The organism is Streptomyces endophytica (assembly GCF_026153355.1).
Taxonomy (GTDB): domain Bacteria; phylum Actinomycetota; class Actinomycetes; order Streptomycetales; family Streptomycetaceae; genus Streptomyces; species Streptomyces endophytica.
Genome location: NZ_CP110636.1, coordinates 2,301,478 through 2,359,148, shown reverse-complemented (window position 1 = coordinate 2,359,148; position 57,671 = coordinate 2,301,478). Strand labels below are relative to the sequence as shown.

Here is a 57,671-nt window from a genome sequence, read left to right as displayed (position 1 = left end):
AGCGCCGCGCGCTTCGGGGCCTCCTCGGGGACCGGGCAGACCGCCGTGAGCACCGGCCTGATCTGTTCGGCGAACACCCCGCGCATCCGCTCCGCGCCCGCCTCGTTCGTCGCGCCGACGCGCAACATGCCGGTCAGCACCTCGTCGCCCTCCCACCGTTCGAGGAAGTGACGTACGAGCCGGGCGCCGGCTTCTTCCCGCGGTACGTGGCTCAGGTCGGGCGCGTGCACCTCGATCTCGGAGGCGGCCGCGAAGAGGCCGGCCTTGTTGCCGTAGTAGCGCATGACCATCGACGGGTCGATGCCCGCTTCGCGCGCGATGGCGCGGATCGTGGCGCGCTCGTAGCCGTCCGCGGCGAAGCGGTCACGGGCGGCGGCCAGGATCGCGGCCCGGGTCGCGGCGGACCGGCGGGGCGGGTCCGCGGGGCCGGCGGTCCGGGCACCGGCGGGTGAGGCGCCGGAGGCACCCGCGGACGAGGCGCCGGCAGCGGCTTCGATGTCGCTGTCGGTGGCCGTGCCGATGTCGGTGCCGGTGCCGGTGCCGCGGGCCGCGGATTCGGCGGGGGCGTCGGGCTCAGCAGCAGTAAGAGGGCGATCGTGCGGCATGTCAACAACTGTAGGCCAACGACTGTTGACATGCCAAGCCGACGCGACCTACGCTTGCCAACAAGCGTTGACCAACATGCGTTGGCATAGGCCCAGGCGCACGCAAGAGGAGGCGGAAGCCATGGACGCCACGAACCGCACGGACCGGCCCGGCACCCAGGACCAGGGGCTCAGCACGGCCAGAAACGCCGAGGTCAGGGACGTGCCGGGAGCCCGCGCACACCTCGCGCCCAGCGCTGAGAGCGCGGACGCCGCAGAGCTGACGGACACCGCGGACGTCTTCGTCGTCGGTGCCGGGCCCACCGGGCTGCTGCTCGCCGGGGACCTCGCCGAGGCCGGCCTGTCCGTCACGCTTCTCGAACGCCGCGCCGACACGACCAGCAACCTCACCCGCGCCCTCGCCGTCCATGCGCGCACGCTCGAACAGCTCGACGCCCGCGGCCTGGCCGATGAGCTGGTCGCCGGCGGTCATCCGATCCCCCGCCTCCAGATGTTCGGCGAGGCCACTCTCGACCCCACCCAGCTCACCACCCGCTTCCCCTTCGTCCTGATCACTCCGCAGTTCGAGGTCGAGCAGCTGCTGGAGCGCCGCGCGCGGAAGGCCGGTGTGGTGTTCCGGTACGACTCGGAGGTGCTCGGCCTCGACCAGGACGAGGAGGGGGTGACGGTGAAGCTGCGCACCGCCGACGGCATCGGCAGCGCCCGCGCCGCCTACCTCGTCGGCACCGACGGCGTGCGCAGCACGATCCGGGAGGCCGTGGGCCTGCCCTTCCCCGGGAAGTCGGTGATCCGCTCGGTGATCCTCGCCGACGTCCGACTGGCCGAGGAGCCTCCCTCCCCCTTCATCGTCAACGCCATGGGTGAGGCCTTCGCGCTGATCGGCTCGTTCGGGGACGGCTGGTACCGCGTCATCGGCTGGAACCGCCAGCGCCAGGCCGACGACACCGCGCCCGCCGATCTCGACGAGGTCCGCGAGGTCACCCGGCTCGCGCTCGGTACGGACTACGGCATGCGGGACGCCCGCTGGATCTCCCGTTTCCACAGCGACGAACGCCAGGCCCCGCAGTACCGCGTCGGGCGGGTCTTCCTCGCCGGGGACGCCGCGCATGTCCACTCCCCCGCGGGCGGTCAGGGCATGAACACCGGTCTCCAGGACGCCGCCAACCTCGGCTGGAAGCTGGCCGCCGTGCTACGCGGCCACTCCCCCGAGTCCCTGCTGGACAGCTATCAGGCCGAGCGGCATCCGGTTGGCAAGTCGGTGCTGCGCAGCAGCGGCGCCATCCTGCGGTTGACCCTGCTGCACTCCACTCCCGGGCGTGCGGTCCGGGGAATCGCCGCGCGGGTCATCAACCATCTGAGGCCGGTGTCCCGCCGCGCGATACGCACGCTCTCCGGTATCGGCATCAGCTATCCGGCCGGGCCGGGTGCCCATCGGCTCGCCGGCCACCGCGCCCCGGACCTCCGCCTGGCCGGCGGCGGCCGGCTCTACGAACTCCTCCGCGAGGGGAAGTTCGTCCTCGTCACCCCCGCCGACGAGCCCACCGCCCCGCGTCCGGACGACGACCGCGTCCTCCCGGCCACCTGGGACAGCGGCCGCCGTACCGCCCTGCTGATACGCCCCGACGGCTACATCGCCTGGGCCACCGACTCCACGGCCCCCGCCGAGCGTGCCGCGGCCCTGCGCAGCGCGCTCATACGGTGGACCGGCGCCGCGCCGGCGAACGGCTGAGCGGGGCGGGCGGCTCCGCGGAGGCGAACGGTTGCGCGGAGGCCGAGGGTTGCGAGGAGGCCGACGGTTGCGAGGGTCGGATGGCCGCGAGGCGCGGGGCGGCGTGACGTCACAGGCAGGCGCGGGGCGGCGTGACGTCACAGGCAGGCGCGGGGCGGCGTGACGTCACAGGGAGGCGCGGGGCGGATCGGCTAAGTGGAGGCGGATGGTTGCGCGGGGGCGGACGGCGGCGCGGGGGGCGTCGGAGTTCGTCGTGGCTCAGCCCGATGCCAGCACATGGCGCAGATAGGCCCGCGGGTCGCTGAGGTATCGCCGCCAGTGGTCGACGAGGCCCAGCTCCGCCCATTCCACCGACCGCATGCCGTGCTCGCCGACCTCCACGATCTCCGCACCGGGGAGTGCCGTCAGCAGCGGTGAGTGGGTGGCACACACGACCTGGGCGCCTATCCGCGCCAACTCGTCCATCAGCCCGACCAGTTCCAGACAGGAGGAGAAGGACAGCGCCGCCTCCGGCTCGTCCATCACGTACAGCCCGCGCTCGGCGAACCGTTCACGGAAGGCCAGCAGGAAGCTCTCGCCGTGGCTCATCTCGTCCGGGGCCTGGGAGAGCCGCTGGGTGTTCCGCTCGCCGTTCAGTGCTTCCAGCGCTGTCTCGGCCCGGAGGAAGAAGCCGCGACGACGCGTCCGCGGCCCCCGCACCATCCGCCGCCCCTCCCGCGTCGGATCGAACCGAAGCCGACCGCCCAACAGAGAGGCCTCACGAGAGGAGGCGTATTTGTAGCCCGCCGACCCGCCGTACGAATCCAGACCGAAGCCTTCCGCCAGCGCCTCGGCCACCGTGGACTTCCCCGAACCGTTCTCGCCCACCAGGAAGGTGACGGGCGCGCGGAAGGTCAGCCCTTCGGCGGCCAGTTGCCGGACACAGGGCACCGTCCACGGCCAGCCGTCCTCGGCCGCCCCCGTCCCCGTCGGAAGGTCCAGATAGGCCCGTTCAATCAACATGATTCGAAGCTCTCATGCGCTACTGACAATCCCCTGGGGGCGCTCGGGGCGAAGTAGGCGAGGGGCGGGGCGGGGCGGGGCGGGGCGGGGTGGGAGCGGGTGGGGTGGGGCAGGGGGCCGGAGAGGCTCTCGCGCGTTGCTGAGGGTGTCCGGGCTTAGGCTCGCCGCATGCTCATTGCGCGTTCCGCTGCTCTGTTCGTCGTTGCCGCGCTGTTCGAGATCGGTGGGGCGTGGCTGGTGTGGCAGGGGGTCCGCGAACACCGTGGCTGGGCGTGGATCGGGGCCGGGGTGATCGCACTCGGGGTGTACGGCTTCGTGGCCACGCTCCAGCCCGACGCCCACTTCGGGCGCATCCTCGCCGCGTATGGCGGGGTCTTCGTCGCCGGATCGCTGGCCTGGGGAATGGTGGCCGACGGCTATCGCCCCGACCGGTGGGACGTCATCGGGGCGCTGATCTGCCTGGCCGGGATGGCAGTGATCATGTACGCCCCCAGGAGCCGCTGACCTTTCCGGCGACCGGCCGCCCGCACAGCCGGCTTTCCCCGGCTTCCACCGGCTCCCCCAGCTTTCCCCGACTTTCCCCGGCTCCCCGGCTCCCCGGCTCCCCGGCTCACCCAGCTTCCATCGGCTTTCCCCAGGTCCCCCAGCTTTCCCCCGGCTCCCCCAGCTTCCACCGACTTTTTCCGGCTCCCCGGCTCCCCCGGCGTCCGCCGTCTCCCCAACCGTCGGCCCCGCCGTCGGCCCCCCTCGGCCCCCCTCGGCCCCGCCGTCGGCCCCCACCGCCCTCCAACCACCGCCCTCCAATCACGGCCCTCCAACCACCCCGCCCAACCATTGATCAGGTGCTCATCAGTAATTGATCAGCGGTTGATCAGGGGCTGCATATCCTGGGCACACCGCGACCGCGGCCGGACCGCACAACGGTCATGCCGACGCGCACCGATCCGCCGTCCCGCGTCCCGCCGTCCCACCGGCTCCGAGGAGAGCGTCATGACCGCCGATGCCCGTAGCGCCGATGCCCGTAGCGCCCAGGCCCCCAGCGCCGAGGCCCGTACCGCCGTTGTCACCGGAGCGAGCAGCGGCATCGGGGCCGCGACCGCGCGGGCGCTGGCCGCCGCCGGTTACCGCGTCGTGCTCACCGCCCGCCGCAAGGACCGCATCGAAGCGCTCGCCGCCGAGCTGCCGAACGCCCAGGCCCATGCGCTGGACGTCACCGACCGGGCCGCCGTCGACGCCTTCGTGGCCTCGCTCGACGAGCTGCCGTCCGTCGACGTCCTGGTCAACAACGCCGGTGGTGCGTTCGGCGCGGAACCGGTGGCCACCGGGGATCCTGCCGACTGGCGCGCGATGTACGAGGTCAATGTGCTCGGCGTGCTCCACATGACCCAGGCGCTGCTGCCCAGGCTCACCGCCTCCGGGGACGGCACCGTGGTCGTGCTGTCCTCCACCGCGGGTCATGCCACATATGAGGGCGGCGGCGGTTATGTCGCGGCCAAGCACGGTGCGCATGTGATCGCCGAGACGCTGCGGCTGGAGCTGTGCGGTGAGCCGGTGCGGGTCATCGAGGTGGCCCCGGGGATGGTGAAGACCGACGAGTTCGCCACCACCCGTTTCCGCGGGGACGCCGAAAAGGCCGCCAAGGTCTACGAGGGTGTGGAGCAGCCGCTCAGCGCGGAGGACGTGGCCGACACCATCGCCTGGGCGATCACCCGCCCCTCCCACGTCAACATCGACCTGCTGGTGGTCCGGCCCCGCGCCCAGGCTTCCAACACCAAGGTGCACCGCACCCGCACCAACTGAGCGCCCAGCCAGCGCCGGCGCCCACCCCGCACCCCGCACCCCCAACCGCGACCGCGACCGCAACCGCAACCGCAACCGCGACCGCGACCGCGACCGCAGAACGAAGAGCCAAGAACGAAGAGCCAAGAACGAAGAACGAAGAACGAAGAGCGGCGTGGCGCACTCGCGCCACGCCGCCCCGCAAAAAGAGCCCCGAACCACCGACCCCGGGGAACCGACCCGGGGAACCGATCCGGGAAGCCCACCCCCGAGGAGCCGGCCCCGGCTTGCGGCCCTCAACCCTTCACGCACACCACCTGCTTGAGGTGCGCGACGACCTCCACCAGGTCGCGCTGCTGGTCGATGACCTTCTCGATCGGCTTGTAGGCGCCCGGGATCTCGTCGATCACCCCGGAGTCCTTGCGGCACTCCACGCCCCGCGTCTGCTCCGCCAGGTCGCGCGTCGTGAAGCGCTTCTTGGCAGCGTTCCGGCTCATCTTGCGGCCGGCGCCGTGCGAGGCGGAGTTGAAGGACGCCGGGTTGCCCAGGCCGCGGACGATGTACGAGCCGGTGCCCATCGAGCCGGGGATGATGCCGTACTCGCCACCGCCCGCCCGGATCGCGCCCTTGCGGGTCACCAGCAGGTCCATGCCGTCGTACTGCTCCTCCGCCACGTAGTTGTGGTGGCAGGAGATGACCTCGCCGAAGGTCACCTTGGCCTTCTTGAACTCCCGGCGGACGACGTCCTGGGTGAGCGCCATCATGATCTCGCGGTTGTGCTTGGCGTACTCCTGCGCCCAGAAGAGGTCGTTGCGGTACGCCGCCATCTGCGGGGTGTCCGCGATGAAGACGGCGAGGTCGCGGTCGACCAGGCCCTGGTTCTGCGGCAGCTTCTGGGCCACGCCCATGTGGTACTCGGCGAGTTCCTTGCCGATGTTGCGCGACCCGGAGTGCAGCATGATCCACACGGACTGGTCCTCGTCGATGCAGATCTCGTGGAAGTGGTTGCCGCCGCCGAGCGTTCCCATCTGCTTGACGGCCCGCTCGCGGCGGAACTTGACCGCGTCCGCCACCCCCTCGAACCGCGCCCAGAAGTCCTCCCAGCCGGCCGTCGGGAAACCGTGCAGCCGGCCGGGGGCGACCGGGTCGTCGTGCATGCCCCGGCCCACCGGAATGGCCTGCTCGATCTTCGAGCGCAGCCGGGACAGGTCGCCGGGCAGGTCGTTGGCGGTGAGCGAGGTCTTCACCGCGCTCATTCCGCAGCCGATGTCGACGCCGACCGCCGCCGGGCAGACCGCCCCGCGCATCGCGATCACCGAGCCGACCGTGGCGCCCTTGCCGTAGTGCACGTCGGGCATCACGGCCAGGCCCTTGATCCACGGGAGGGTGGCGACGTTGCGCAGTTGCTGCATCGCCACGTCCTCGACCGTGGCCGGGTCGGTCCACATCCGGATGGGCACCTGGGCGCCGGGTACCTCGACGTACGACATAACTTCCTCATTCCCCCGGAAAACTGAAAAACGCAAAAGCCGGACAAATTACCTGATCTTGGACGGTGAACCGGCGTGCGCGGCAAGACGTGCGATAGACATTGTGTCCATCGGCCGCCGCCGGGCGGCAACCACATTTTTCGAGGGAATTCGAGGGAAGGAGCCGCGAGCGATGCCCCGCAAACCGTTCGCACCCGGTGCCGCGCTGGTGGCCGTCGCGGCGCTGGCCGCCGGCCTCGCCGGCTGCACCGGCGGTCCCGGCACCGACGGTGACGCCGCCGACGCCAAGGGCGGCGACCCCGCCGCGACGAGCCAGTCCGCCGAACCGGGCCGCTACCAGACCCTCCCGGAGGCGTGCGGGCTGCCCTCGCGCAGCACCGTCCGCGCCATGCTGCCCGGCGACGGCCAGCACCTCTCCGGCACCGAGGCCGACAAGCTCTACGGCGGCCAGGCCGACATCACGTACGACACCGACCGCCGGGTCGGCTGCCACTGGACCCGCGAGACCGACGCGGGCACCCGCCATCTGAGCCTCGACATCCAGCGCGTGGTCTCGTACGACGCCGCCGTCAGCGATGACGACAAGGCGCAGGAGATCTACGACAGCAAGGAACTGGCCGCGCAGATCCCGTCCGGCGGCGGCGCCGGTTCCTCCCCCACCGCTCCCCCGTCGAAGGGCGCGAAGGGGACGAAGAGCACAGAAGACGCGAAGGACACGAAGAGCGCGAAGGGCGGAGCGACTGCCGCGGGGAAGAACCCCGAAAAGACCCCCTCGGGCGAGTCGGGAAAGGACGGCGCCACGGGCAAGCCCGGCGCCGGCGCGAGCGCGAACCCGAGCGGAGACCCGAGCGCGGCCTCGACCGCACCCTCGACCACCGACCCGAGTGCGAGCGGGGACGCCTCCACCGCGCCGCGCGTGCTCGACGGCCTGGCGGACGCGGCGTTCCTCAACGACAAGTTGATCACCGCGGACTCCGGTGTGCACCGCGATGTCACTGTGGTCTTTCGCACGTCGAACGTCATCGTGACGATCACCTACGACCAGTGGTCCACGGACAAGTCGATGTTGCCGGAGAGCCAGGAACTGCAGGACAAGGCCCGTTCGCTGGCCGATGAGCTGTCCGACCGCCTAGCCGAATAGCCCGAGTTGAGCGACTCGGGTCGATGGTCCCGGACATGGCCGTATGACCGTTTCGCTCCTTGTACTCATCGGTACGAAACGGTCACCCACCTCGCCGCGCCGCGTACCGTGCCCTCTAGCGAACCGACGACGCACGACGACTCACCACGCCGAACGCCGCACGGCGCCGACCCCACGGCGCCGACGCACGACGACGAACAGCGAAGGAACCATGCACCGTTCAGCCAAGCGCCTCGCCAGCCTCCTCACCTGCGCAGCAGTACCGGTGCTGCTCGTCGCCGGCTGCTCCGGCTCGGACAGCGGCAGCTCGGACTCCGGTTCCGGTGACGCCTCCTCCGCCGCGTCCAGCCACTCCGCCCAGCCGTCGCCGACCGTGGCGCCCGCGAAGTACAAGAAGCTGCCCAACCCCTGCTCGGCGTTCTCCAAGGACACCGTCAAGAAGCTGCTGCCCAAGGTGAAGGACGCCGCCGGGGACCAGGGCCAGTCCACGGACAACGCCTCGCACGGCACCTGCTCCTGGAGCAGCTCCGACGAGCACGGCGTCGACGGCACCCAGTTCCGCTGGCTGGACATCGGCTACCAGCGCTACGACTCGGACCCGGGCATCGGCTCCGGCGAGAAGCGCGCCACGGACTTCTACACCAAGCAGGTCAGCGACGCGAAGGCCGCCAAGGGCGCCAAGAAGCTCAAGGCCGCCCAGACCGGCGGCACCGGCGACGAGGCCACCGCGATCACCTACGACGTGAAGAAGGAGGGCAACGACTTCAAGAACACCACCATCGTCGCCCGCGCCTCCAACGTCGTCGTGACGATCAACTACAACGGCGCGGGCCTGGCCGGCGCCGACACCCCCAAGGGCGCCGACCTGCTGAAGAACGCCCAGGCCGCCGCCAAGGAAGCGGTCGCCGCCGCCCTCAAGGCGAACCACTGAGGTCGATCTGACGTCGATCTGACGTCGATCCGAGCTCGATCTGACATCGATCCGAGGTCGATCCAAGGTCGATTCGAGGTCGATCGGACATCGATCAGCCCCGCCGGGCACCTCCCGGCGGGGCCCCGCGGGCGGTGTGCCACGCTAGGCGCGCCATTTCGCCGAGCCGGGGAGGGACCGCGGGTGTCCGCGACGAAGACGGCGCAGTTGACTCGTACCCACCGCATCCTCATCGGTGTGGTCATCGCCGGTGCGGCGGTGATCGCAGGCATCGGCTTCGCCGGCTCCTACGCGGCGGTCCGCGAGTTGGCCATCAAGAAGGGCTTCGGGAACTTCTCCTACGTGTTCCCGATCGGCATCGACGCCGGTATCTGTGTCCTGCTCGCCCTGGACCTCCTCCTCACCTGGATCCGCATCCCGTTCCCGCTGCTGCGGCAGACGGCCTGGCTGCTGACGGCGGCGACGATCGCCTTCAACGGCGCGGCGGCCTGGCCCGACCCGCTGGGCGTGGGCATGCACGCGGTGATCCCGATCCTGTTCGTGGTCGCCGTCGAAGCCGCCCGGCACGCGATCGGCCGGATCGCCGACATCACCGCCGACAAGCACATGGAGGGTGTGCGCCTGACCCGCTGGCTGCTCGCGCCCGTCCCGACGTTCCTGTTGTGGCGGCGAATGAAGCTGTGGGAACTGCGGTCGTACGACGCGGTGATCAAGCTGGAGCAGGAACGGCTGGTGTACCAGGCACGCCTGCGTTCGCGCTTCGGGCGCGCCTGGCGCCGCAAGGCGCCCGTGGAGTCCCTGATGCCGCTGCGGCTCGCCCGGTACGGCGTACCGCTGGCCCAGACCGCCCCCGCGGGCCTCGCCGCGGCGGGCATCGAGCCGCAGTTGCTGCCGGCGCCGCGGCAGTCCGTGCAGCCGGCGCTGGAGCCGCAGGCCCAGGAGCCGGCCGGGGAGATGCCCGGCGAGCAGCTGCCCAACCAGTGGTTCGCGGCGTCGCCGCAGGTGGCGTACCAGGGGGACTACGACCCGGCGTACGTCCCGGAGCCGGAGCAGCAGCCCCCGTACGACGAGCAGCCCCCGTACGAGCAGCAGCAGATGCCGGCGGGCGAGCAGGTCCCGCAGGCCCCGGTGCCGGCGCCGCGCGCGCCGGAGCCCGAGCCGGCGCCGCAGGTCCCGGTGCCGAACGGGGCGGGCGGGACCCGTCCGCTCGGCAAGGGCATCGCGGAGGCGGACCCGCAGCCCGTCCAGGCTCCGGCGGCGGCCCTCCCCGACGAGGACGCCTACCAGGTGTTCCGGCGCTCGGTCGAAGGCGAGGGCATGCCGACGCCGGGGGCGTTCGCGGCGAACCTGGAGGCGCAGTACGGGATCCGGCTGCGGTCGCGGGAACTGAACCGCTACATGGACCAGTTCACCGACCGCCTCAACGCCGAGCTGATGGACGAGCACATCGCGTGACGCCTGAAGGCGAGCACCTCGCCTGACGCGCCCGCGGGCGAGCGCCTCGCCTGACGCGCCTACGCCCGCTCCGCCTTCCGCTTCTTGTCCATGTCGCCCCACACGGCAAGCGCCGCGCCGGCCAGGAACAGGCCGAGGTAGGCGACCGACGGCAGGTCGAACAGGTGGGCCAGCAGCCCCCAGGCACCGTCGAAGAACGTCTTGCCGATGAAGCCGAGCGCTCCCTGCAGCATGGCGATGAAGCCGATGATTCCCCTCATGGCACCAGCGTGACGGGTTCGGCCCCGGGGATCCTCCTCCCCGGGGCCGAACCCGTTCTCACCCTTGAGTCGCACCCGCCGACGCGGCGTCTACGACCAGGCGGCGCGGCGTCTACGACACCAGGCCGCGCCGTCAGCCGCCGAGCAGCTTGCGCACCCGGTCGGCGCCGACCGCCAGCAGCAGCGTGGGCAGCCGCGGGCCGGTGTCCCGGCCGACCAGCAGGTGGTAGAGCAGCGCGAAGAAGGCGCGCTGGGCGACCTTCAGCTCGGGCGTCGGCTTGGCGTCCGGGGCCAGGCCCGCCTGGACCTTCGGCACGCCGTAGACGAGCGTGGTCAGACCGTCCAGCGACCAGTGCTCGTCGAGGCCGTCGAGCAGCAGCCGCAGCGATTCGCGGCCCTGGTCGTCCAGCGAGGCCAGCAGCTCGGCGTCCGGCTCGTCGCGCACGATGGTGCGCTGGTCGGCCGGGACCTGGGTGTTGATCCAGTGCTCGGCCTTGTCGAGCCGGGGCCGGGTCTCGTCCAGGGACGTGACGGGGTTGGCCGGGTCCAGCTCGCCGAGGATCCGCAGGGTCTGCTCGTCGTGGCCGGCGGTGATGTCCGCGACGGAGGCGAGGGTGCGGTACGGCAGCGGGCGGGGCGTGCGGGGCAGCTCGCCGGCGGCGGTGCGGACCGCGCGGGAGTGGGCGGCCGCGTCGGCGGGCAGCGCGCTGCCGTCGGCGACCTTGGCCTCCAGCTTGTCCCACTCGTCGTAGAGCCGCTGGATCTCCTGGTCGAAGGCGATCTTGAAGGACTGGTTGGGCTTGCGGCGGGCGTACAGCCAGCGCAGCAGCGGCGCCTCCATGATCTGCAGCGCGTCACCCGGGGTCGGCACGCCGCCGCGCGACGAGGACATCTTGGCCATGCCGCTGATGCCGACGAAGGCGTACATCGGGCCGATCGGCTGGGCGCCGTCGAAGATCTCGCGGACGATCTGCCCGCCGACGACGAAGGACGAGCCGGGCGAGGAGTGGTCGACGCCGGACGGCTCGAAGACCACGCCCTCGTACGCCCAGCGCATCGGCCAGTCGACCTTCCAGACCAGCTTGCCGCGGTGGAACTCGCTCAGCCGGACCGTTTCCCCGAAGCCGCAGGCGGTGCAGGTGTAGGTCAGCTCGGTGGTCTCGTCGTCGTACGAGGTGACGGTGGTGAGGTCCTTCTCGCACTGCCCGCAGTACGGCTTGTACGGGAAGTAGCCCGCCGAGCCGCCGCTGCCGTCGTCCTCGCTGGCCGCGCCGGACCCCTCGGCCGCCTCCAGCTCCGCCTCGTCGACGGGCTTCTGCGACTTCTTCGCGGGGGCCTTCTTGGTGCGGTACTGGGCGAGGATCGCGTCGATGTCCGCGCGGTGCTTCATCGCGTGCAGGACCTGGTCGCGGTAGACACCCGAGGTGTACTGCGCGGTCTGGCTGATGCCGTCGTACTCGACGCCCAGCTCGGCCAGCGCCTCGGTCATGGCGGCCTTGAAGTGCTCCGCCCAGTTCGGGTACGCCGAGCCGGCCGGCGCCGGGACCGAGGTCAGCGGCTTGCCGATGTGCTCGGCCCAGGACTCGTCGACGCCCTCGACGCCGGCCGGGACCTTGCGGTAGCGGTCGTAGTCGTCCCAGGAGATGAGGTGCCGGACCTCGTGGCCACGGCGGCGGATCTCGTCGGCGACCAGGTGCGGGGTCATGACCTCGCGGAGGTTGCCGAGGTGGATCGGGCCGGAGGGGCTCAGGCCCGAGGCGCAGACGATGACCGGTGCGGAAGCACCGGACGCCGCTTTGCCGGGGGCGCGGCGCTCCGCCTCGGCAATGACCTCGTCCGCGAACCTGGAGACCCAGTCGGTCTCGGTGCTCTGCTGAGCCACGATCGGCCCTTCCTCTTCCTGGTGCTTCCTCGATTGCGCCGTCTTGCGCGTGCGACGCACAAAAGCCTGACGGTGCCATTGTCCCAGACGCCCGCCGTCCGGAAATTCAGTGGTAACGGCGTGGGATACTCAGTGGCAAACCCTTTCCCTTTCAAAGGAACGGCAGCTTCATGGCCTCGGTCCCTTCCCTCGCAGCTTCGGTCCACCAGCGCCTCGCGGACGCCCTCTCGGCAGCCCTGCCGGAGGCCGGCACCGCGGACCCGCTGCTGCGACGTAGCGACCGGGCCGACTTCCAGGCCAACGGCCTGCTGGCGCTGGCGAAGAAGCTGAAGGGCAACCCCCGGGAGCTGGCCACCAAGGTCGTCGACGCGATCGGCGAGAACGACCTCCTCAAGGAGGTCGAGGTCTCCGGCCCCGGCTTCCTGAACATCACGATCACCGACAAGGCGATCACCGAGACGCTCGCCGCCCGCGCCGCCGACGGTGACCGGCTCGGCGTGCCCCTGAAGGAGAAGCCGGGCGTCACGGTCATCGACTACGCCCAGCCGAACGTGGCGAAGGAGATGCACGTCGGGCACCTGCGCTCGGCGGTCATCGGCGACGCGCTGCGCCACATGCTGGACTTCACCGGCGAGCGGACGATCGGCCGGCACCACATCGGCGACTGGGGCACCCAGTTCGGCATGCTCATCCAGTACCTGATCGAGAACCCCGGCGAGCTGGCCCCGGCGGCCGACGTCGACGGCGAGCAGGCGATGAGCAACCTCAACCGGGTCTACAAGGCGTCGCGCGCGGTCTTCGACTCCGACGAGGAGTTCAAGGAGCGGGCCCGCAAGCGGGTCGTCGCCCTGCAGTCCGGCGACAAGGAGACCCTCGACCTGTGGCAGCGGTTCGTGGACGAGTCGAAGGTCTACTTCTACTCGGTCTTCGAGAAGCTGGACATGGAGATCCGCGACGACGAGATCGTCGGCGAGTCCGCGTACAACGACCTGATGCCGGAGACGGCGCGGCTCCTGGAGGAGTCGGGTGTCGCCGTGCGCTCGGACGGCGCGCTCGTCGTGTTCTTCGACGAGATCCGCGGCAAGGACGGCGAGCCGGTGCCGCTGATCGTGCAGAAGGCGGACGGCGGCTTCGGGTACGCGGCCTCCGACCTCTCGGCGATCCGTAACCGCGTCGTCGACCTGAACGCGACGACCCTCCTGTACGTCGTGGACGTGCGGCAGTCGCTGCACTTCAAGATGGTCTTCGAGGCGGCCCGCCGGATGGGCTGGCTCAGCGACGAGGTCACCGCGCACAACATGGGCTACGGCACGGTGCTCGGCGCGGACGGCAAGCCGTTCAAGACCCGCGCGGGCGAGACGGTCCGCCTGGAGGACCTCCTCGACGAGGCGGCCGAGCGGGCCACGGCGGTGGTGCGGGAGAAGGGCGAGCCGATCGGCCTGACCGAGCAGGAGATCACTGAGAACGGTGCGCAGGTGGGCATCGGCGCGGTGAAGTACGCGGACCTGTCGACGTCGCCGAGCCGGGACTACAAGTTCGACCTGGACCAGATGGTGTCGCTCAACGGCGACACGTCCGTCTACCTCCAGTACGCCTACGCCCGGATCCGCTCGATCTTCCGCAAGGCCGGCGACGCCCGCCCGGAGGCCCACCCGGAGCTGGCGCTGGCCCCCGCGGAGCGGGCGCTGGGCCTGCACCTCGACCAGTTCGGCGAGACCGTCATCGAGGCCGCCGCGTCGTACGAGCCGCACAAGGTCGCCGCGTACCTGTACGGCCTCGCCTCGCTGTTCACGACCTTCTACGACCAGTGCCCGGTCCTGAAGGCCGAGTCCGGCCCCGACCAGATGGCCAACCGCCTCTTCCTCTGCGACCTGACGGCCCGCACCCTCCACCAGGGCATGGCCCTCCTGGGGATCCGCACCCCCGAGCGCCTGTAGGTCCTTCCCACGTACCGGCTGTCCCGCCGCGGGGCGCTGCGCTTTGCGGCGCCTCCCACGTACCCGTCTTTCCCGCCGCGGGGCTTTCTCGCCGTTGCGCCTGGCGGCGGGCGTGGTGTTGTCGGGTGCGGTGCCGGCCCTCCAGACTTCGTCCTCCGGTCCAGCCCCTCCCGTGGTGGGGAGTTTCTCAGCTGGTCGGGGGTGGACCTGGCCTGTTGCCTGCGCGCATGTGGACGGTTACGTGCACCCCCACCGTCCTTCACTTTCCCCCTCCGGGAGGGGACGGGCCGGAGGGGCCGGTTGTGTGGACGTAAAGCGTCAGCAGTCCACACGACCGGCCCCGGAGGCCCGTCACCGCACCCAACACAACCCAGCCCGCCGCAGGCGCCACGGCGAGACGCCCCGCGGCGGGACGGCGAGGTACGTGGGAGGCGCCGCAAAGCGCGCAACGGCGAGACGCCCCGCGGCGCCGCAGACAGGTACGTGCGGGGCGCCGCAAAGCACGGGCTCAATGCCTGCGCAGCCGATGCGCGGCCTTCTCCTTCGCGTCCAGCCCGTGCCCGGCCGTCTTCTCGGCCTTGCCTTCGGCCTGCAGCTTGCGGTTGTGGGTCGCCTTGCCGACGACCTCCTTCATGGTGCCGATGACCTGGGCGCCCTTGGCCCGCATCGTGTCCTTGGCAGTCACGGTGACCCGCTCCTCGATCAGTCGCGGTCTTCGTCAACATCGAGTGCGTGCCCCGCAGGGGGCAGTCAAAACCTGACAAGCAAGACAAAGCTCCCGCCCCGGAACCCGGGGCGGGAGCTCGTTGAGGAGGGGGGCGGCGCCGGGCGCCTCACAGCCCCTGCGCGACCTCCGTCGCCCAGTACGTGAGGATCATGTTCGCGCCGGCCCGCTTGATGCCCGTCAGGGCCTCCATGATCGCCTTGTCGCGGTCGATCCAGCCCTTCTCGGCGGCCGCCTCGATCATCGCGTACTCGCCGGAGATCTGGTACGCGGCCACCGGCACGTCCACCGCGTCGGCGATCTTCGCCAGTACGTCCAGGTAGGGCAGCGCCGGCTTGACCATGACCATGTCGGCGCCCTCGTCCAGGTCGAGCGCCAGCTCGCGCAGCGACTCGCGGAGGTTGGCGGGGTCCTGCTGGTACGTCTTGCGGTCGCCCTTCAGCGACGAGCCCACCGCCTCGCGGAACGGGCCGTAGAACGCCGAGGAGTACTTCGCCGTGTAGGCGAGGATCGACACGTCCTCGTGGCCGGTCTGGTCCAGGGCGTCCCGGACCACGCCGACCTGGCCGTCCATCATGCCGCTGGGGCCCACGACGTGGACGCCCGCGTCGGCCTGGACCTGCGCCATCTCCGCGTAGCGCTCCAGCGTCGCGTCGTTGTCGACCCGCCCGGCGGCGTCCAGGACACCGCAGTGGCCGTGGTCGGTGTACTCGTCCAGGCACAGGTCCGACATGATCACCAGGTCGTCGCCGACCTCGGCCCGGACATCCCTGATGGCGACCTGCAGGATGCCGTCCGGGTCGGTGCCGGCGGTGCCCACGGCGTCCTTCTTCTCGTCCAGCGGCACGCCGAACAGCATGATCCCGGCGACGCCCGCCTCCACCGCCTCGACGGCGGCCTTGCGGAGGGTGTCCCGGGTGTGCTGGACGACCCCGGGCATCGCGGAGATCGGCGCCGGCTCGGCGATGCCCTCCCGGACGAACGCCGGGAGGATCAAGTCGGCCGGGTGCAGCCGGTACTCGGCGACCATCCGGCGCATCGCCGGGGTGGTGCGCAGCCGCCGCGGCCGCGCACCGGGGAAGCTTCCGTACTTCGTCATACCCACCACGCTACGCCCGCCCCGCACCCGCCTTTGCCGACGCGTCGTCGGCGGCCGGGGCGCCCCTCCCGGGCCCCAACGCGCCGCGCCCCGCGCCCGGATGACCGGGCACGGGGCGCGAAACGCTGCTGTCCGTACCGCCGTCAGCTGCGCGCCCGGCGGCGCGAGCCGGGCCGGCGCTCGCTGGGGCGGGTGACCGGGTCGCCGGCCTCGATCGCGGCGTCCCGGCGCGCCGCGCCGAAGTCCGCGAGCGCCTCGGCCAGCTTGTGCACCGACGGCTCCGGCGACATCACGTCGACGCGCAGCCCGTGCTCCTCGGCCGTCTTGGCGGTGGCCGGACCGATGCAGGCGATCACGGTCACGTTGTGCGGCTTGCCGGCGATGCCGACGAGGTTCCGCACGGTCGACGAGGAGGTGAAGAGCACGGCGTCGAAACCGCCGCCCTTGATCGCCTCGCGGGTCTCGGCCGGCGGCGGCGAGGCCCGCACGGTCCGGTAGGCGGTGACGTCGTCGACCTCCCAGCCCAGCTCGATCAGGCCGGCCACCAGCGTCTCGGTGGCGATGTCGGCCCGCGGGAGGAAGACCCGGTCGATCGGGTCGAAGACCGGGTCGTACGGCGGCCAGTCCTCCAGCAGACCGGCGGCCGACTGCTCACCCGACGGCACCAGGTCCGGCTTCACGCCGAAGGCGACCAGCGCCTTGGCGGTCTGCTCGCCCACCGCGGCGACCTTGATGCCCGCGAAGGCCCGGGCGTCGAGCCCGTACTCCTCGAACTTCTCACGGACGGCCTTGACGGCGTTGACCGACGTGAAGGCGATCCACTCGTAGCGGCCGGTGACCAGGCCCTTGACGGCGCGCTCCATCTGCTGCGGGGTGCGCGGCGGTTCGACGGCGATGGTCGGGACCTCGTGCGGCACCGCGCCGTACGAGACGAGCTGGTCGGAGAGCGACGCGGCCTGCTCCTTCGTCCGCGGTACGAGCACCCGCCAGCCGAACAGCGGCTTGGACTCGAACCACGAGAGCTGGTCGCGCTGCGCGGCGGCACTGCGCTCACCGACCACGGCTATGACCGGCTGGCCGCCGTCCGGCGACGGCAGCACCTTGGCGGCCTTCAGCACCTGGGCGACCGACCCGAGGGTGGCGGTCCAGGTGCGCTGGCGGGTGGTGGTGCCGGCGACGGTGACGGTCATCGGGGTGTCGGGCTTGCCCCCCGTGACCAGTTCGCCGGCGGCCGCGGCCACCGCGTCGAGGGTGGTGGAGACGACCGCGGTGGCGTCGCTGGTGCCCAGCTCCGACCAGCAGCGGTCATCGGCGCTGCGGGCGTCGACGAAGCGCACGTCGGTGCCCTCGGCGTCGCGCAGCGGCACACCGGCGTACGCGGGCACGCCGACGGCCGCGGCGATGCCGGGCACGACCTCGAAGACGATGCCCTCGGCGGCGCAGGCCAGCATCTCCTCGGCGACGTTCCCGTCCAGACCGGGGTCGCCGGTGACCGCCCGGACGACCCGCTTGCCCGCCCGGGCGGCCGCCATGACAAGATTGGCGGAGTCCCTAAGGGTGGGGATGTCGGCGGGGATTGACGCCTCGTCAGCTGACGCCTGCAGTGGTGTGTCCACCTGCGCGCGCGCATGTACACGCACGACGTCGAGCACCTGCGGGTCGGCGATCAGTACGTCCGCGGAGGCCAGGGCCTCCACGGCACGCAGCGTCAGCAGACCCGGGTCACCCGGCCCGGCACCCAGGAAGGTGACCTGACCGGAGGCGGAGTGGTTCGGGGCGGTGGGGTTCAAAGTGCTCGCTCCCCCATAAGACCGGCCGCACCCTTGGCGAGCATCTCGGCGGCGAGTTCGCGGCCCAGCTGCTGCGGGACCGACGTCTCGTCGGGAGAGGCGGGTACGTGCGCGGTGGTGGACAGTTGCACCAGCGTGCTGCCGTCGGTCGTGCCGACGACACCACGCAGATGCAATTCGGTGACAGCCTGCTCGCCGGCCTCGGGGCCTCCCCTGCTCGACCGAAGTCGAGAGCTTGGGGAAAGGTCGGCCAGCGCCCCGACGGGTGCGGAACAGCCGGCCTCCAGGGCGGCGAGCAGGGAACGCTCGGCGGTCACGGCGGCCCGGGTGTCCGGGTCGTCGAGCTCGGCGAGCGTGGCGACGAGCGCAGCGTCTTGGGCGGTGTGCCCCGCCCTGCACTCGATCGCCAGTGCCCCCTGGCCGGGGGCGGGCAGAACCACGTCGGGCGACAGCAGCTGCGCCGCCTCGTCGATCCGGCCGATGCGGGTGAGGCCGGCCGCGGCCAGCACGACCGCGTCCAGTTCGCCCTTCTCGACGAAACCGATGCGGGTGTCGATGTTCCCGCGTATCGGCACCGTCTCGATGTGCCGGCCCAGCGCGCGGGCCCACGCGTTGAGCTGCGCCATCCGCCGGGGGGAGCCGGTGCCGATGCGGGCGACGCGGTCCGGGTCGGCGGTGAGCTCCTCGAAGGTGAGCCGGTCCCGGGCGATCAGCGCGTCACGGGGGTCTTCCCGTACGGGGATCGCGGCCAGGGTGAGCGACTCGGGCTGCGCGGTGGGCAGGTCCTTGAGCGAGTGGACGGCGAAGTCGATGTCCCCGGCGAGCAGCGCGTCGCGCAGCGCGGAGACGAAGACGCCGGTGCCGCCGATCTGCGCGAGGTGCTCGCGGGAGGTGTCGCCGTACGTGGTGATCTCCACCAGTTCGACGGGGCGGCCGGTGAGCTCGCGCACCGCCTCGGCGACCTGCCCGGACTGGGCCATGGCGAGCGCACTGCGGCGGGTGCCCAGCCGCAGTGGTCTGTTGGTGCTGTCTTTCATGCCCGCTCCCGTGCTTCATGACTGCCGCCGCGGGTATCGGCCCGGCTGACGGCGGCGACAGTCTGGGGGTCGAGATCGAAGAGTTCGCGCAACGCGTCCGCGTACCCGGCGCCGCCGGGTTCGCTGGCGAGCTGCTTGACCCGCACGGTGGGCGCGTGCAGGAGCTTGTCGACGACGCGGCGCACGGTCTGGGTGATCTCGGCGCGCTGCTTGTCGTCCAGGTCGGGGAGGCGGCCGTCGAGCCGGGCGATCTCGCTCGTGACGACGTCCGCGGCCATGGTGCGCAGGGCGACCACGGTGGGGGTGATGTGCGCGGCCCGCTGGGCGGCGCCGAAGGCGGCGACCTCGTCGGAGACGATGCCGCGCACCTTGTCCACGTCGGCCGCCATCGGAGCGTCCGCGGAGGCGTCGGCCAGCGACTCGATGTCGACGAGGTGGGCGCCCTCGATGCGGTGGACCGCGGCGTCGATGTCGCGCGGCATGGCGAGGTCGAGCAGTGCCAGCGGCGCGGTGCGGCCGGCGCGGGCGGCGGCGACCGTCTCGCCGGTGAGGACCAGCCCGGTCGCGCCGGTACAGGACACCACGATGTCGGCGAGCGCGAGCTCGTCCTCGACGCCGGCCATCGCCACCGCGCGGGCGGTCAGGCCTCCCCCAAGTTCTCGGCTCCGCTCGAACAGGGCGGCACCCCCACGCGCACCGGGCCCGCCGGGCTCGGTGAGGATGGCCACCAGCCGCTCGGCGCGCGCGACGGTGCGGTTGGCGACCGCCAGCTCGCCGATGCCGTTGCGGACGAGGGTGGTGGCGGCCAGCGACGACATGGAGCCGGCGCCGATGACCAGCGCCCGCTTGCCGTGCGCCCAGCCCTCGACGGCCCGGCCGGCCGCGAGCTGCTCCAGGCCGAAGGTGACCAGCGACTGGCCGGCCTTGTCGATGCCGGTCTCGCTGTGGGCACGCTTGCCGACCCGCAGGGCCTGCTGGAAGAGGTCGTTGAGCAGCCGTCCGGCGGTGTGCTGTTCCTGCGCGACGGCCAGCGCGTCCTTGATCTGCCCGAGGATCTGGCCCTCGCCGACGACCATCGAGTCCAGGCCGCAGGCCACCGAGAAGAGGTGGTGGACGGCCCGGTCCTCGTAGTGGACGTAGAGGTAGGGGGTCAGCTCCTCCAGGCCGACGCCGCTGTGGCGGGCCAGGAGGGTGGACAGCTCGGCGACACCGGCGTGGAACTTGTCCACGTCCGCGTAGAGCTCGATGCGGTTGCAGGTGGACAGCACCGCGGACTCGGTGACCGGCTCGGCCGACACCGCGTCCTGCAGCAGCTTGCCGCGTGCTTCCGGGGCGAGCGCGGCCCGCTCCAGCACGCTCACCGGCGCACTGCGGTGGCTCAGTCCGACAACAAGAAGGCTCATGCCGGCATCACGGCGGGCACGTCCCCGTCAGGTCCCTTGCGGTCGGTCGCGGCGGCGGCTTCGGCCGCGGCCGCGACGGCGGCGGCACGGCCGGAGGGGGCCGGGGCACCGCCCTCGGGGGTTTCCTCGCCCGCCTTGCGCTGCTCGTGGAAGGCGAGGATCTGCAGTTCTATCGACAGGTCGACCTTGCGGACGTCGACCCCGTCGGGGACGGTCAGCACGGTCGGGGCGAAGTTGAGGATCGAGGTGACGCCGGCCGCGACCAGGCGGTCGCAGACCTGCTGGGCGGCACCGGCCGGCGTGGCGATCACGCCGATCGAGACGCCGTTGCTCTCGATGATGTGCTCCAGCTCGTCGGTGTGCTGGACCGCGATGCCGGCGACCGGCTTGCCGGCCATGGCCGGGTCGGCGTCGATCAGCGCGGCGACCCGGAAGCCGCGGGAGGCGAAGCCGCCGTAGTTGGCGAGGGCCGCGCCGAGGTTACCGATACCGACGATGACAACCGGCCAGTCCTGGGTCAGGCCCAGCTCGCGCGAGATCTGGTAGACCAGGTACTCCACGTCGTAGCCCACGCCGCGGGTTCCGTAGGAGCCGAGGTAGGAGAAGTCCTTGCGGAGCTTGGCGGAGTTGACCCCCGCCGCGGCCGCGAGTTCCTCGGACGAGACCGTGGGCACCGAACGCTCGGAGAGCGCGGTCAGTGCGCGCAAATACAACGGAAGCCGGGCGACGGTGGCCTCGGGGATGCCTCGGCTTCGGGTCGCCGGTCGGTGAGTTCGGCCAGTTGCCACGGTGCTCCTGCGGGTAGAGCGGGGCTGCGGGCGACCGTATGGAACCCGACCGCCCTGTCTACTGCAGGCTATGTCTTTGTGAACGCGTGCACAAAGATGGTGTCCGCTTTGTCCGGCCAAAGTGATGGGGGTCACGCGCCCTTTCCGGCCCTCCGTGGAACCAACTCCCACGTCGCACCGTTCACTCGCACCACCCGCGCAACACGGCAGCACCGACGGGGACACGCGCGCGCACTCCTTACCGCTAACCCCCCGGAAGCCTACAAATCGCCCACCGATGGTAATCGAACCCGGCCCGCCCGGCGCCCGTCCGGCGCCCCTCCCGCCGCCCGCCCAGCGTCCCCGCCGACCCGGCACAATGGCTCCATGGCCCCTTGTTCAGCCGCAGCCCCCGTAAGCGCCCCACCGACCGGCTGGTCACCCTGGTCGGCAAGCCCGGCTGCCACCTCTGCGACGACGCCCAGGCGGTGATCGAGAAGGTCTGCGCCGAGACCGGCGCCTCCTGGGAGAAGAAGGACATCACCGAGGACGCCGAACTGCACCGCAAGTACTGGGAACAGATTCCGGTCGTCCTGATCGACGGGGCCCAGCACGACTTCTGGCGCGTCGACCCGCAGCGGCTGCGGACGGCCCTGGGCGCCTGAGCCGTCCCGGGGCGGCCGGACCCGCCCGCGAGTCGGCCGTAATGCGACCGTCGACGGCTCCCGGCCCACAGGACACGCGCCCGTAACCGGAAGCACCGAACAAACTGGCTACGCTAGCGCCATGGCCAGCCCCTCGCCCGACCACCAGCCCGGCAGGAGTCCCGACGGGACGCGCCTCTCCTCCTCGCCCGCTCGCCGATCCGGCTGGATGCCCTCCGGAGCGCTCTTCGACCTGGGCTGGATCCCCCGCCGCCGACGCCCCGCCACCGCCCGCAGCGTGCTGGCCGGCGAGGCCGCCGCCGAGGCCGCCCGGAAGACCTCGCAGGAGGCCGAGGAGGCCCAGGCCGCCGAGGTGACCCCGGCCGAACCGGAATTCCCGGTCGTCGGGGACACCGAGGCCGCCGCCTTCTTCGACCTCGACAACACCGTCATGCAGGGCGCCGCGCTGTTCCACTTCGGCCGCGGCCTGTACAAGCGGCACTTCTTCCACAAGCGCGACCTGGCCCGTTTCGCCTGGCAGCAGGTCTACTTCCGGCTGGCCGGCTCGGAGAACCCCGAGCACATGGCGGACGTCCGCAACAGCGCGCTGTCCATCGTCCAGGGCCACCGCGTCTCCGAGCTGATGTCCATCGGCGAGGAGATCTACGACGAGTACATGGCCGAACGGGTCTGGCCGGGCACCCGCGCGCTGGCCCAGGCGCACCTCGACGCCGGCCAGAAGGTCTGGCTGGTGACCGCCGCCCCGGTGGAGACCGCGACGATCATCGCCCGCCGACTGGGCCTGACCGGCGCCCTGGGCACCGTCGCCGAGTCCGTCGGCGGGTCTACACGGGCAAGCTGGTCGGCGAGCCGCTGCACGGCCCGGCCAAGGCCGAGGCGGTCCGCGCGCTGGCCGCCGCCGAGGGCCTGGACCTGTCGCACTGCGCCGCCTACAGCGACTCGGCCAACGACATCCCGATGCTGTCGCTGGTCGGTCACCCGTACGCCATCAACCCCGACAGCCGGCTGCGCAAGCACGCCCGGGAACACGGATGGCGGCTGCGCGACTACCGCACCGGCCGCAAGGCGGCCAAGATCGGCATCCCCGCGGCGGCCGGAGTGGGCGCCCTGGCGGGCGGCGCCGCGGCCGCGGTCGCACTCCAGCGCCGCCGCCGCTGACCAGCACTGATCGCCCGTCGGCGCGGCGGGCCATCCACACTCCCTACCCCCGCGGGCTCCCGGTCAGTCCCCTTGCCTCGGGGCAGCCACAACACGCCTTCCAACCAGGCAGATTGCGTTCCCTTCCGATCAATAGTTGCTCAGTATTCGATACTTGATCTGCCACCAACCCGTCACAGACCGTAAGTAATCGATGATTTGAGCAACTGGGTGTAGCGCTGCCTGTACGAAGCGTTATTCTCCTCAGACGCAATCCGGAACCCACACGTCCCTACGACGAGTGAACGGTCCCGCACTGCACGTGATGGAAGCTCTGCCTCTGGGAGTCCCGTGTACCCACACGTCGGGGTTGACGCCTCGGGCCTGGCTACGCTGCGTACGACACTCGTCGACCACCTGCGCAGTTTCGTCCCCACCGCGTACGCCGTCCCCGCATTCGCCTCAGCCGTCCCCACCGCCGGACCCTGCTACGCCCTGGCCGACGGGAGCGCTGCGGTCGGCAAGGCCGCCGGCAGAACCCGCCGTGCCGGCGCCGGCACGGCCACCGCCCGGCGCCCCGCCGACAGCGACAGCCGTCGCATGATGGACCTCGTCGAACGCGCCCAGGCCGGCGAGGCCGAGGCCTTCGGCCGCCTCTACGACCAGTACGCCGACACGGTCTACCGCTACATCTACTACCGCGTGGGCGGCCGCGCCACGGCCGAGGACCTCACCAGTGAGACGTTCCTGCGCGCCCTGCGCCGCATCGGCACCTTCACCTGGCAGGGCCGTGATTTCGGCGCCTGGCTGGTGACCATCGCCCGCAACCTCGTCGCCGACCACTTCAAGTCCTCGCGCTTCCGCCTGGAAGTCACCACCGGGGAGATGCTCGACGCCAACGAGGTCGAGCGCAGCCCCGAGGAGTCGGTCCTCGAATCCCTCTCCAACGCCGCCCTCCTGGAGGCGGTCCGCAAGCTCAACCCCCAACAGCAGGAATGCGTCACGCTGCGGTTCCTGCAGGGCCTCTCGGTCGCCGAGACCGCCCGCGTCATGGGCAAGAACGAGGGCGCCATCAAGACCCTCCAGTACCGCGCCGTCCGCACCCTCGCGCGCCTCCTCCCCGAAGACGCCCGCTGACCCCCCACCCCCTCGTTCCGCGCTTCTCCGCGCCACCGCGCGCCGCACCACGCTCACGCCTGGTGACCGGCCGTGCCCGGTCGGTCAGATCATCGTGAGTGCGTAACCCGAGTGCCGCGCCGCTCGTTGTGCGGAGTGCAGGCTCCATGCGGTCACGCCATGCCCGCTGCCTCTCACTCGATCGAGTGGCCGCGGACATCGGTGTGCAACCGTCCGGTCCGTCTGGATAGTCAAAGCCAGTCCGGGGAGTCGAGCGGGATGATGAGAGGAGGTGCCGCCCGTGATCGCGAATGTCTCGGTGCACCGGCGGGCCAACGCCTTCGCCCAGGCCCTGGAGGAGCAGGTCCTCGAGGGCGCGGCGGCCGAGGAGCAGGTCGACAATCCGGCACAGACGCCGGGCGAGGCACGGCTGTTGGCGGTCGCCGACGGTCTCGGGAGGCTTCCACGGCCGGAGATGGCCGCCGAGGTCAAGACTGTCCAGCGCGCCCAGCTCCTCGCCGCGATGGAGTCCGCCTTCGCCGAAGGCGCTCCGTCCGAGGGCGCCAGAGTGCCCGAGCAGCGCGAACACAAGGGCGCACACCGCGCCGACAAACCGATCGGCCGGCTGCGGCCGCGCTCCCGGTTCTCCAAAGGACTGGCCGCCGGCGGGCTGACCGTCGGCGTCGCGGCCGGAGCCTTCACCGGGGTCGCCGCCGCCAGCTCCGACGCCCTCCCCGGTGACTCCCTCTACGGCCTCAAGCGGGGCATGGAGGACCTCAAGCTCGACATGGCCGACGACGACTCCGACCGCGGCCGGCTCTACCTCGACCAGGCGTCGACCCGCATGTTCGAGGCGCGCCGCCTGATGGAGCGGGCCCGGGCCGCCGACCTCGACCACGAGTCGCTGGGCGAGGTCCGCCGCGCCCTGTCCGGGGTGAAACACGACGCGGGCGAGGGCCACCGCCTGCTGCACGCGGCGTACGAACGGGACGGCTCGCTCGGCCCCATTCAGGCGCTGAACTCCTTCACCCGGTCCCACCGCAGCACGTGGTCGCAGCTGCGCGACAAGCTCCCGGTGCAGCTCATGGACGTCCGCGACGAGGTCAGCTCGGTCTTCGACGCCATAGACCAAGAGGTCGGTCCGCTCCGTTCGCTGCTGCCGCAGGCCCCGGACGGTAAGAACCACCCGCGCAACACCCCGGCCTCCGCGGGCACTGGCTCCGGTCCCGACGGCCGGCCGACCCGCTCGGGGCACGGCTCCGCCACCACGGGCCACTCCGCGGGCCCGCACGCCCCCCGCCCGTCGGCCTCCCCGTCCCAGGAGGACGGTCTGCTCGGCGGCAACACGGGCGGTCTGCTCGACCCGCAGGACAAGGCCGACAGCCCGTCCCCGCACGACGCCGGCCACGGCGCGGGAGGCCACCCCGGCGGCCATCCCGACGTCACCCTGCCGCCGCTGCTCCCGGGCCTGCTGCCCGGCCTCGGCATCGACGGCCAGGACCTCCCGAAGTAGCGCCACTGCCGCGCCCGGTGCGGCGGCGTTCGATGCCCTTCACGGGACGCGCCGCCGCCGGGCGTCGCCGTCAGAAGAACACCGAACGCCGCTGCACCAGCAGCTTGTAGAGGGTGTGCTGAATCGTTTCGCGCACCTGGTCGGTGAGGTTGAACATCAGCATCGGATCGTCCGCCGCCTCCGGGGGATAGCCGTCGGTCGGGATCGGCTCACCGAACTGGATCGTCCACTTCGTCGGCAGCGGCACCGCGCCCAGCGGCCCCAGCCACGGGAACGTCGGCGTGATCGGGAAATACGGCAGCCCCAGCACCCGCGCGAGGGTCTTGGCGTTCCCGATCATCGGGTAGATCTCCTCGGCGCCCACGATCGAGCACGGCACGATCGGCACGCCGGCCTTCAGCGCCGTCGACACGAAGCCGCCCCGCCCGAAGCGCTGCAGCTTGTAGCGGTCCGCGAAGGGCTTGCCGATGCCCTTGAAGCCCTCCGGCATCACCCCGACGATCTCGCCGCGCTCCAGCAGCCGCTGGGCGTCCTCCGCGCAGGCCAGGGTGTGCCCGGCCTTGCGCGCCAGCTCGTTTATCACCGGCAGCACGAACACCAAATCGGCCGCCAGCAGCCGCAGGTGACGCTGTGCCGGGTGGTTGTCGTGCACCGCGACCTGCAGCATCAGGCCGTCCAGCGGCAGCGTCCCGGAGTGGTTGGCGACGACCAGCGCCCCGCCGTCCGCGGGGATGTTCTCGATCCCCTTGACCTCGACCCGGAAGTACTTCTCGGCGAAGGGCCGCAGCAGCGACATCAGGACCTGGTCGGTCAGCTCCTCGTCGTAGCCGAAGTCGTCGACCTCGTAGTCGCCGGTGATCCGGCGGCGCAGGAACGCCAGTCCGCCCGCGATCCGCTCGTCCAGGGAGCGCGGCCGCGGCGGCGGGGGTGCCGCCGGCGGGTGCTCGGTCCGGGCCTCCGGTACGGGCGCCAGCGCCGTACCGCGCCCGCCGCGCCCGGCCCGCCGGGCCTTCCGGCGCGCCCGGGGCTCCTCGCCGAACGGAATGACCTTGGCGTCCGCCATGGTGGGTGACCTCCTCACTGGGCCGGGGTCCGGCGTGCGGTGAACACGCCGGCGAGCCGGTCGACGGTGCGGGCGAGGGACTCGGGCGGCAGCAGCCCGGGTCCGCGGCTGCGGGCGAATTCCGCGAAGGCCTCCGCCGTCGTGTACTTGGGGTGGAACCCCAGTGTCTCGCGCATCTGCGTCGTCTCGACGACCCGGCCGTGCGTGAGCAGCCGGATCTGTTCCGGCGAGAAGTCCGTGATGCCGACGGACCGCAGCGCGGTGCCGGCCCAGGTCACGGTCGGCAGGAAGAGCGGCAGGGTGGGCCGGCCGAGCCGGCGGGAGGTCTGCGAGAGCAGCAGGACGCCGTCGCCGGCGATGTTGAACGTGCCGCTGTTGAGCGTGCCCCGGCGCGGCGCGGAGGCGGCGATGCGCAGCACGTCGAGGGCGTCGTCCTCGTGGACGAACTGCAGGCGCGGGTCGTAACCGAGGACGGTGGGGAGCACGGGCAGCGAGAAGTACTCGGCGAGCGGGGAATCCGCGCACGGCCCGAGGATGTTGGCGAACCGCAGGATGCAGACGGCGACGTCGGGCCGGCGTCGGGCGAAGCCGCGGACGTACCCCTCGACCTCGACGATGTCCTTGGCGAAGCCCCCGCTGGGCAGCGACTTCGGGGTGGTGGTCTCGGTGAAGACGGCCGGGTCGCGGGGCGCGGAGCCGTAGACGCTGGTGCTGGACTTGATGACCACGCGCTCGACGTTCGGGGCCTTCTGGCAGGCGCCCAGCAGCTGCATCGTCCCGATGACGTTGGTTTCCTTCACCGAGGTGCGGCCGCCGCGCTTGCCCAACGGCGTCCCGTTGATGTCCATATGGATCACGGTGTCGACGCCGGTTTCGGCCAGGACCCTGGCGATCGCCGGGTGCCGGATGTCGGCCCGGAGGAATTCGGCGCCGCCGAGATGGTGCTCGGGTGCCACGGCGTCGACCCCGATCACCCGGTCGACGTCCGGATCGCGCTGGATCCGGCGGACGAATCTGCCGCCCAGCTGCCGTGCGACTCCCGTGACGAGCACGACCTTGCCCAAGATCAGCCCTACCTTCCCGCCGCGACCTGCGCGTAGCCCAGCTGTGCGGGCAACGCTATCGGGTCGGTGTTGCGCAGTGATGACCACGGGATGCCCACGACGACATTTCCGTCCCACCACCGTCCATACGGCCCACAACGCGCCGCAGCCCCCGACCGCACCAAGGCGATGGGGGGCTGCGAAATCGCGATCAGCGTCGCTTACTTCTTGTTACGACGCTGAACACGGGTGCGCTTGAGCAGCTTGCGGTGCTTCTTCTTGGCCATCCGCTTGCGCCGCTTCTTGATAACAGAGCCCACGACTACCCTCGCTCACTTCGAATCACTCGGTGCGGGGCGTCCGAGCCCACACTACCTACATCGGGCCAGCCTACCCGGCGCCGGGCGAACGGCGTAATCCGAGGGTCGGCGAGGTGTCCGTCAGGCCGATTCCACCCCCACGTAGGACTCCCGGAGATAGTCGTGCACCGCCTGCTCCGGAACCCGGAACGACCTCCCCACCCGAATCGCGGGCAGATGACCGCTGTGCACCAAGCGGTACACGGTCATCTTGGACACTTCCGGTGACTCTTCGTCGCTATGCGCTCACTCCCCAGATTAGGGGCGGGTGATGCGAGTGGGGAAGAGGAGCAGCGAACAGCCGCCTAATATGACAGACCGACACGATCCAGGACATAGCTCATGAGCGGCCGGTAGGACGCGGCCGGGACGGCGTCGTCGAGCGGGACCACCTCCGACAGCCGTCCCTCGGCCTGCCCGACGAACGGAGCCGGGTCGTCCGAATCCGCCAGCGCGATCGCCTCAATGCCCAGCTGACCTGCCCCGCAGGCCCATCCGTGGTCCCCGATCACCAGCCCCGGAAGCGGCCCTCCGGCGTCCGCGGCGGCCGCCAGAACGGTCCGTACCGGCAGCGGAGAATGGGTGTGTACGCCCCCCGCCGCGGACGCGCCCCGCACGCCGGTCTCTCGCAACATCGCGACTCCCCGTACGTAGCCCAGGGCCCGGGTGCGTACGCCGAACCGGGTCGCTATGTCGACACGGACGCCATACGCCGGGGTGAGGAGGGGGCAGCCCGCCGCCGAGAGGGCGTCTGCGAGCCCGGCGTAGAACTCCAGTAACGCCTCCGGGTGTCCGGTGCCGAGCAGCACCGGCTCCGCGCGGTCCGCGGCGAGACCGATCCGGTCGGCGAACCGGTCGAGCGCGGCGATCGTACGATCCGGATCGATCACGCCCGGGCCGGAAGTGTGCGCGGGATCGACTGAAACCCCGCACTTCCGCCCCATCAGTCCCAGGAGTGCGCTGAGCGGCCACTCCCGCTCGGGGTCCAGCCCCAGCAGCACCCGGGGATCGCGCGCCGCGAAGAGCCGGTAGCGCCCCAGACTCTGCTCCCGGGTCGTCGCGATCGTCCCCGCCAGCCGCGCCCCGATCAGATGCGCCCGCAGCTCCCCGGTGGCCAACACGCCGTCCATGCTCACCCGTTGGCCGGCCGGTCGATGCCCCAACCGACGGGTAGTCACACATCCGGGCGCATGCGCCCGCCGCCCCGTTCCGCCGGCCTCCGCTACGGCAGCAGACCGTGCGCCGGGAACACCGCCCGCCGGGTGGCCAGCACCGCCTGGTCCAGCCGGTCGGCCGGGTCGTAACCGTCGTCGAGGAAGTCCCGCCACCGCGGCGTCCGGCCGTCCGTCATCCGCTGCGGCGCCAACTGGCGCGTCCGCCGGAAGACTTCGTGCCGCCAGGACTCCGGCACCGGGGTGGTCGGCTCGATCGGCCGTCCGGCCGCGATCGCCGTCAGATGCGTCCAGCTGCGCGGCACCACGTCCACCACCGCATAGCCGCCGCCCCCGAGCGCGACCCACCGCCCGTCCGCGTGCTCATGCGCCAGCGAGTGACAGGATTCGGCCACCGCCCGCTGGGCGTCCAGGCTCACCGCGAGGTGCGCCAGCGGGTCCTCGAAGTGCGTGTCGGCGCCGTGCTGGGTCACCAGCACCTGCGGACGGAACGCGCCCAGCAGCTCCGGCACCACCGCGTGGAAGGCCCGCAGCCAGCCCTCGTCGCCGGTCCCGGCGGGCAGCGCCACGTTCACCGCACTGCCGGCCGCGCCCTCCCCACCGGTCTCCTCCGGCCAGCCGGTCTGCGGGAACAGCGTCCGCGGATGCTCGTGCAGCGAGATCGTCAGGACCCGAGGATCGTCCCAGAACGCCGCCTGCACCCCGTCACCGTGGTGGACGTCCACATCGACGTACGCGATCCGCTCGGCGCCCAGCTCCAGCAGGCGGGCGATCGCCAGCGACGCGTCGTTGTAGATGCAGAAACCGGACGCGCCGCCCGGCATCCCGTGGTGCAGCCCGCCGGCGAAGTTGACGGCGTGCGCCGCATCGCCGCGCCAGACGGCCTCCGCGGCCCCGACCGACTGCCCGGCGATCAGCGCGGACACCTCGTGCATCCCCGCGAACGCCGGATCGTCGGCCGTCCCCAGCCCGTACGCGAGATCCGCGGCCGCCGGATCCGCCGACGCCCGGCGGACCGCATCGATGTAGTCCTGGCGGTGCACCAGCCGCAGCGTGGAGTCCCCGGCCGGCTTGGCCGCGACGACCTCCAGCGGCCCGCGGTCCAGCTCGAACGCCTCGACCAAACGCATGGTCAGCGCGAGCCTGACCGGGTCCATCGGGTGCCCGGGCCCGAAGTTGTAGCCCGTTACTGCCTCATCCCACATCAGCTGTGCGCGGCCGCTCATGCCTGTCACCGTATCCGGCCCGCGGCGCACCGAACGAGCGGGCATACACGAGCGTCACCAGGACCAGCAGCATCGGCACCAGCATCGCCCCCCGATAGCTCCAGGCGTCGCCCAGCGCCCCCACCAACGGAGAACCGATCAGAAAGCCCACGTAATTGAAGATGTTCAGCCGCGCGATGGCCATGTCCGAAGCCCCGGCACCCTGGCTGTCGTACGCGTACCGCCCGGCCGCCGCGAACGTCTGCGGCACGATCACACACAGCCCCAGCCCCAGCAGCGTGAACCCCGCCATGCCCGCCCAGGCCCCCGGCGCCGCGGCCACCACCGCGAAGCCGGCCGCCGCCACCACCGTCCCGCACCGCACGACCGCGACCGCCCCGAAGCGCCGCACCCCCAGGTCCCCCACCGCCCGCCCGAGCAGCGTGGTGACCATGTAGACGTTGTACGGAACCGTGGCGAGCTGCTCGGAACTCCCCAGAACGTCCTGCAGATACTTGGCGCTCCAGTTGGAGACCGTCGAGTCGCCTATATAGGCGAACGCCATCACCAGACACAACGGCAGCAGCAGCCGCATCGCGACGGGCGCGACCGCCGCGACAGGGGCTGCCGGAGCCACGGGGGCGGAGGGTGCGCCGGAGGCGGAGGGGGCTCCACCGGTGGCCTCCGCCGGCTGCACCGGCCCGGGCCCGGCCACGTCCCGCTGGTCCACGAACCACCGGCCCACGACCACCGCCAGCGGCACCAGCACCGCCACCACCGGCCCGTACAGCAGGCCCAGCGACAACTTCCAGTGCGCCCCCGCCCAGGCCAGCGAGGCCCCCACGATGCCGCCCAGGCTGTACGCGGCGTGGAAGCCGAGCATGATGCTCCGCCCGTACGCCCGCTGCAGGCTCACCCCGAGCATGTTCATCGAGGCGTCCAACGCCCCCACCGCCAGCCCGAACACCGCCAGCGCCACGGCCACCTGCGCCATCGACCCGACCGAACCGACGGCCAGCAGCGCCAGACACACCACCGGCTGTACGCACCGCAGCACCCGGCTCGGCCGCACCCGCTTCACCAACTGCTCGGTGACCACGCTGCCGACGCCGGCCAGCACCGGCACCGCCGCCAGGAACGCCGGCAGCAGCCCGTCCGAAATCCCGTACCGGTCCTGGATCGCCGGTATGCGCGTCACGAGGAGGGCGAAGACCGCACCCTGGACGAAGAAGCTGAGGGCGAGCGAGACCCGGCCGTGCCGCAGCTGCGCTCCCGGTACCAGAGGGGCCGTCATGGCCGCTCAGCGTAGAACTCCCGGCTACCGCTGGGTAGATGGATCACACCACCAATTCCGACCTCCGCCCGACGGGTGACACCCCCTCACCCCCGTGACCCCGGTCGCCCCTCAAGCCGAGCCGTCAGCCCCCGCCCCCTCAGCGCTCACTCCCTCAAGGGCGCCGGCGCACCAACAGGTCCGGCAACTCGGTCATCCGGCCGAAGAGCTCGGTCGCTCCGGCCTCCGCGAGCCTCGCCCCCGGCGTCATCGCCGTGAACCCGAAGACGTCCATCCCGGCCGCCACCGCCGCCTGGACCCCCAGCGGACTGTCCTCGACCACCGCGCACCGCTCGGGCGCCACACCCATCTCGCGCGCCGCATGCAGGAAGAGATCCGGCGCCGGCTTCCCCCGCCCCACGTCCTGCGAGGAAAAGACCCGCTCCGGCCCGAACCACCGGTCCAGCCCCGTCGTCCGGTGCCCCACCCGGATCCGCTCATGACTCCCGGACGAACCGACACAGTACGGAATGCCGTCCGCGGCCAGCTTCTCCAAGATGTCCGTCACCCCCGGCACCGGCTGCAGCTCCCGCTCGAAGGCCGCGAAGACCCGCCCGTGAAAAACCTCGTCGAAGTCCCCCGGCAGCCGCCGCCCGGTCCGCTCCAGGACGATTTCGTGAACGCGGTGCATCGCCGAGCCCATGTAGTCGCGTATCGATTCCTCGTACGACGTGGGATGCCCCAGCTCGGTGAGATAACCGGCCAGAATCGTGTTGGACAGGGGCTCGCTATCGACGAGCACCCCGTCGTTGTCAAAGATGACCAGGTCATAGCGCATGCCCTGACCCTAAACGCAGAAAAGCCCCGCACCATACGGTGCGGGGCTTCCCACAAAGATTGTTCGGCGGCGTCCTACTCTCCCACAGGGTCCCCCCTGCAGTACCATCGGCGCTGAAAGGCTTAGCTTCCGGGTTCGGAATGTAACCGGGCGTTTCCCTAACGCTATGACCACCGAAACACTATGAAGTTAACCAACCGGAGCATGACTCAACGGTCGTTACTTCAGAACCTACACAGTGGACGCGAGCAACTGAGGACAAGCCCTCGGCCTATTAGTACCAGTCAACTCCACCGGTTACCCGGCTTCCATATCTGGCCTATCAACCCAGTCGTCTACTGGGAGCCTTACCCTCTCAAGGAGGTGGGAGCCCTCATCTCGAAGCAGGCTTCCCGCTTAGATGCTTTCAGCGGTTATCCTTTCCGAACGTAGCCAACCAGCCATGCCCTTGGCAGGACAACTGGCACACCAGAGGTTCGTCCGTCCCGGTCCTCTCGTACTAGGGACAGCCCTTCTCAAGACTCCTACGCGCACAGCGGATAGGGACCGAACTGTCTCACGACGTTCTAAACCCAGCTCGCGTACCGCTTTAATGGGCGAACAGCCCAACCCTTGGGACCGACTCCAGCCCCAGGATGCGACGAGCCGACATCGAGGTGCCAAACCATCCCGTCGATATGGACTCTTGGGGAAGATCAGCCTGTTATCCCCGGGGTACCTTTTATCCGTTGAGCGACGGCGCTTCCACAAGCCACCGCCGGATCACTAGTCCCTACTTTCGTACCTGCTCGACCCGTCAGTCTCACAGTCAAGCTCCCTTGTGCACTTACACTCAACACCTGATTGCCAACCAGGCTGAGGGAACCTTTGGGCGCCTCCGTTACCCTTTAGGAGGCAACCGCCCCAGTTAAACTACCCACCAGACACTGTCCCTGATCCGGATCACGGACCCAGGTTAGACATCCAGCACGACCAGAGTGGTATTTCAACAATGACTCCACACCAACTGGCGTTGATGCTTCAAAGTCTCCCACCTATCCTACACAAGCCGAACCGAACACCAATATCAAGCTATAGTAAAGGTCCCGGGGTCTTTCCGTCCTGCTGCGCGAAACGAGCATCTTTACTCGTAATGCAATTTCACCGGGCCTATGGTTGAGACAGTCGAGAAGTCGTTACGCCATTCGTGCAGGTCGGAACTTACCCGACAAGGAATTTCGCTACCTTAGGATGGTTATAGTTACCACCGCCGTTTACTGGCGCTTAAGTTCTCAGCTTCGCCATGACGAATCATGACTAACCGGTCCCCTTAACGTTCCAGCACCGGGCAGGCGTCAGTCCGTATACATCGCCTTACGGCTTCGCACGGACCTGTGTTTTTAGTAAACAGTCGCTTCTCGCTGGTCTCTGCGGCCACCACCAGCTCAGGAAGAAAATTCCATCACCAGCAATGGCCCCCCTTCTCCCGAAGTTACGGGGGCATTTTGCCGAGTTCCTTAACCATAGTTCACCCGAACGCCTCGGTATTCTCTACCTGACCACCTGAGTCGGTTTAGGGTACGGGCCGCCATGAAACTCGCTAGAGGCTTTTCTCGACAGCATAGGATCATCCACTTCACCACAATCGGCTCGGCATCAGGTCTCAGCCTTAACGTGTGACGGATTTGCCTACCACACGGCCTACACCCTTACCCCGGGACAACCACCGCCCGGGCTGGACTACCTTCCTGCGTCACCCCATCACTCACCTACTACAAGTCTGGTTCGTCGGCTCCACCACTCCCCTACGCTCCGAAGAGCTCAGGGCGGCTTCACGGACTTAGCATCGCCTGATTCAATGTTTGGCGCTTCAAAGCGGGTACCGGAATATCAACCGGTTGTCCATCGACTACGCCTGTCGGCCTCGCCTTAGGTCCCGACTTACCCTGGGCAGATCAGCTTGACCCAGGAACCCTTAGTCAATCGGCGCACACGTTTCCCACGTGTGTATCGCTACTCATGCCTGCATTCTCACTCGTGAACCGTCCACAACTCGTTTCCACGGCTGCTTCACCCGGCACACGACGCTCCCCTACCCATCACAGCAGACGTTGGTCCTAATGCTGCAATGACATGACTTCGGCGGTGTGCTTGAGCCCCGCTACATTGTCGGCGCGGAATCACTTGACCAGTGAGCTATTACGCACTCTTTCAAGGGTGGCTGCTTCTAAGCCAACCTCCTGGTTGTCTCTGCGACTCCACATCCTTTCCCACTTAGCACACGCTTAGGGGCCTTAGTCGATGCTCTGGGCTGTTTCCCTCTCGACCATGGAGCTTATCCCCCACAGTCTCACTGCCGCGCTCTCACTTACCGGCATTCGGAGTTTGGCTAAGGTCAGTAACCCGGTAGGGCCCATCGCCTATCCAGTGCTCTACCTCCGGCAAGAAACACACGACGCTGCACCTAAATGCATTTCGGGGAGAACCAGCTATCACGGAGTTTGATTGGCCTTTCACCCCTAACCACAGGTCATCCCCCAGGTTTTCAACCCTGGTGGGTTCGGTCCTCCACGAAGTCTTACCTCCGCTTCAACCTGCCCATGGCTAGATCACTCCGCTTCGGGTCTTGGGCACGCTACTCAACGCCCTATTCGGACTCGCTTTCGCTACGGCTTCCCCACACGGGTTAACCTCGCAACATACCGCAAACTCGCAGGCTCATTCTTCAAAAGGCACGCAGTCACGACGTTGAATCCGAAGACTCAACGCGACGCTCCCACGGCTTGTAGGCACACGGTTTCAGGTACTATTTCACTCCGCTCCCGCGGTACTTTTCACCATTCCCTCACGGTACTATCCGCTATCGGTCACCAGGGAATATTTAGGCTTAACGGGTGGTCCCGCCAGATTCACACGGGATTTCTCGGGCCCCGTGCTACTTGGGTGTCTCTTAAACGAGCCGTTGACGTTTCAGCTACGGGGGTCTTACCCTCTACGCCGGACCTTTCGCATGTCCTTCGCCTACATCAACGGTTTCTGACTCGTCCCACAGCCGGCAGACTGTAGAAAAGAGATCCCACAACCCCAACCACGCAACCCCTGCCGGGTATCACACGTGACTGGTTTGGCCTCATCCAGTTTCGCTCGCCACTACTCCCGGAATCACGGTTGTTTTCTCTTCCTGCGGGTACTGAGATGTTTCACTTCCCCGCGTTCCCTCCACACTGCCTATGTGTTCAGCAGCGGGTGACAGCCCATGACGACTGCCGGGTTTCCCCATTCGGACACCCCCGGATCAAAGCTCGGTTGACAGCTCCCCGGGGCCTATCGCGGCCTCCCACGTCCTTCATCGGTTCCTGGTGCCAAGGCATCCACCGTGCGCCCTTAAAAACTTGGCCACAGATGCTCGCGTCCACTGTGCAGTTCTCAAGCAACGACCAGCCACCCACCACCCCAACCCGAAGGCTGAGTTCACTGGGGCCGGCATCGCGAAGGTCCAGACTCACAGTCCGTACCCTCAGATACCCAACAGCGTGCCCGACACCCTTGACCAACGAACCGCGTTCCACGCCGAAGCAGTACTAACGCTCGTCTCTCAAGTGTGCCGAGTAGTCAACGTTCCACCCATGAGCTAACCACCGCAGGACATTCGCCTGCGTTATGGCTCTGGACAACCTTGCGGCTGCCTAGATGCTCCTTAGAAAGGAGGTGATCCAGCCGCACCTTCCGGTACGGCTACCTTGTTACGACTTCGTCCCAATCGCCAGTCCCACCTTCGACGATTCCCTCCCACAAGGGGTTGGGCCACCGGCTTCGGGTGTTACCGACTTTCGTGACGTGACGGGCGGTGTGTACAAGGCCCGGGAACGTATTCACCGCAGCAATGCTGATCTGCGATTACTAGCAACTCCGACTTCATGGGGTCGAGTTGCAGACCCCAATCCGAACTGAGACCGGCTTTTTGAGATTCGCTCCACCTCGCGGTATCGCAGCTCATTGTACCGGCCATTGTAGCACGTGTGCAGCCCAAGACATAAGGGGCATGATGACTTGACGTCGTCCCCACCTTCCTCCGAGTTGACCCCGGCAGTCTCCTGTGAGTCCCCATCACCCCGAAAGGCATGCTGGCAACACAGAACAAGGGTTGCGCTCGTTGCGGGACTTAACCCAACATCTCACGACACGAGCTGACGACAGCCATGCACCACCTGTACACCGACCACAAGGGGGACCCTGTCTCCAGGGTTTTCCGGTGTATGTCAAGCCTTGGTAAGGTTCTTCGCGTTGCGTCGAATTAAGCCACATGCTCCGCTGCTTGTGCGGGCCCCCGTCAATTCCTTTGAGTTTTAGCCTTGCGGCCGTACTCCCCAGGCGGGGAACTTAATGCGTTAGCTGCGGCACGGACGACGTGGAATGTCGCCCACACCTAGTTCCCAACGTTTACGGCGTGGACTACCAGGGTATCTAATCCTGTTCGCTCCCCACGCTTTCGCTCCTCAGCGTCAGTATCGGCCCAGAGATCCGCCTTCGCCACCGGTGTTCCTCCTGATATCTGCGCATTTCACCGCTACACCAGGAATTCCGATCTCCCCTACCGAACTCTAGCCTGCCCGTATCGAATGCAGACCCGGGGTTAAGCCCCGGGCTTTCACATCCGACGCGACAAGCCGCCTACGAGCTCTTTACGCCCAATAATTCCGGACAACGCTTGCGCCCTACGTATTACCGCGGCTGCTGGCACGTAGTTAGCCGGCGCTTCTTCTGCAGGTACCGTCACTTTCGCTTCTTCCCTGCTGAAAGAGGTTTACAACCCGAAGGCCGTCATCCCTCACGCGGCGTCGCTGCATCAGGCTTTCGCCCATTGTGCAATATTCCCCACTGCTGCCTCCCGTAGGAGTCTGGGCCGTGTCTCAGTCCCAGTGTGGCCGGTCGCCCTCTCAGGCCGGCTACCCGTCGTCGCCTTGGTAGGCCATCACCCCACCAACAAGCTGATAGGCCGCGGGCTCATCCTTCACCGCCGGAGCTTTCCACACGGAGGTCATGCGACCCCGTGTCGTATCCGGTATTAGACCCCGTTTCCAGGGCTTGTCCCAGAGTGAAGGGCAGATTGCCCACGTGTTACTCACCCGTTCGCCACTAATCCCCTCCCAAAGGAGGTTCATCGTTCGACTTGCATGTGTTAAGCACGCCGCCAGCGTTCGTCCTGAGCCAGGATCAAACTCTCCGTGAATGCTTCCGGGTACTCCCGGTGAACACTCGCGTTGAGCGGAACCAGAGGGAGGAATAATCCCTCGGTTCACAGCGTCCTCGCTGTGTTTTTCTTCAAAGGAACCTCGTCACCAGACCATCCGGTCCGGTAGACGGGGTATCAACATATCTGGCGTTGACTTTTGGCACGCTGTTGAGTTCTCAAGGAACGGACGCTTCCTTTGTGCCTGTTTCACCAGGCTCTCCGGGCGCTTCCCTTCGGTCTTGCGTTTCCGACTCTATCAGATCCTCGCGGTCCTGATTTTCGCCGGTGCGTTTCGGCCTTTCGGCTTCTTCGCGGTTCCAACCTTACCAGATCCGTTTCCGTCTCCGGCGCCCTGTTGGAGCGGGCTCGGCCGCTTCGCTTTCGCTTTTCGGCCTTTCCGACTCTATCAGATCTTGTTCGTTCCGTTGACCGGTCCGAATTCGTTTCCGATTCCCCGTCGGAGGGGGTTTTGCCGCGCCTTTCGGCGTGTCCACTACGTTAGCGGAATTCCTCGTCGACGCATAATCGCGCCGCGGTCCGAATTTCGGCATGCCGAAATTGTTCCCGGTGAGGGACCGTGCAGTAGTGGTGTGCCGCGAGGCGGCGGAAGGGCTGCCGCAGAACCGTTCCGGCGCTGTGGCAACTCGGAGGACACTACAGATCGGGGTGACCGGTGTCAACTCGCGCTGGTCGGGCCGCGCGTCAGTCGAGGTCGGTCAGGCGTCCGCCGGCGTCCGGCTGGGCCTCTTCCACCCGGCGCAGCAGGCGAGTGAGGACCTGGCCGAGGAGTTGACGCTCCTCGCCGGAGAGGTCCTGGAGGAGGTCCTCCTCGAAGACCGTCGCGAGGCGCATCGCGGCGAGCCACTTCTCGCGGCCCTCGTGGGTCAGTTCGACGATGACGCGGACGCGGTTGTTCTCGTCGCGTTCGCGGGTGACCAGTCCTTCGTTCGCCATCCGGTCGATGCGGTGGGTCATCGCGGCCGGCGTCAGGCCGAGGTGCTTGGCGAGTTCGCCGGGGCCCATCCGGTAGGGGGCGCCGGAGACGACGAGGGCCTTGAGGACCTCCCACTCGGCGTTGCTCATGCCGAGGGTCGCGGTCTGCCGCCCGTAGGCGACGTTCATCCGGCGGTTGAGGCGCTGGAGTGCGGAGACGACCTGCTCGACCTGGGGGTCGAGGTCCTGGAATTCGCGCTGGTAGGCCGCGATCTGTTCCTCAAGGGACGGCTCGGCTGCGTCGGCGGCCGCATCGGAGGGCTCAGGCATGCGGCGCAGTATGACATGAAAGTGATTGGCGTTGAAGTTCTTCTCGGTGTACTCTTTAGCTTCGAAGTTTAGAGTTGAAGTCTTCAGGGTGAGACCGTCCGGATGGCAACCGTCCGGGTCGCGCGTCTCGCCCTGGTGTCTGTCCAGCTCCTTCGACTGTCCCTTGTCTCTGATGACCTGACCTAGGTAGGTGAGTGTGACCACCGCGATGGGCGCCGCGCTGCGCCGGATCCAGCTCGGGAACGCGCTGAGCGCGTTCGGTAACGGCTTCACGGTTCCGTATCTGTACGTCTATGTGGCGAAGGTGCGCGATCTTGGTGCCAGTACGGCCGGTGTCGTGCTGGCGATGCTGGCCGTGGCCGCGCTGGCCGTGCTGCCGCTGACCGGTCGGGCGATCGACCGGCGCGGTCCCCTCCCGGTGGCCGTCCTCGGTACGGTCTCCGCCGCGATCGGCTCCCTGGGGCTCGGGCTGTCGTCGACCGAACCGCTGGTCATCGCCTCGGCGGCCGCGCTGGGTGCCGGTATAGCGGTGGTCCAGCCGGCCCTGGCGACGATGATCGTGTGGTGCTCGACGACGGTGACCAGGTCGCGGGCGTTCGCCACCCAGTTCTTCCTGAACAACCTGGGGCTGGGTGTCGGCGGTCTCGTCGGCGGGCTGCTCGTCGACGAGTCGCACGCGTCGAGCTTCGTGCGGCTGTTCGCCATCGAGGCCGTGATGTTCCTGGTGCTCGGCGCGGCGGTGGCGACCGTACGGCTGCCGCGGGTGCCGAAGGTCGAGGACGCGGTGCCGAGCGAGGAGCGGCCCGCGGGCGCCTGGCGGGCGCTGTTCGCCGACCGGCGGATGATGTGGGTCTGCCTGCTGGGGTTCGTGCTGTTCTTCGCCTGCTACGGGCAGTTCGAGTCGGGGCTGGCCGCGTACGCGACCGAGGTGACCCGCATACCGCCGTCCAGCCTGGGCATCGCGCTCGCGGCCAATACGGCGGCGATCGTGGCGGCGCAGTTCGTGGTGCTCAAGCTGGTCGAGCGGCGGCGCCGCAGCCGGGTCATGGCGCTGGTCGGCATGGTCTGGACGGTGGCCTGGCTGGCCGCCGGGCTGTCCGGGCTGGTGCACGGCGCGCAGGCGGTGGCGACGACGCTGCTGATCTCGACGTACGCGCTGTTCGGCATCGGTGAGTCGATGCTGTCGCCGACGGTGGCGCCGCTGGTGGCGGACCTGGCGCCGGCCTCGCTGATCGGCCAGTACAACTCGGCGTTCGCGCTGGTCAAGCAGTTGGCGCTGGCGGTCGGCCCGGCGGTCGGTGCCCTGATGGTCGGTCACGGCATGTACGCCGCGTACATCGTGATGCTGGTGGTGTGTGCGCTGGGCATCACCGCGCTGTCGTTGCGGGTGGGCCGGATGCTGCGGCCCTGGCAGGACAACCCGCACCGGACGGCGCCGGCCGCGGTGGTTCCCGCGGCGCGGGTGCCGGCCGAGGCGGAGTCGGTGGTCTGCGGGGCCTAGAGGCCCGGCAAGTGGTCTTCGGCCGCGGTCCCGTGGGGGGTCCGCGGCCGAATCAGTTCCGGGGCAGGGCGAATTCGCACCAGACCGCCTTGCCGCCGCCCGGTGTCCGGCGGGAGCCCCAGGACGAGGCGATGGTGGCGACGATGGAGATGCCGCGCCCGGCCTCGTCGGCCGGTTCGGCGCGGCGGCGGCGCGGGAGGTGGTCGTCCCCGTCGGTGACCTCGACGATCAGGCGGCGGTCCGTACGGCGCAGGCGCAGCCGCATCGGGGGCGTGCCGTGCTGGAGGGAGTTGGCCACCAGCTCGCTGGCCGCCAGGACGCCGAGGTCGTGCAGTTCCGGTGAGAAGCGCCAGGAGGCGAGCACGCCGGAGGCGAAGGCGCGGGCGCGCGGGGCCGCTTCGGTGCCGCCGTGGAGTTCCAGGGCGGCGTTGTGGAAGAGCTCGGCGTCGTGGCCGCTGCGCTCGGGGTGCTGGAGGACGAGGATGGCGACGTCGTCGTCATGGGCCGCCGTGATGCCCAGGGAGCGGAGCAGGCGGTCGCAGACGATGTCGGGCTCGCCGGCGGCGCCGGCGAAGGCGCGTTCCAGGGCCTCGACACCGTCGTCGATGTCCTTGTCGCGGCGCTCGACCAGGCCGTCGGTGTAGAGGACGGCGCTGCTGCCGGGGCCGAGGGTGACGGACCCGGAGGTGTGCAGCCAGCCGCCGGTGCCCAGGGGCGGGCCGGTGGGTTCGGCGGCGCGGCGGACCGTGCCGTCCGGGTCGCGGACGAGGATGGGCAGGTGGCCGGCCGAGGCGTAGACCAGGCGGCCCTCGTTGGGGTCGTGGACGGCGTAGACGCAGGTGGCGATCTGGTTGGCGTCGATCTCGGCGGCCAGGCCGTCCAGGAGCTGCAGGACCTCGTGGGGCGGGAGGTCGAGGCGGGCGTAGGCGCGGACGGCGGTGCGCAGCTGGCCCATGACGGCGGCGGCGCGCACGCCGCGGCCCATGACGTCGCCGATGACCAGGGCGGTGCGGCCGGCGCCGAGGGTGATGACGTCGTACCAGTCGCCGCCGACCGCGGCGTCGGTGCCGCCGGGCTGGTACGTCGCGGCGACCCGGAGGTCGTCGGGCTGTTCGAGCTCCTGGGGGAGCAGGGAGCGCTGGAGGGTGACCGCGGCCTCGCGCTGGCGGGCCTCGCTGGCGCGCAGCCGTTCGGCGGACTCGACCTGGTCGGTGACGTCGGCGCCGAAGACGAGGACGCCCTTGTGCGGGGCGACGCAGGCGACCTCGGGGTCGGGGGCCGGGCCGCTGGCGGCGACCTCGATGGGGGTGCAGGTGAAGGTGTAGTAGCCGTCGCGGGAGCGGTCGCCGCCGGCCCCGCCGGGCACCTTGCGGGACTTGACGGTACGGGGCTTGCCGCTGCGCAGGACCTGGTCCATCAGGGGGAGCAGGCCGAGCGCGTCGAGTTCGGGGAGGGCCTCGCGGGCGGTGTGGCCGGCCGGGCGGGGGCCGAAGACGGAGGCGTAGGCGCCGTTGACGTAGGCGAGGCGGTGCTCGGGGCCGTAGACGACGGCGACCAGGGCGGGGATGGTGCCGAGGATGTCGTGGACGGAGAGCGCGTCGACGGTGGGCGACAGGGGCACGGGCGCGGTTTCCTGGGCGGATGCCGGGTCGGGGCGCTCGGCGCGGGCGGCGGGGACAGAGCCGGTGGTGGTGGCGACCGTCGGGGCGGTCGGGGTGCCGTCCGCGGCCGCGGACGGGGCGGCGGGCTCCGGGGCCGCGGTGGGCGGGGTGGCCGGCGTGCCGGCGGCGGGGCGGGCGGCGGCGCGGTCGGACCGCGCGGCGGCGCGCCGCTGCGTGCCGGGGAGTTTGGCGCTCCAGCGCGTGAAGATCACGGAGGGGTACCTCTTACTTCGCGTCGTCGCGCGGGATCGGGCCGTCGGCATGGCGGGGCCTCCCGGCCGCGGGCCGGGGGAGGGTTGGGGGGCACTCTCGGCGCCCTTTTGCGGAATGCAGCAAACGTCCAGAATCCTCGTGATTGTCACTCTTTGCAGATACGAGCCCACCCATGGTCACACGTCCAGTGTGGCCGACCGGACGGACATCCGTCAGACGCCCGGCGGCCGGTGTGGAGTTCCGTACTCCGCAACCACCGGCCCGCCCGGGGCTGACGTCACGTCAAAATCCCTGTCCCCACGGCGCGTCAACTGGCTTCGTTGTGCCGGCCGGTGCCCGCGGCGAGTTCGAACTCGGCGCGCGGGTTCTCCAGCGAGCCAGCGAGACGATCTCGCGTTTGAACAGGCCCGCGAGGGTCCATTCGGCCAGGATCCGGGCCTTTCGGTTGAAGGTCGGCACCCGTCCGAGGTGGTACGCGCGGTGCATCAACCAGGCGGGGTAGCCGCGCAGCTTGCGCCCGTAGACGTGCGCGACGCCCTTGTGCAGGCCGAGCGAGGCCACCGAGCCGACGTACTTGTGCCGGTAGTCCTGGACCGTGCCGCCGCACACCGTGGCCGCGACGTTCTCGGCGAGCACCTTGGCCTGCCGGAGGGCGTGCTGGGCATTGGGCGCGCACACGGGGCGGGGCTCGTCGGGTTTGGCGGGCGGTTCGGCCGTCAGGTCGGGGACCGCCGCGGCGTCGCCCGCCGACCAGGCGTGTTTCCACGCCGTCCACCCGGAGCGTGGCATTGCACTTGAGGCGGCCGTGGTCGGTCAGGGGCAGGTCGGCCGCGGCCAGGATGGGGTGGGGTTTGACGCCGGCGGTCCACCCAGCGTTCTGGTGGGGAAGCGGGAGCCGTCGCTGAGCTGGGCGACGCGCTTCTCGCACGAGTCCAGTCGGGTCTCCAGCCGTACGTCGATGTTGCGGCCGCGCAGCTCCCGTACGGCGTAGCGGCCCATGTCCGGCCCCACTTCGGGCAGGATCCGGCCGGTCGCCTCGACCAGGATCCACTTCATGTCCTCGGCTTGATGTTGTGGTAGTAGCGGACGGCGTAGCGGGCCATGTCCTCCAGTTGGCGAGGGCCTCCACGCCCGCGTAGCCACCGCCGACGAAGACGAAGGTCAGCGCGGCGTCGCGGACCGCCGGGTCGCGGGTGGAGGAGGCGATGTCGAGCTGTCCGAGGACGTGGTTGCGCAGTCCCGATGGCCTCTTCGACGGTCTTGAAGCCGATGCCCGAATTCGGCCAGGCCCGGGACGGGCAGGGCGCGGGAGACCGAGCCGGGGGCCAGAACCAGCTCGTCGTAGACCACCTCGATGGCGCCGTCGCCGGTCTTCCTCGGCGACAGGGTGGCGATCGTCGCCCGGCGTTCGTCGTGGTTGATGTCGGTGACCTCGCCGACCACCACGGTGCACTGCGGCAGGACGCGGCGCAGCGGGACGACCACGTGGCGCGGGGAGATGGAACCGGCCGCGGCTCGGGCAGGAACGGCTGGTATGTCATATACGGATCGGGATCGACCACGATCCTCGACGGAGCCCTCCCGCAGCTGCTGCTTCAGTCTCCGCTGCAGGTTCAGGGCGGTGTACATCCCCACGTAGCCACCGGCCGACGACGAGAATGCGGGCCACGTTGTTCGAAGACACAGCCTCACAGGGGTTCTCCTCGCGCTGTCGACCTGGCCGTGCCGGCGGATCAGGCGGCCGGCGGCGGCGCGGCCACCCTCGGGTGCCGCGCTCCCCGGGAAAGCGCAGCACTGTTCCATGACGCACCCCGCAGCGCCTTTGTCCACAGGCCCGGCGAAATGTATGACCAAGGGCCGCCCTGGGGACGGAGCCCCGCTTCGCGGGCCGCCGGGCCACAGCTGCGCTGGTCAGCGGGCGGGTGGCGGAAAGCGTACGGGGGCATAATCCGGGCGGATCAGTCCGTTGGGCCGATCGGGGGGCGCACCGTGCGGAAGGCCCCCTTCAATCTTGACGCGGGCTCAACTATGTTCGTATCTCGTTGGGGTGCACCCTTTCGTCGGTGCGTCCCGGCAGTCAGGGCGGGGAGTCTCCGGGGGGAGACGTCATTACCGGGGGATCACTATGACCATTCAGGGCTCTCAATGGCCGACAGCCGTCGCCATGGCACACGCCACCGACGGCAGCAACGGCACAACACGGCCACAACGGAAACAGCGCTGGGGACAGCGCTGGGAACTGGCAACGGGGTCGGCGGCGGCCTCGGTGCCGGTACGGGCGCGGCGCGGCGGACGGACCACACCGCTGCGGGTCGACGCCCAGCGCAATCTGGAACACGTACTGCGCGCCGCCCGCGAGGTGTTCGGCGAGCTGGGCTACGGCGCGCCCATGGAGGACGTGGCGCGGCGCGCCGGGTCGGGGTCGGCACGGTCTACCGCCGCTTCCCCGAGCAAGGACGTCCTGGTCCGCCGGATAGCCGAGGAGGAGACCTCCCGGCTGACGGACCAGGCGCGTGCGGCGCTGGGGCAGGAGGACGACCCGTGGTCGGCGCTGTCCCGCTTCCTGCGGACGTCGGTCGCCTCGGGCGCCGGACGGCTGCTGCCGCCGGGGATCCTGCGGGTGAGCGCGGAGGCCGACCGGGCGGACGCGGCGGCGGACGGCCTCGGCGAGGCCCGGGTACCGCAGCAGCGGATGGCGCCCGGTCCGGACGGCGGGCCGGCCGACCTGCGGCTGGTCGAGCGGCACGGCCCGAGGACGGCCCGGCGGCCGAACCGGCGCCCGTTGCGGCGGAGACGACGCACGGCGCGGAGGCGCTGCTGGAGGTCGTCGGGCGGCTCGTGGAGCGCGCCCGGGCGGCCGGCGAGCTGCGGCCCGACGTGACGGTCTCGGACGTGCTGCTGGTGATCGCCACGGGCGCGCCCGCGCTGCCCGACCCCGGTCAGCAGCAGGCCGCCTCCGCACGGCTGCTGGAGATCCTGCTGGAGGGTCTGCGCTCGCGGCCCGCACGCTGACGTCGGTGGTCCGGTCCCGGTGGGGCGGCCTGGTGGCCTCGTGCCCCGGAGCCGGCGGGACCGGACCGACGGACCACGGGGGGCGTCTCGCGCTCTCGTGCGCGAGGTGAGCTCGGCCCGCGATCTCGGCCGGCAAAGTGGTCCGTACGGGTTTCCCGCGCCGTATGACCCGATTGCGCCATATGGCCCGTACGGGTGAACGCCCGTGCGGGCGGACGGACGCTCCCCTCGGATGAGTGGTTGACGGACGAGGCCCTGAGGCGCCGCCGCCCGATGTGGCACGCTTTGCGCGGTATTCGGGTGTGACGGCGGCTTCGGGGGCCTCGGCGATGGGTGTTGACGGGCGGGACGAGCAACGCGACGGCGAGACCGGGCCGGGCGGGTCCGGGACGGCGCCGTCCCCTCAGGTGCCCGGGCAGACCGGGCCGTTGGGGACCACCGCGCCGACGGGCGGGCCGGCCGGACGCATGCCCGCGCCGGCGGTCCGGCGGGCGACGGCCCCAGCGTGCCGCCGCAGCGCGACGGGGCCGGCCGGCCGGCGCCGCACGGCCGTCCGGGGGGCTCCCGGGACGCCGCGCGAGGAGCCGGCGAGGCGGATCAATTCCCGCCGTCCGACGACCAGTTGATCGCCGGCATGCGGGCCGGCGACGACAGTGCGTACGAGGAGATGTACCGCCGGCACGCCGACGCGGTCCGGCGCTATGCCCGGCACTGCTGCCGCGACGAGCACACCGCCGAGGACCTGACCGGTGAGGTCTTCGCCCGGACGCTGCAGGCGGTGCGCGGCGGCGCGGGCCCCGGCACCGCGGTCCGCGCCTATCTGCTGACCACCGTCCGCCGGGTCGCCGCCTCCTGGGCGAAGACCGCCCGGCGCGAGCAGCTGGTCGAGGACTTCGCGGTGTTCGCGGTCTCCGCGGACGGTGCGGCGCTGGACGACGGCACCCTGGACCTGGGTGCGGACGTGCGTGCCCTGCACGAGGCCGAGCAGTCGATGGCCGTGCGGGCGTTCCGCAGCCTGCCGGAGCGCTATCAGACCGTGCTGTGGCACACCACGGTCGAGGACGAGTCGCCGAGCGAGGTCGCTCCGTTGCTGGGGCTGACCGCGAACGCCACCGCCGTATTGGCGCACCGGGCCCGCGAGGGCCTCAAGCAGGCGTACCTGCAGGCCCACGTCAGCCAGTCGCTGACCGCCGGCGGGGACTGCGCCCGGTACGCCGACCGGCTCGGCGCGTACGCCGCGGCGGGCTGCGGATGCGGGCCGAACGGGGCCTGCGCGAGCACCTGGACGGCTGCGCCCGGTGCCGTACCGCGGCGCTGGAGGTCGAGCACGTCAACGAGCGGATCGGCGCGGTGCTGCCGGTGGCGGTCATCGGCTGGTTCGCCGCCGGGTACGCCGTGAAGACGGCCGCCGCGGCGGCCGGGGTCGCGGGTGCGGCCGGGGCGGGTGCGGCCGCCGCGGCCACGGGCGGTTCCGGTACGGCGGGCGGCGCGGGTGGTGCGGGCGGCGCCGCCGTGAGTGAGGGGCTCGGCGCCCCGGTCAAGGTCGGCATCGGGGTCGGGGTTGCGGTGGCCGGTGTGACGCTCGCGCTCGCGCTGGCCGGCGGCGGCCCCACGCCGGCGCCGCACCGCGGGCCGAGCCGCAGCGGCCGGCCCCCGCCGCGCCGCGCCATCCGTCGCCCGCCCCGGCGAAGCCGCTGCCACCGGCGGCCGGCGCCGCCCCGACCGCCGAGCCGGCCCCGTCGCACCCGTCGCACCCGTCGGCACCCCACTCGGCACCGTCCCGCCCGGCGCCCACCACTCCGACGCCCACCCCCCATCCGCCCGCACCGACTCCGCCTCCGACGCCCGCGCCCGAGCCGCCCCGGCACCACCCGAAGCCGCCGGAGCCCGCCCCGACCACGTACCAGGTCGCCGCGCTCGACCACGACTTCATGGGCGACGGCAGCCAGCCGGAGGTGCGCACCCTGGGGAGCGGCTGGCTGTGGCAGCGCCGGTCGCCGAAGATCGCCGGGACGACCTACGCACACGGCGCGACCATGCACGCCGGGTCGTCGGTCCTCATCGACCTCAACCGTCCGTGCACCTCCTACGACGCCGTGGTGGGCGTCGACGACCTCAGCATGGGGATCGGCGCCCTGCGCTTCTCCGTATACGCGGACGGCGAGCGGCTCTGGCGGTCCGCGGTGGTCCACGGCGATCAGCGGGCCGTCCCGGTCCACGTCCCCCTGACCGGCCACCGGACCCTGCGCCTCGTCGTCGACCCGGCGACGCCCCTGGACTCGGTGGCCCTGGGCGACTGGGCGGAGGCCCGCATCACCTGCCGCTGAGTCGGCCGGCGGCGCGAGCGACGCCCACGGACGGGCTTCCAGGCGTACGCCCCGGGCGTGCCCCCTTGCGTCCCGCCGTCGCACGCGCGGCCCTGCCCGGCGCACAGGCCGCGCGCCCGGCGTCACGCCTCGCGCCGCCCGCGACCCGGGCGGAACCGGCCCTCCCGGAAGCCCCGCTCAGGGGCGGCCGCGTGCCTACGGGAAGGGGCGGGCACCTACGGAGAGGCGGGCACCGCGAGCGTGCCCGGTGCCCGTCCGCGCAGCGGGCCCCTCAGGACAACCGGGCGCGCGGCACCACTCCGCCCGCGACCGCCTTCTGGCGCGGCGCCTCCGCCCCGGTCCAGCAGCTGCCGCGGCGGGCGACCAGCGGCGCAACCACAGCTCCGTGGCGACGAGTTCCGCCAGCCCGTCCATCGGGAGCGCGGCGCCCTCGGCCGCCGCCCGGAGGGCGGTGCGGACCACCCGCGCCTCGATCAGGCCGGCATCGGCCAGCAGGGGCGCGTCGAAGAGCTGCACCAGGTCGCCGACCGCACCGCGCAGCCCGGCGCGTACCGCCGCGGCGTGGGTGACGTGCGAGGTCGCGCCCCAGCCGGGCGGCAGGTCCCGTACGCCCGCGCCGGCCAGTACGGAGCGCAGGACGGCGGCCCGCGCGCCCGGCTGCACCCGGAGCGTGTCCGGGAGCGCGCGGCAGGCGAGCACCACCTGGTTGTCGAGGAAGGGCGCGTGCAGCCGCTGGCTGCGGACCTCCGCGGCCTGCTCGAAGACCCGGTGGTCGGCGGCCTGCCGGGCCAGCGCCGCGCGGGCCCGCCGCTCACCGGGCGCCCGACCGCGGCCGTTCGGGACGCCGCCTCGCTGAGGCGAACCGATACTTCGGCCAGCGCCTCACCCGTCAGCCAGCGCGCCGCGGGACCGGGACGGCACCAGGTCAGCGCGGCCAGCGAGGCGTCCACCGCCCCGCCGGTCACCGGCTCGTCGGCGAACTGCCGCTCCAGCAGGCGCCGCGCGGCCTCCGTGATGCCCTCCGGATACGGCGTACGGGCGAGCCGCCGCGCGGCCCGGTAGACGGTGAACGGCACCAGGACGGACTGGGCGGACGGGCCGTCCGCCTTGGCGAGTGCGGTGACCGGCCGCAGCAGATGGCGCCGGCGGCGGTCCATGAGCAGGTCGGCGAGCCGGGCGGGGTGGGCGTCGAGGACCTGCCGGGCGCCGTGCCCGACGAAGTGGTCCGCGCTGCCGGCCAGCAGCCGGCGCCGGTGGCGGCTCGCCACCGTCAGGGAGGGCCCGGGCTCGTCCGTGAGCGGGCCGCTGTCGAGGTCGGCATACGGGAGGGCCTCTTCGCCGGCGGCGACGACGACGTGGTGCAGCCGCGGGTTGTCGGCGATGCTGCGGGCCCGCTCCAGTTCGGCGTCGTGGTGGGCCGCGCGCCATTGGTGGCGCGGTCGTTGAAGGTGACGGCCAGCAGGCGTTCCCCGTGGCCGTTGAGGCGTCCGGGGCGGCCGGGCAGACCGGCGGCCAGAAGGGCGAGGGTTCCGGACGCGCTGCCTCCGGAGAGGTCGGCGCCGACGCCCGGGGCCGGCGCGCCGCGGGCCGCACGCCGCTCGGCGGGCCCATGCCGGGCACCGGGCCGGGGTCGAGGCCGTCGAGCCCGTCCGGGTCCGGGGCGTGCCGGGGGACCGCCAGCCGGGCGCGGACGGCCTCGACGAGCGCGTCCCGGACCCCGTCCACCGCCTGTTCCGGCGGGAGTTGGGGTGCGGCGACGGCGAGCGAGGCGGTCGGCTCGTAGGAGGTGATCTCGCTGGCGCCGCCGCGCAGCACCAGGGCGTGGCCGGGCGGGATCCGGCGGACGCCCTCGTACGGGGTGCCGGCGCCGAGCGCCTCGGGGGCGTCGGGGCAGGCCAGCAGCGCGGCGAGGTGGCCGATGTCGAGGCTGCCTCGATCAGGTCGGCGAGCGGCAGCGCGGCGGTGGCGTAGGCGGTGCCGCCCGCCCACGGGGTGTGGAAGACGGGGCGGGCGCCGGCCAGGTCGCCGGTGACGGTGATCCGCCGTCCTACCTGGACGACCGCGGTGTAGCTGCCGGACCAGGCGGTGAGGTGCCGCAGTGCGCCCCCGCGCGCCGCGTACAGGCCGACCCGCAGCTGGTCGTCGGTGGCCCCGCAGATGCCGAAGACGGCGAGCCGGGTCTCGGGGTCGGCCTGGACGACGCGGACCTCGTCCGGCCGCCAGTCGCCGACCGCCCACAGGGGGTCCGGGTCGCCCCAGAGGAGGTGCGCGCCCACGGGGAGGACGGTGCTGCTCCCGACGCCGTCCGGGTCCGCGGCGGACGGCCTCGTGGCGGCACTGCTCCACCCCACCAACCAGCGCATGCCGCCTCCACCCGAATTCCCGCCCGCCAGGGCCAACGGCCGCCCCGTACAGCGGATTGCCAAGCTGTCGCCGAGCTGTCGTGACGGCCGTGCCGCCCGTAGTGGCGACCATGCTGCCATGACAACGGCGTGGCGGAGACGTCGGAGCGGGACGTATACGGGCAGTTCACGGCGGACGGCGGGCGGCGGGCGCGGAGGGTCGACGGCCCACCCGCGGCGCGGCGTGGCGCAACGTGTCGGCAAAACCGACAACTGGTCATCTTGATGTGGTACTTGCTCCGCCGCTGCGCCAACTCGCCCCCGGTAGGCCCCCCGTGTGGCCCCCGGGGCGCCCGCGCGGCGCTCCTCGACGCGCCGCGGCGCGAAATCGTCACCCGTCGGTTTTCGGCCAAAGTCCGTACGGCACAGCGCAGTTGACAACTACGGGCCTCATGTCAACCGGCGGCACGATCCTACGGTGGACGGCCTGCGCGACGGTCCGGGAAGCGGGCTACGCCCCCCGGACCGGACCGTCACCCGCGGGGAATGAGGTGACGGTGTCCCCCAGCCCACTGGATCCAGTGCAGCGGGCCGACCCACGCACCAGCCATGGAAGCGCTCCCGAGGTCGGGCGACCAGCGCGCACGGACAGGCGCACGGGCACACGTACCCGGAGCACATGCCAACTCCCGCACCCCTGTCTGAACATGAATCTCGCCATCCGGGAGACCGACCCTTAACGGTCGGGATCCGGCGAACTACTCTGGGTGGACGCATGCCCCGGGGTAGCGGGGCGGCTGTCGCTGTGTCGAGGGGTGCGCATGTCCAGGGATATACGCGGGCCGAACGAGAAGCTCGGCACCGTTCTCGCCCTCGCGGGTATCAGCAACGCCGGACTGGCCCGCCGGGTCAACGACCTCGGCGCGCAGCGCGGGCTGACGCTTCGTTATGACAAGACGTCGGTGGCGCGATGGGTCTCCAAGGGCATGGTGCCGCAGGGCGCCGCGCCCCATCTGATCGCGTCCGCGATCGGCAGCAAGCTGGGCCGACCGGTGCCGTTGCACGAAATCGGGCTGGCCGACGCGGACCCGGCACCCGAGGTCGGTCTGGCCTTCCCGCGCGATGTGGGCGCCGCGGTGCGCTCGGCGACCGAGCTCTACCGTCTCGATCTGGCCGGGCGGCGGGCGGCGGGGCGGCATCTGGCAGAGCCTGGCCGGATCCTTCGCGGTGAGCGCGTACGCCACGCCCGCCTCGCGCTGGCTGATATCCCGGCCGACAGCTCGGTGGCCCGGGAGGCGGCCGAGGCGCGCGACAAGGACGCCGCGGCGGCCGGCGACGCGGGGATCCCGCAGCATGTGGGCCACAGCGACGTCAGCAAGCTGCGCGAGGCGGCGGAGGACGCGCGCCGCTGGGACTCCAAGTACGGCGGCGGGGACTGGCGTTCGTCCATGGTGCCGGAGTGCCTGCGGGTGGACGCGGCGCCGTTGCTGCTCGCCTCGTACAGCGACGAGGTGGGCCGGGCGCTCTTCGGGGCGACCTCCGAGCTCACCCGGCTCGCGGGGTGGATGGCCTTCGACACCGGCCAGCAGGAGGCCGCGCAGCGCTACTACATCCAGGCGCTGCGGCTCGCCCGGGCGGCCGCCGACGTCCCCTCGGCGGGTACGTCCTCGCCTCGATGTCCCTCCAGGCGACGTACCGCGGCTTCGCCGACGAGGGCGTCGACCTCGCCCAGGCGGCGCTGGAGCGCAACCGCGGTCTGGCCACCGCCCGCACCATGAGCTTCTTCCGACTGGTGGAGGCGCGGGCGCAGGCCAAGGCCGGTGAGGCGCGGGCGTGCGAGGTGGCGCTGAAGGCGTCCGAGGGCTGGCTGGAGCGGTCCCGGAGCGGCGACCCCGACCCGTCGTGGCTGGACTTCTACTCGTACGAGCGGTTCGCCGCCGACGCGGCCGAGTGCTACCGCGACCTGCGGCTGCCCCGCCAGGTGCGCCGCTTCACCGAGCAGGCGCTGTCCCGGCCGACCGAGGAGTTCGTCCGGTCGCACGGCCTGCGACTGGTGGTGTCCGCGGTGGCCGAACTGGAGTCCGGCAATCTGGACGCGGCCTGCGCGGCGGGCGCCCGTGCGGTCGAGGTGGCGGGCCGGATCTCCTCGGCCCGTACGACGGAGTACGTCCGCGATCTGCTGCACCGCCTCGAACCGTACGGCGACGAGCCGCGGGTCGTGGAGCTGCGGGAACGGGCGAGACCCTTGCTGGCGGCGCCGGCGTAGCGAGGCGGGGAGGTTCTTGCCCCGGGCCGGCCGGGCGGCGGGGCCGGCGGGCCGGGGGCCGGGCGGCGGGCCGGCGGGCCGGGCGGTGGTCCGCGACCGGGCCCGCCTCCGGGGTGCCGGTGAACGCACGCCGAGCGGAAATGCCGACGGGATTGTCAGTGCGGGCCGTCATGATGGGATACGTCGTCGGGATGGCGCGCGGGCCCGCGGTGACGGTCGGGCCTGCGGTCATGCGGTTGGGCATGCGGTTGGGGAGGTGCAGTGTCGTCGTACGACTGCGACGTGCTGGTGATCGGCGCCGGCATCATCGGGCTCTCTACGGCGTATGCGATCACGCGCGCCCGCGCCGGGCACGCGCGTCGTGGTGCTGGAGAAGGAGCAGGGCCCGGCCCGGCATCAGACCGGGCGCAACAGCGGAGTGATCCACAGCGGCATCTACTACCCGCCCGGCTCGCTCAAGGCCCGCTTCGCTCTCCAGGGCTCGGCGGAAATGGTGAAATTCTGCACCGAACACGACATTCCGCATGAGGTCACCGGCAAGCTGATCGTCGCCACCGACCGCAGCGAGCTGCCCCGGCTGCACGGCCTGATCCAGCGCGGCCGCGAGCACGGCCTGCCGGTCCGCGAGCTGGGCCCGGCCCAGATAGCGGAGTACGAACCCGAAGTCCGCGGCCTGGCCGCCATCCATGTCGGCACGACCGGCATCTGCGACTTCGGCGCGGTCGCCCGCCGGTTCGGCGCGCTCGCCGCGGACGCCGGCGCCCGGATCGTCTACGGCGCCGAGGTGACGATGATCGGCCGCCGCCCCGGCCGGGTGGCGGTCCGTACGGCCGACGGCACGGTCCACCGCGCCCGCGCCCTGGTCAACTGCGCCGGGCTGCACTGCGACCGGATCGCCCGGCTGGCCGGCGATGCGCCCGGATGCGGATCGTCCCCTTCCGCGGTGAGTACTTCACCCTCGCCCCGGAGCGCGCCGCCCTCGTCCGCGGCCTGGTCTACCCGGTCCCCGACCCCGCCTTCCCGTTCCTCGGCGTCCACCTCACCCGCGGCATCGACGGCGCCGTCCACATCGGCCCGAACGCCGTCCCCGCGCTGGCCCGCGAGGGCTACGACTGGCGCACGGTCCGCCCCGGCGAGCTGGCCGGCACCCTCGCCTACCCCGGCTCCTGGCGGATCGCCCGCCGCCACTGGCGCTACGGCGCCGGCGAACTGCACCGCTCCCTCTCCCGCCGCGCCTTCGCGGACGCGGTCCGTCGCCTCCTCCCGGCAGCCCGCGAGGAGGACCTCCTCCCCTGCCCGGCCGGCGTCCGCGCCCAGGCCGTCCTCCCGACGGCACCCTCGTCGACGACTTCCTCTTCTCCGAATCCCCCGGCATGATCCACGTCCTGAACGCCCCGTCCCCGCCGCCACCGCCTCCCTGCCCATCGGCCGCGAGGTGGCCCGCCGGGCGCTGGGGGTGCTGGAGGCGGCCCGGAGCTAGGGGTGTCCCCCGGACAGAGCGGGGAGGCGTCCGTGGGCTGCGGCGATCCGGAGCCCGCACTGCACCCCCGTAGAATCGAAACCACTGTGTCCGAGAACCGCATCCCCTCCCCCGCCCCCGTGACCGACGCCGTGGCAGCAGACGCTGTGGAAGCCGTGGCCGTGGCCGACGGTCGGCGTGCCGCGCCGGCGCCGCGCCGTGGCGAGCCGATGTTCCCCGACGGCACCGGGCCCGCGGCCGACCCCGCGGGGTCGCACCACGAGCGGCGGATCCGGTCCTTCCAGCCCCGCCGCAGCCGGGTGTCGCCCTCGCAGGCCGACGCGCTGCGCCGGCTGTGGCCGACGTGGGGCCTGGACATCGACGGGCTGTCGCGGCTGGACCTCGACGCGTTCTTCGGCGGCCTGCCGGTCGTGCTGGAGATCGGCTTCGGCATGGGTGAGGCCACCGCGCAGATGGCCGCCGCCGACCCGGCCACCGGCATCCTCGCCTGCGACGTGCACACCCCCGGCCAGGGCAATCTGCTCGGTCTCGCGGAGCGGAACGGCCTGTCCAACATCCGGGTGGCCAACGGCGACGCGATCATCCTGCTGCGCGAAATGCTGGCGCCGGGCTCCCTCGCCGGGTTGCGCGTCTACTTCCCCGACCCGTGGCCCAAGAAGCGTCACCACAAGCGGCGCCTGATCCAGCCGGAGTTCCTCACCCTGGTGACGACCCGGCTCGCGCCCGGCGCGCTGGTGCACTGCGCGACCGACTGGGAGCCGTACGCCGAGCAGATGCTCGACGTGCTCTCCGCCGAGCCGACGCTGGAGAACCTCTACCCCGGCTTCGCGCCACGTCCGGACTTCCGGCCCCTCACCAAGTTCGAGGGCCAGGGCCTGGACAAGGGCCACACCGTCCACGACCTGCTGTTCCGCCGCCGCGGCGCGTAAGACCGCCGCCGCTCGTTACGGTCGAGGGGTGCACCCGCCCGTTCCGCCACCGCCGCAGCCGCGCCGGAGAGCCCTCTGGCGCGGCACGCTCCGCCGTACGAACCGCGACACGAACAACGGCACCCCCCGGGAGACGACCGGGGACACGCCGCGCGACACGACCGCCGATACGCCCCGCGGTGCCGGCCGCGATACGCCTCGTGACCGGACCCGCGGCCGGACGCTCCGCGCCACCGCGCTGATATCCCTGCTCGCGCTCTCCGGCGGGATCATCGTCGGGACGGTCCGCCGGGAGACCGGTACCGAGGGCCTGCTCGTCGGGCTGGGGCTCGCGGTCTTCCCGGTGCCGCTGCTGCTCGCGGCGTTCCGCTGGCTCGACCGCGTCGAGCCGGAACCCCGGCGGAACCTCGCGTTCGCCTTCGCCTGGGGGGCGTGTGCCGCGGCCCTGGTGGCGCTGGTCACCAACGGCTTCGCCACCGACTGGATCGCCGCCAACATCGCGTCCGCCTCGCCCTCCGAGGCCGAGACCTGGGGCGCGACGGCGATCGCCCCGGTCGTCGAGGAGACGGTGAAGGCCGCCGCCGTACTGCTCCTCTACCGCTTCCGCCGGCGCGACTTCGACGGCATCACGGACGGCATCGTCATCGCCGGCATCACCGCCACCGGCTTCGCCTTCACCGAGAACATCGTCTATCTGGGCAACGCCTTCGGCGAGGACCGGTCCATGGGCCACAGCGGCCTGGACTCACTCACCGTGGGCACCTTCTTCGTCCGCATCATCATCTCCCCCTTCGCCCACCCCCTCTTCACCATCCTCACCGGCCTCGCCTTCGGCATAGCCGCCACCCGCTACCCCCGCCGCCGCGCCGCCCGTATCGGCCTCGCCGTCCTCGGCCTGCTCACCGCCGTCCTCCTGCACGCCATCTGGAACGCCGCCTCCTCCCTCGGCGACGCCGGCTTCCTCCTCGTCTACGGGCTCTTCATGGTCCCGGTCTTCCTCGCCCTGACGTCCCTGGCCGTCTGGGCCCGCAAACAGGAGCTCCTCTCCCTCCCCGGCTACCTCGCCCCCTACATCACGGCCGGCTGGCTCACCCCCGCCGAGCCGGACGCCCTGTCCTCCCTCAAGACCCGCGCCCTGGCCCGCGACATCGCCCGCCGCACCCAGGGCCCCGCCGCGGCCCGCGCCGTCACCGCCTACACCACCGCCGCCACCGCCCTCTCCTTCCACCGCCGCCGCGCCCACCTCAGGGGCCCGGACCCGGACTTCACCACCCGCGAGCAGTACCTGCTGCAACGGGTCAGGCATTACCAGAGGTGGGGGCGGCCGGCGTTGACGTGTGCGTTGCGGACTAGCCGCCGTACGGACGGTCCGCCCAACGCGACCGATGCTGACGGATGCAGTCGATCCGTATCTGGTGCTCCTTGACCCGCGTCAGCGCACGCACGAACTTCTGCGTCAGCCCGTCGATCACCTCATAGGCGTCGGTCAGCTGGAGGGCGCCCCGGTCGAAGAGGGCGTGGCAGTTCGGACAGAGGCACAGCACGTTCTCCACCGTGTCGGGCCCGTTGTGCGGCTTGCCCAGGGCCTGGATGTGCGCGGCTTCGCTGATCGCCTCACCCTCAGGTGACACCACCAGCCGCAGTCCGCATGCCTGGCAGGTGTGGTCATACATCCGCTTGACCGCGCGTACGACGGCAGAGTCACGTATGCGTCGTTCGTAGGCGACGGTACGGCGGAATTGCTCTTCCAGGTCCGTCGTCTGCTCACCGTCCGGGGCCACGGGCTGCGGCTTCGGCGATTCGCCGGGTGCCAGCTTGAGGAGCCGGAACTGGCAAATGCGGAAGCCTTCCTTACCGACCGTGGTCCAGCTCTCCGCGACTCGGAACAGGCCGCAGTACTCATAGCCACCCGTGGCCTTCTGCCGCTTGATGTCCAGACCGCGAATGACGCGTACCGGATTCCCCAGCGCCTGGTTCAGCAACAATCCGGCGTTACCGCGCGAGTCCATCGTCTGATCGGCCACCATGCGCTGGGTCGCGCGGTCGCGTCCGCCCTCGCCGGTGTAAGTGATCTCGGACTCCCCGTACTCGTCGTCGAGGTAGCCGCCGGAAAGGACGATGGAATCGACGCCCTGATGAGCGGTTCCGGAGATGCCCAACCCGCTCTGCCGGTGCACGCCTTTCGCATGCAACTCCGCATGACTCGTGAAGTGTTGACCTTCAACGACGCCCGGTGGGGTCCCGAACTTCACGGGGTTCGCCGCGTTCTTCTTCGCCATGCCCGCATACTGCCAACTGCTTGATCGCTACGTCATCGGCCGGTGCGGGAATCCCGGGCGTAGGCTCACAGAAGTTGTCTCTTCTGTGGTTTCTCTGGTGTCTCTTCTGAGGAGTGGAGTGGGCATGACCGGCGTTCCGAGCAGTGTGGTGGCGGCGAGTGGGTTGCTCGGGGGTTATGGGGTGGCTCGGTGGACGAAGAAGCGGCCGTTGGGGGGTGTGGCGTTGGCTGCGGCGGGTGCGGTGGCGGCTCGGGAGTGGCAGCGGAAGGCCGGTGGTAAGACGGCGGCCGCGTTGAGTGGGGCCTATGTGGCGGCGTTCGTGGGGTCGCATCCGTTGGCCAAGAAGATCGGGGCCTGGCCTTCGGTGTTCGCGGTGGCGGGTGGGGTGGCGCTGGCGTCCTGGGCGGTGGTGGACCGGCGGGGGTAGGGCGCCCGGCGGCGTTGCGGTGCGTAGGGAAGGAGCGGAGCCCTGGGGCCCCGCTCCTTCCCTTTGCGGCGGGCCCGTGTCCCGGATTACGCCGACGCCTCGTTCAGGAGGGTGAGTTCGGGGCGGTGAGGGTCAGCTCGGTGACGGCCAGGAGGGGGGCGAGCTGGCCGGTCGTGCGGGCGCTGGCGATCGGGGCGGCGACCGTCGGCTGGGCGGCGAGCCAGGCCAGCGCGACAGTGGCGAGCTCGGCGCCATGGGCGGCGGCGACCGTGTCGAGGGCCTCCAGGACGCGGGGGCCGCGGTCGGTGGACAGGTACTGCGCGGCCTTCCCGGACCGGGCGCTG

Annotated in this window: 35 protein-coding genes, 3 rRNA genes and 9 pseudogenes (2 of these 47 only partly in view); 19 read left to right on the top strand and 28 right to left on the bottom strand. The window is 71.0% G+C overall.

Annotated elements, in window-relative coordinates:
* Nucleotides 1–383, bottom strand: partial view of a TetR/AcrR family transcriptional regulator gene (locus tag OJ254_RS10615; protein ID WP_265365113.1) — the 5' portion only. Its footprint begins 139 nt before the window's first position; the window shows 383 of its 522 coding nt (coding positions 1–383); it begins with the start codon at nucleotides 381–383; its stop codon lies beyond the left edge, outside the window.
* 343 nt (nucleotides 384–726) lie between these two features.
* Between OJ254_RS10615 and OJ254_RS10610 the strand changes: the two genes are divergently transcribed.
* Complete coding sequence (locus OJ254_RS10610) at nucleotides 727–2,334, top strand: FAD-dependent oxidoreductase (protein WP_265362145.1); 1,608 nt, start codon at nucleotides 727–729, stop codon at nucleotides 2,332–2,334.
* A 258-nt stretch (nucleotides 2,335–2,592) separates the two neighbouring features.
* Here OJ254_RS10610 and OJ254_RS10605 read toward each other — a convergent pair whose 3' ends face one another.
* Nucleotides 2,593–3,336, bottom strand: coding sequence for an AAA family ATPase (locus OJ254_RS10605; protein ID WP_265362144.1), 744 nt, complete (start codon nucleotides 3,334–3,336; stop codon nucleotides 2,593–2,595).
* A 168-nt stretch (nucleotides 3,337–3,504) separates the two neighbouring features.
* Between OJ254_RS10605 and OJ254_RS10600 the strand changes: the two genes are divergently transcribed.
* A complete protein-coding gene (locus OJ254_RS10600; RefSeq protein WP_265362143.1) occupies nucleotides 3,505–3,840 on the top strand; it encodes a YnfA family protein in 336 nt (111 codons plus the stop codon).
* 486 nt (nucleotides 3,841–4,326) lie between these two features.
* A complete protein-coding gene (locus OJ254_RS10595) occupies nucleotides 4,327–5,136 on the top strand; it encodes an SDR family NAD(P)-dependent oxidoreductase (protein ID WP_265362142.1) in 810 nt (269 codons plus the stop codon).
* A 275-nt stretch (nucleotides 5,137–5,411) separates the two neighbouring features.
* Here OJ254_RS10595 and OJ254_RS10590 read toward each other — a convergent pair whose 3' ends face one another.
* The gene (locus OJ254_RS10590) at nucleotides 5,412–6,605 is read right to left on the bottom strand and encodes an RtcB family protein (RefSeq protein WP_265362141.1); all 1,194 of its coding nucleotides are present in this window, start codon (nucleotides 6,603–6,605) and stop codon (nucleotides 5,412–5,414) included.
* A 172-nt stretch (nucleotides 6,606–6,777) separates the two neighbouring features.
* On the opposite strand from OJ254_RS10590, the gene OJ254_RS10585 reads away from it, so the two are divergent.
* The 3 genes from OJ254_RS10585 to OJ254_RS10575 all read left to right on the top strand — a co-directional run bounded on the left by OJ254_RS10585 (nucleotide 6,778) and on the right by OJ254_RS10575 (nucleotide 10,132).
* A complete protein-coding gene (locus OJ254_RS10585; protein ID WP_265362140.1) occupies nucleotides 6,778–7,746 on the top strand; it encodes a hypothetical protein in 969 nt (322 codons plus the stop codon).
* Between the two features lie 211 nt (nucleotides 7,747–7,957).
* On the top strand, nucleotides 7,958–8,677 hold the full coding sequence (locus tag OJ254_RS10580) for a DUF3558 family protein (protein WP_265362139.1): 720 nt from the start codon (nucleotides 7,958–7,960) through the stop codon (nucleotides 8,675–8,677).
* Between the two features lie 183 nt (nucleotides 8,678–8,860).
* Nucleotides 8,861–10,132, top strand: a complete 1,272-nt coding sequence (locus OJ254_RS10575) for a DUF2637 domain-containing protein (protein WP_265362138.1) — start codon at nucleotides 8,861–8,863, stop codon at nucleotides 10,130–10,132.
* A 59-nt stretch (nucleotides 10,133–10,191) separates the two neighbouring features.
* Here the strand turns inward: OJ254_RS10575 and OJ254_RS10570 are convergent, their stop codons facing one another.
* Nucleotides 10,192–10,392 (bottom strand): hypothetical protein, encoded by a 201-nt coding sequence (locus OJ254_RS10570; protein ID WP_265362137.1) that lies wholly within the window; start codon nucleotides 10,390–10,392, stop codon nucleotides 10,192–10,194.
* A 133-nt stretch (nucleotides 10,393–10,525) separates the two neighbouring features.
* On the bottom strand, nucleotides 10,526–12,274 hold the full coding sequence (lysS, locus tag OJ254_RS10565; protein ID WP_261956947.1) for a lysine--tRNA ligase: 1,749 nt from the start codon (nucleotides 12,272–12,274) through the stop codon (nucleotides 10,526–10,528).
* Nucleotides 12,275–12,444: 170 nt separating this feature from the next.
* Here lysS and argS point away from each other — a divergent pair, with 170 nt between their 5' ends.
* Nucleotides 12,445–14,211 (top strand): arginine--tRNA ligase, encoded by a 1,767-nt coding sequence (gene argS / locus OJ254_RS10560; RefSeq protein ID WP_265362136.1) that lies wholly within the window; start codon nucleotides 12,445–12,447, stop codon nucleotides 14,209–14,211.
* Between the two features lie 508 nt (nucleotides 14,212–14,719).
* Here the strand turns inward: argS and OJ254_RS10555 are convergent.
* The 6 genes from OJ254_RS10555 to OJ254_RS10530 all read right to left on the bottom strand — a co-directional run bounded on the left by OJ254_RS10555 (nucleotide 14,720) and on the right by OJ254_RS10530 (nucleotide 21,052).
* The gene (locus OJ254_RS10555; RefSeq protein WP_261956945.1) at nucleotides 14,720–14,896 is read right to left on the bottom strand and encodes a CsbD family protein; all 177 of its coding nucleotides are present in this window, start codon (nucleotides 14,894–14,896) and stop codon (nucleotides 14,720–14,722) included.
* A 148-nt stretch (nucleotides 14,897–15,044) separates the two neighbouring features.
* Nucleotides 15,045–16,034, bottom strand: a complete 990-nt coding sequence (gene hemB / locus OJ254_RS10550; RefSeq protein WP_265362135.1) for a porphobilinogen synthase — start codon at nucleotides 16,032–16,034, stop codon at nucleotides 15,045–15,047.
* Nucleotides 16,035–16,177: 143 nt separating this feature from the next.
* Nucleotides 16,178–17,824: a bifunctional uroporphyrinogen-III C-methyltransferase/uroporphyrinogen-III synthase gene (locus tag OJ254_RS10545; RefSeq protein WP_265362134.1), complete on the bottom strand. Its 1,647-nt coding sequence runs from the start codon at nucleotides 17,822–17,824 to the stop codon at nucleotides 16,178–16,180.
* Complete coding sequence (gene hemC / locus OJ254_RS10540; RefSeq protein ID WP_265362133.1) at nucleotides 17,821–18,861, bottom strand: hydroxymethylbilane synthase; 1,041 nt, start codon at nucleotides 18,859–18,861, stop codon at nucleotides 17,821–17,823. Before hemC ends, OJ254_RS10545 begins: the two co-directional genes overlap by 4 nt.
* Entirely contained in the window at nucleotides 18,858–20,264 is a 1,407-nt protein-coding gene (locus OJ254_RS10535; RefSeq protein ID WP_265362132.1) for a glutamyl-tRNA reductase, read from the bottom strand. The genes hemC and OJ254_RS10535 overlap by 4 nt, the downstream gene beginning before the upstream one ends.
* On the bottom strand, nucleotides 20,261–21,052 hold the full coding sequence (locus OJ254_RS10530) for a redox-sensing transcriptional repressor Rex (RefSeq protein WP_265362131.1): 792 nt from the start codon (nucleotides 21,050–21,052) through the stop codon (nucleotides 20,261–20,263). Before OJ254_RS10530 ends, OJ254_RS10535 begins: the two co-directional genes overlap by 4 nt.
* Nucleotides 21,053–21,426: 374 nt before the next feature.
* On the opposite strand from OJ254_RS10530, the gene OJ254_RS10525 reads away from it, so the two are divergent.
* From OJ254_RS10525 to OJ254_RS10510, 4 genes and pseudogenes are all read left to right on the top strand, one after another.
* Nucleotides 21,427–21,696 carry a glutaredoxin family protein gene (locus OJ254_RS10525; RefSeq protein WP_265362130.1) on the top strand — a complete coding sequence of 90 codons (270 nt, stop codon included), beginning with the start codon at nucleotides 21,427–21,429 and terminating at the stop codon, nucleotides 21,694–21,696.
* Between the two features lie 208 nt (nucleotides 21,697–21,904).
* Nucleotides 21,905–22,854 (top strand): annotated as a pseudogene (locus OJ254_RS10520) (HAD family hydrolase).
* A 330-nt stretch (nucleotides 22,855–23,184) separates the two neighbouring features.
* Nucleotides 23,185–23,970, top strand: a complete 786-nt coding sequence (locus OJ254_RS10515) for an ECF subfamily RNA polymerase sigma factor, BldN family (protein WP_265362129.1) — start codon at nucleotides 23,185–23,187, stop codon at nucleotides 23,968–23,970.
* Between the two features lie 280 nt (nucleotides 23,971–24,250).
* Complete coding sequence (locus tag OJ254_RS10510; protein ID WP_265362128.1) at nucleotides 24,251–25,462, top strand: DUF5667 domain-containing protein; 1,212 nt, start codon at nucleotides 24,251–24,253, stop codon at nucleotides 25,460–25,462.
* A gap of 70 nt (nucleotides 25,463–25,532) precedes the next feature.
* Here OJ254_RS10510 and OJ254_RS10505 read toward each other — a convergent pair whose 3' ends face one another.
* The 12 genes and pseudogenes from OJ254_RS10505 to OJ254_RS10450 all read right to left on the bottom strand — a co-directional run bounded on the left by OJ254_RS10505 (nucleotide 25,533) and on the right by OJ254_RS10450 (nucleotide 38,890).
* Nucleotides 25,533–26,525 carry a lysophospholipid acyltransferase family protein gene (locus tag OJ254_RS10505; RefSeq protein ID WP_261956937.1) on the bottom strand — a complete coding sequence of 331 codons (993 nt, stop codon included), beginning with the start codon at nucleotides 26,523–26,525 and terminating at the stop codon, nucleotides 25,533–25,535.
* A gap of 14 nt (nucleotides 26,526–26,539) precedes the next feature.
* Nucleotides 26,540–27,589: an NAD-dependent epimerase/dehydratase family protein gene (locus tag OJ254_RS10500; protein WP_265362127.1), complete on the bottom strand. Its 1,050-nt coding sequence runs from the start codon at nucleotides 27,587–27,589 to the stop codon at nucleotides 26,540–26,542.
* Between the two features lie 200 nt (nucleotides 27,590–27,789).
* Nucleotides 27,790–27,888 (bottom strand): 30S ribosomal protein bS22, encoded by a 99-nt coding sequence (locus OJ254_RS10495; RefSeq protein ID WP_003948845.1) that lies wholly within the window; start codon nucleotides 27,886–27,888, stop codon nucleotides 27,790–27,792.
* Between the two features lie 120 nt (nucleotides 27,889–28,008).
* Nucleotides 28,009–28,146, bottom strand: a pseudogene (locus tag OJ254_RS10490) (excisionase family DNA-binding protein); the annotation flags it as partial.
* 86 nt (nucleotides 28,147–28,232) lie between these two features.
* Nucleotides 28,233–29,048 (bottom strand): phosphatase, encoded by an 816-nt coding sequence (locus OJ254_RS10485; protein WP_265365112.1) that lies wholly within the window; start codon nucleotides 29,046–29,048, stop codon nucleotides 28,233–28,235.
* Nucleotides 29,049–29,149: 101 nt separating this feature from the next.
* Complete coding sequence (locus OJ254_RS10480) at nucleotides 29,150–30,325, bottom strand: acetoin utilization protein AcuC (protein ID WP_265362122.1); 1,176 nt, start codon at nucleotides 30,323–30,325, stop codon at nucleotides 29,150–29,152.
* Complete coding sequence (locus tag OJ254_RS10475) at nucleotides 30,294–31,598, bottom strand: MFS transporter (protein ID WP_265362121.1); 1,305 nt, start codon at nucleotides 31,596–31,598, stop codon at nucleotides 30,294–30,296. Before OJ254_RS10475 ends, OJ254_RS10480 begins: the two co-directional genes overlap by 32 nt.
* Nucleotides 31,599–31,752: 154 nt before the next feature.
* Nucleotides 31,753–32,415 carry an HAD family hydrolase gene (locus OJ254_RS10470; protein ID WP_265362120.1) on the bottom strand — a complete coding sequence of 221 codons (663 nt, stop codon included), beginning with the start codon at nucleotides 32,413–32,415 and terminating at the stop codon, nucleotides 31,753–31,755.
* A 61-nt stretch (nucleotides 32,416–32,476) separates the two neighbouring features.
* Nucleotides 32,477–32,593: ribosomal RNA gene (gene rrf / locus OJ254_RS10465) — 5S ribosomal RNA — on the bottom strand.
* Between the two features lie 76 nt (nucleotides 32,594–32,669).
* A 23S ribosomal RNA gene (locus OJ254_RS10460) occupies nucleotides 32,670–35,792 on the bottom strand.
* Nucleotides 35,793–36,095: 303 nt separating this feature from the next.
* Nucleotides 36,096–37,624 (bottom strand): 16S ribosomal RNA (locus OJ254_RS10455).
* The 16S, 23S and 5S rRNA genes sit together here, the layout of an rRNA operon.
* Nucleotides 37,625–38,329: 705 nt before the next feature.
* Nucleotides 38,330–38,890: a MarR family winged helix-turn-helix transcriptional regulator gene (locus OJ254_RS10450; RefSeq protein WP_265362119.1), complete on the bottom strand. Its 561-nt coding sequence runs from the start codon at nucleotides 38,888–38,890 to the stop codon at nucleotides 38,330–38,332.
* A 196-nt stretch (nucleotides 38,891–39,086) separates the two neighbouring features.
* Here OJ254_RS10450 and OJ254_RS10445 point away from each other — a divergent pair, with 196 nt between their 5' ends.
* Nucleotides 39,087–40,391, top strand: coding sequence for an MFS transporter (locus OJ254_RS10445; protein WP_265365111.1), 1,305 nt, complete (start codon nucleotides 39,087–39,089; stop codon nucleotides 40,389–40,391).
* A 52-nt stretch (nucleotides 40,392–40,443) separates the two neighbouring features.
* Here the strand turns inward: OJ254_RS10445 and OJ254_RS10440 are convergent, their stop codons facing one another.
* Together OJ254_RS10440 and OJ254_RS10435 are read right to left on the bottom strand one after the other, a co-directional pair.
* Nucleotides 40,444–42,264 (bottom strand): ATP-binding SpoIIE family protein phosphatase, encoded by a 1,821-nt coding sequence (locus OJ254_RS10440; protein WP_265362118.1) that lies wholly within the window; start codon nucleotides 42,262–42,264, stop codon nucleotides 40,444–40,446.
* Between the two features lie 308 nt (nucleotides 42,265–42,572).
* A pseudogene (locus OJ254_RS10435) lies at nucleotides 42,573–43,949 on the bottom strand (NAD(P)/FAD-dependent oxidoreductase).
* A gap of 480 nt (nucleotides 43,950–44,429) precedes the next feature.
* On the opposite strand from OJ254_RS10435, the pseudogene OJ254_RS10430 reads away from it, so the two are divergent.
* Both OJ254_RS10430 and OJ254_RS10425 read left to right on the top strand, forming a co-directional pair.
* Nucleotides 44,430–45,277: pseudogene (locus tag OJ254_RS10430) on the top strand (TetR/AcrR family transcriptional regulator).
* A 505-nt stretch (nucleotides 45,278–45,782) separates the two neighbouring features.
* Nucleotides 45,783–47,604 (top strand): annotated as a pseudogene (locus OJ254_RS10425) (sigma-70 family RNA polymerase sigma factor).
* A 271-nt stretch (nucleotides 47,605–47,875) separates the two neighbouring features.
* Here OJ254_RS10425 and OJ254_RS10420 read toward each other — a convergent pair.
* Nucleotides 47,876–49,967, bottom strand: a pseudogene (locus OJ254_RS10420) (asparagine synthase-related protein).
* Between the two features lie 800 nt (nucleotides 49,968–50,767).
* Here OJ254_RS10420 and OJ254_RS10415 point away from each other — a divergent pair.
* From OJ254_RS10415 to OJ254_RS10400, 4 genes and pseudogenes are all read left to right on the top strand, one after another.
* Nucleotides 50,768–52,212: pseudogene (locus OJ254_RS10415) on the top strand (NsdA family TPR-like regulatory protein).
* A gap of 261 nt (nucleotides 52,213–52,473) precedes the next feature.
* Nucleotides 52,474–53,692 (top strand): annotated as a pseudogene (gene lhgO, locus OJ254_RS10410) (L-2-hydroxyglutarate oxidase).
* 209 nt (nucleotides 53,693–53,901) lie between these two features.
* Nucleotides 53,902–54,621, top strand: a complete 720-nt coding sequence (gene trmB, locus OJ254_RS10405; RefSeq protein WP_423836008.1) for a tRNA (guanosine(46)-N7)-methyltransferase TrmB — start codon at nucleotides 53,902–53,904, stop codon at nucleotides 54,619–54,621.
* A 28-nt stretch (nucleotides 54,622–54,649) separates the two neighbouring features.
* A complete protein-coding gene (locus tag OJ254_RS10400) occupies nucleotides 54,650–56,047 on the top strand; it encodes a PrsW family intramembrane metalloprotease (protein ID WP_265362117.1) in 1,398 nt (465 codons plus the stop codon).
* Here the strand turns inward: OJ254_RS10400 and OJ254_RS10395 are convergent.
* Complete coding sequence (locus OJ254_RS10395) at nucleotides 55,971–56,900, bottom strand: YDG/SRA domain-containing protein (RefSeq protein ID WP_265362116.1); 930 nt, start codon at nucleotides 56,898–56,900, stop codon at nucleotides 55,971–55,973. The two genes, OJ254_RS10400 and OJ254_RS10395, sit on opposite strands and share 77 nt — an antisense overlap.
* Nucleotides 56,901–57,024: 124 nt before the next feature.
* Here OJ254_RS10395 and OJ254_RS10390 point away from each other — a divergent pair, with 124 nt between their 5' ends.
* Complete coding sequence (locus tag OJ254_RS10390; RefSeq protein WP_265362115.1) at nucleotides 57,025–57,327, top strand: hypothetical protein; 303 nt, start codon at nucleotides 57,025–57,027, stop codon at nucleotides 57,325–57,327.
* Nucleotides 57,328–57,413: 86 nt separating this feature from the next.
* Here OJ254_RS10390 and OJ254_RS10385 read toward each other — a convergent pair.
* Nucleotides 57,414–57,671 (bottom strand): annotated as a pseudogene (locus tag OJ254_RS10385) (aldo/keto reductase) (it continues 661 nt past the right edge of the window).

Bases quoted from the DNA above. Each gene is read 5' to 3' on its own strand.
- OJ254_RS10610 (WP_265362145.1), top strand. From the start codon at position 727: ATGGACGCCACGAACCGCACGGACCGGCCCGGCACCCAGGACCAGGGG.
- OJ254_RS10605 (WP_265362144.1), bottom strand. From the start codon at position 3,336: ATGTTGATTGAACGGGCCTATCTGGACCTTCCGACGGGGACGGGGGCG.
- OJ254_RS10600 (WP_265362143.1), top strand. From the start codon at position 3,505: ATGCTCATTGCGCGTTCCGCTGCTCTGTTCGTCGTTGCCGCGCTGTTC.
- OJ254_RS10595 (WP_265362142.1), top strand. From the start codon at position 4,327: ATGACCGCCGATGCCCGTAGCGCCGATGCCCGTAGCGCCCAGGCCCCC.
- OJ254_RS10590 (WP_265362141.1), bottom strand. From the start codon at position 6,605: ATGTCGTACGTCGAGGTACCCGGCGCCCAGGTGCCCATCCGGATGTGG.
- OJ254_RS10585 (WP_265362140.1), top strand. From the start codon at position 6,778: ATGCCCCGCAAACCGTTCGCACCCGGTGCCGCGCTGGTGGCCGTCGCG.
- OJ254_RS10580 (WP_265362139.1), top strand. From the start codon at position 7,958: ATGCACCGTTCAGCCAAGCGCCTCGCCAGCCTCCTCACCTGCGCAGCA.
- OJ254_RS10570 (WP_265362137.1), bottom strand. From the start codon at position 10,392: ATGAGGGGAATCATCGGCTTCATCGCCATGCTGCAGGGAGCGCTCGGC.
- argS (WP_265362136.1), top strand. From the start codon at position 12,445: ATGGCCTCGGTCCCTTCCCTCGCAGCTTCGGTCCACCAGCGCCTCGCG.
- hemB (WP_265362135.1), bottom strand. From the start codon at position 16,034: ATGACGAAGTACGGAAGCTTCCCCGGTGCGCGGCCGCGGCGGCTGCGC.
- hemC (WP_265362133.1), bottom strand. From the start codon at position 18,861: ATGAAAGACAGCACCAACAGACCACTGCGGCTGGGCACCCGCCGCAGT.
- OJ254_RS10535 (WP_265362132.1), bottom strand. From the start codon at position 20,264: ATGAGCCTTCTTGTTGTCGGACTGAGCCACCGCAGTGCGCCGGTGAGC.
- OJ254_RS10505 (WP_261956937.1), bottom strand. From the start codon at position 26,525: ATGGCGGACGCCAAGGTCATTCCGTTCGGCGAGGAGCCCCGGGCGCGC.
- OJ254_RS10480 (WP_265362122.1), bottom strand. From the start codon at position 30,325: ATGAGCGGCCGCGCACAGCTGATGTGGGATGAGGCAGTAACGGGCTAC.
- OJ254_RS10475 (WP_265362121.1), bottom strand. From the start codon at position 31,598: ATGACGGCCCCTCTGGTACCGGGAGCGCAGCTGCGGCACGGCCGGGTC.
- OJ254_RS10470 (WP_265362120.1), bottom strand. From the start codon at position 32,415: ATGCGCTATGACCTGGTCATCTTTGACAACGACGGGGTGCTCGTCGAT.
- OJ254_RS10450 (WP_265362119.1), bottom strand. From the start codon at position 38,890: ATGCCTGAGCCCTCCGATGCGGCCGCCGACGCAGCCGAGCCGTCCCTT.
- trmB (WP_423836008.1), top strand. From the start codon at position 53,902: ATGTTCCCCGACGGCACCGGGCCCGCGGCCGACCCCGCGGGGTCGCAC.
- OJ254_RS10395 (WP_265362116.1), bottom strand. From the start codon at position 56,900: ATGGCGAAGAAGAACGCGGCGAACCCCGTGAAGTTCGGGACCCCACCG.
- OJ254_RS10390 (WP_265362115.1), top strand. From the start codon at position 57,025: ATGACCGGCGTTCCGAGCAGTGTGGTGGCGGCGAGTGGGTTGCTCGGG.